Consider the following 48344-nt stretch of genomic DNA (forward strand, 5'->3'; position numbering starts at 1 on the left):
GGGAATAGTCCCTTATAGGGACAGAGCAAGCCACCCGCTAAGCGGGTGGTCTTGACTTTCAGGAAAAAGAGTACGGAGTTTTCGAAGAGCGTTCTTTTCGATACGGGATACATAGGAGCGGCTGATGGAGAGATTTTCAGCAATCTCTCGCTGGGTCAGTGGCTCCTGGCCATTCAAACCGTAGCGGCAGCAGATCACCTGGTATTCCTTTGGGGAGAGTACTGTCCGGATATAACGGAGAAGATAGGAAATGCTGTCCCTTTTGAAACAATCATCCACAACATCAACGGGTGGACTTTCAATGATATCGAGAAGGCTGATCTCGTTGCCTTCTCGGTCTGTGCCGATGGGTTCATAGAGAGAAACTTCTCTGGAACGTTTCCTGCGGGCACGGAACATCATGAGAAGCTCATTGTCAATGCACCGTGCAGCATAAGTGGAAAGCTTGGAAGTCCGGCTGGGATCAAAGGTGGAAATGGCTTTGATCAGACCTATGGTGCCTATGGAGATCAGATCATCCTGATCCTCGTCACATCCCTGATATTTTTTTGCAACATGTGCTACGAGGCGGAGATTGTGTTCGATAAGGATATTTTTTGCTTTCGGATCGCCCCTTTGGAGCTGTAGAAGATAGAACTGCTCTTCCGCAAAAGAAAGCGGTTTCAGAAAGGTTTTCAAGGGTTCACCTCAAAGGGGATTTCCTTATAGCTTATGAGCCGGACGTGCTTTTCGTGCTTTTCCAACAGAAACTTTATAAAAAGGACAGAGGCGAACACCTGTTGCGCCACATTCTGATCTGGTGTATAATCATAAAATACGAGTGACAACAATCAGTGTATATTGATGAGGAGTATATATTTTGAAAAAGAGGATAGAACAGCTTCTTAACGGAAAATTTATTTATGAACAGCCTGAGCTTCTGTTTTCACAGGACCGTATTTTCGCTACGCTGAAGGCAGGAGAGACTACAAAGGATGAGATTTATTTCGGTACCGATGACAACCGCAGGATCAGTGGCTTTGTGACTTCATCTGACCGGAGACTGGTGCCGGGATTTGACCGCTTTTCCGGAACCACAGTGCGCATGCCTTATGGGGTAGATGCAGAGGGAATGAGGCCGGGAGAGAGCTTTGAAGGCTGGCTGTGTTTTACTACCAGTATCGGAGAATATAAGCTGCCGTTCACTGTACAGGTACAGACGGAAGAGGTGAAGAGTGCAGGCAGAAAGGTATCTTCTCTGGAAGAATTTCTGCACATTGCAAAGGATGATTTCCATGAGGCTTACCGGATCTTTACAGAACGCCATTTTTCTCTGATCCTGAGTGATCAGAGTGAGAAGATCCGTTCTCTTTATGCAGGAATGTCACAGCAGCCGGTGACCTATCAGCATCTGGAGGAATTTCTGATCGCAGCCGGTGCCAAGGAAAAGGTGACATTGAGTCTGAACAGAGAAGAGGCGAGTTTTTATGATGTCAGTGAATCTGTTCAGGAATCCCTTTATATCCACAGGAGCGGATGGGGACACCTGCGGGCAGATATTGAGGTAAACGGGGATTTTCTGGAGGTAGGCAAGCATGTGGTCACAGAAGAGGATTTTATCGGAAGTACCTGTGAAATAAACTATGTGATCCGCCAGGAAAAACTGGGAAAAGGAAATCAGTACGGCGAGATCATTGTAAAAACCCCATACCAGAAACTGGTATATCACGTTCTTGCATCCAGAGGAACTGAGAGTGCCGTGAACCTGGATCTTCTGGAAAAACAGTACCGGATATCTCTGATGAAGGAATACCTGGGATATCTCTGTAAAAGAACAGATTTTCAGGCCTGGACAGCCTCTACTCATGAGAAGCTTGACCGTATGGGCGAAAACGGACTGAAATATCCGGAATATCAGCTTTTGGAAGCCTATCTTCTTCATCTGGAAGGAGAAGATGACCAGGCTTCAGAAATCCTTGAGCGTTATCAGAATAAATCCTTTCATCACAATGAACTGGAACTGGCAGGGATTTATCTGTATCTGTGTACACAGACCGGGCTGTACCGGGATAAGGAACAGGCCCTCCGCAAGGTACAGAATTTCCAGATGCAGAAGGAAGACAGCTTTATCCTTCTGAAACTGGTATTTGAAATGGATCATACGCTTTCTCCGTCAAAAAAGATCTTTCTGATGGAGGAACTTTTTGAGCGGGGATGTACAAGTCCTTTTCTGTATCTGGAAGCATGGAACCGTATTTGTGCAGATATGTCTCTGCTGCATCGAATTAATGGGTTCTGGGCCCAGGTATTCCTTTTTGCAGGAAAAGAACAGATGCTGACGGAAGAGCTGGTCATGCGCCTGGCATATCTTTCCGGTTATGAGAAAGCTTTTAACGAAAGTCTGTACCGTGCTATGGCCATGGGATGTGAAGCCTTTCCGTCGGATGATACCGTGGAAGCTATCTGTAAATATATTATGAAGGGAAATCCAAGAAAACCGGAATATTTTCAGTGGTTTTCCGCTGCCGTGGACCGCGGGATCCGGATCACACGGCTGTATGAATATTATGTGGAAACACTGGATACTTCTTATCGGAGAGTCCTGCCGAAACCGCTTTTGATGTATTTTACCTATAACAACAATACTCTCGGTGATTCCAAGCGTGCCTATCTGTATGCATGCATCATTGCAGGGAAGGAACGTGATCCACAGACATACGAAAGTTATCGTGAAAGCATGGAGGAATTTGCTTTCCGTAAGTTACGGGAAGGCCGGATGAATGAAAATTATGCCGCTGTTTATCAGGAATTCATGCGGGAACCATCGGACAGCGAAAAAGCGCAGGTGATCGCCTCCAGAATGTTTACCTGCCGGCTGTATACGGATGATCCGAAGGTTCGCAGTGTGATCGTCCGTCACAGACAGATGAAACAGGAAGAAATCTATCCGTGTATCCATGGGATCGCTTACCCAAGGATTTGCAGCGAAGATGCGGCCGTTGTATTTCAGGATGAAAAACAGAGACGTTATGCTACTACGGTAGATTATAATCTGACACCACTTTTTGATGATCGTGAGATGGTTCCGGCAGTGTTGGAAAAAGGGGCGGATGAACCGGCTGTGCTTTTGTATTACTGTCAGGGTCAGGAGATCAGTCGTAAGAATCTGGGAATTTTTCAGAAACTGGTCCTTTCACCGGCGTTTACCGATGAATATAAGAGGCTGATCCGCAAAAAGATCCTGGATTATTATCGGGATCACGTGCAGGGAGAAGATCTGGATGCCTGTCTGGAGATGATGGATTATCGGGAATATGCCATGGTCGACCGGAAAACCCTTCTGGAGATCCTGATCCAGCGGGGACTGTTTCCGCAGGCTATGAGCGTGGTGGAAGCATTTGGATTTGAAGGAGTAGAGGAGCGTGCGCTTCTGAAGCTGGTAAGCCGTATGATCATCCGCTGTGACTGTGCGGAAGACGAAGAGCTGATCGCACTTTCCTCTCATGTATACCGACAGGGAATCTATGATGAAGTGATCCTCATGTATCTGATGAAATTCCGGTTTGGACCTGTGGATGAACTTCTGGATATCTGGAAAAGTGCCTGTGGGTTTGAGATGGATACCTATAATCTGGAGGAGAGGATTCTTTCTCTTCTGATGTTTAACTGGGATTATCGGCCAGAGGGTGAGGATATCCTGAAAGCATATATCCGCCATTCCGGAAAAGAGAGTGTGATCGGTGCGTATCTGACTCTGATGTCTTACGGAATGTTTGTAAAAGAAATGCCGGAGATGCCTGGACTTAAGGAGTATCTGAAAAATCGCAGAGAAAAGGAGTGGCCCGGAGACCGGATCTGTGACCTGACCCTTCTGAAACTGCTTTCCGAAGAAAAAACTTCTGATGAAGAAAATCTGGAAATGGAGGAAAAAATCCTCTCTTCCTGTGTAAAGGAAGGAATGCTATTTGAGTTTTTCCGGAATCTGGATCAGAATATCCTGCGACTGTATCAGCTGGATGATAAGACTTTTGTAGAGTATCATACTTCACCGGAGGCTTCGGTCACACTGTATTATTCCCTGGATACAGGTCTTGGAACTGTACCGGACTATAAAAGTGAACCGCTCAAAAATATCTATGAGGGAATTTTTGCCAGAGCATTTACATTGTTTTATGGAGAGACCCTGCGATATTATTTCCAGACAGAAGATGAAACTGGTGTACACAAAACGGAAGAAAAAATACTGACCATGAACCAGAGTAATGACCAGGCATCCAGCAAATATCAGCTGATCAATCAGATACTCTGTGCAAGGAAACTGGAGAAAGACACGGAAGTGAAGGAGAAGCTGGCACAGTATGTCCGGCAGGAACAGTACGTTAATGAAATGTTTGTCATAGAGAAGGAACCGGAAAGATGAATGAAATTCGTGACTTGATCATAGGAATTGATATTGGAAAAGAATACACACAGATCTGTTATTATGACAGAAAAGCAGAAGAAGCCCGTTCTCTTTCCATGAAGGTAGGAGCCAGTCAGTACGAAGCTCCGGGCTGCATCTGCTATCGTACCGATCACGGTGATTACTGCGTAGGCCTGGAAGCAGAGTATTTTGCCAGGGAAAAGGGCGGAATCATGATCGGAAATATTTATGATATCTGTCAGAAGGAAGAAAAGATCCAGGTGGCAGGAGAGGAAAAAGAGCCGGCAGAGCTTCTGGCACATTTTCTAAGGGGAATCCTGAAATTTCTGGGAATCCAGGATATCGTAAAGAATACCCGGTGCCTTTGTATCACATCGCCGGAGCTTAGTACACTTCAGGTACGGAATTATCAGAAGGCCTGCAGCCTTGCAGGTTTTTCCCGTGAGAAATATATGCTTATGGACTATGGCGAGAGCTTTTATTATTATGCGCTGGGACAGAAACGGGAAACCTGGAATCGAAGTGTAGGCTGGTATGCCTTTGCAGGCGATACGGTAACCTTCCGGAAGCTGACCATCAACGGCTCTTCCAGACCGGTGCTTGTAAAACTGGAGGATCCGGTCAGTACAAAGCTTGAACCGGAAGAAGAGATCCGTGATGTGGAATTTTACCGTTTTATCAGTAAAACTCTCGGAAAAGAGCTCTTCTCCAGTGTGCAGATCACGGGAGAAGGATTTGACCAGCAGTGGGCACAGCAGTCTGTAAAGCTCCTGTGTCATCAGGGACGGAAGGTTTTTTACGGAAACAATCTTTTTGCAAAGGGAGCCTGCATAGCCGGTAAGGACAAGCTGGAGGATAAAAAACTCAAAGGTTACCGCTATTTAAGCGATTCGCTGGTGGCTGCGGACGTAGGAATGGATATGCGGGTGATGGGCTCTCCGGCTTACTATCCGCTGATCGAAAGCGGCAGCAACTGGTATGAATGCAGTGCATCCTGCGAGCTGATCCTGGATGATACCAGTGAACTGGTATTTGTGGTAAGTATTCCGGAAGAAACCGAGAAGAAACGTGTGGCCATGGCACTTGAGGGTCTGCCAAAGCGGCCTAATCGGACTTCAAGGCTTTCCCTCACGCTGAAATACGTATCGCCGAGAGACTGTGAGATCACAGTAGAGGATCTGGGCTTTGGCGAAATGTATCCTTCCAGTGGGAAGATCTGGAGGGAACTGGTACGATGGGATGAGCAGGAAGAAAGGAAGCAGGCATGAGCGGATATATTTTATGTCAGGTAAAAAAGGCAGAGAAGCCGTTTTATATCGAAAATATCAGTACCAATATCTATTCTATAGAAGAACTCTGCTATTATCTTTATAACAATCTTTATCTTGTGGACAGCTCATTGATCAGCAGTAAGCTCTGTACCTGGCTAGAGGAAGAACTGGAGCTTCCGAAGCTTGCGGCCAAGCTGAAACCTTATATTGGAAGAGAGGCCGGACTTGAAGAAGTACTGTATCCGATATTTAAAGAGATCAATTATCTGGCTTATGAAGAGCTTAAGACCTTAAACGGGCGCATTGAAGCCAGAAAACGTGAACCTGAAGAAATACGGGAGAAACGCAAAGGTGATGCGCTGATGGAGAATCGGATGTATGTGAATGCACTCCGTGTTTATCAGAAGCTTCTGGAGCATGGCGGGAAAGAAATCACCGGAGAGATGCGTGAAAGGATCCTGCATAATCAGGGATGCGCATACAGTTACCTGTTCCAGATGGATAAAGCGCTGGATTGTTTTTGGAAAGCATGGAAGGAGAATCATTCAGAGAAAGCGATGAAGGTTTATCTTCTGGCCTACCGCAGTGTTCACAGTGAAGAAGAATACAGGAAACGACAGGAAGATCTGAAGACAGATGAAATGGTAAGGCAGGAAACTGACCAGGCTCTGAAAAGCTTTGCCGGTCTCCCGGAGCAGCATATCGCATCCGGAGAAACCGACAGGATCCTGGAGGATCTCACAAGAGAATATCACAGAAGTACCGGCTCTTAAAGCTGTTCAAGAAGTCCCAGCAGGATCTGCCGGGCTTCTTTTTTTGTATATACGGATTCTTCCTCAGACAGGGAACAGAGGTAATCATTCAGGGCCTGTCCGATACTGGTCTCTTTCAGATAGATACAGAGAAAAGTATCTTTTTCGGAAAGAAAGCAGAGAAAAACGGAATAGTCAGACAGAACTTCCAGATGGATCCCGGTTTCAGGAAGTACGGAAGGCTTCAGGATCCTGCATTTTTCATGTCCCATATCTGTGTCAAGAAGATGCTTGAGGGCTTTTTTTCGTTCTTCTTTCGGAAGAGGGGTCTGATGGTAGGAATAAGGTCCGTCAAGGAGTCCGGTACGGGCAAATTTCCGGATCCCGCTCAGTGTAAAATAATTGCAGGAAAAGGCAGCTTCTGTAAAAGAAAAGGAAGTCTGGTTCAGAACCGCTGCCAGTTGGGTATAGACCGGATCGGAAAGATCGATATCCCTGTTATCAAACAATGACTGAATAAAGCCCGGACCATAGGACATCAGTGCAAGGCAGGGATGAGATTCCAGTGCAAAATTTGTTGAGATCTTTGTCTGCATGATAGAACCAAAGATATTAAGGATCCTGTCCGGAGAATCCGACTGCAGGAAGAATTGGCTGGAATTCTCAAGAACCCGCCGGAATTCCTGTTGATATGCGTGGATCGCTTCCGGATTTTCAGTAAAAATACAGGTCATCATATCCGAGGATAACAGCAGCAGTTTTTTTTCTGTGAGTAAGAAAAAAGGAAACAGTTCATAGCTGGAAAACTCTCGGCCTGTCTGAGTATAGTAATAATATGGCTGGTAGCCCACAAAACCTGACAGGATCGGAAGGAGTGTGCAGAGAAAGGTTTCCAGATTCATGTTGTAATCCGGTGAGGCGGACGGGTTCTGGTGAAGCGGCAGGATTTGGATCACCGGTGGCAGTTTCTCATATTTGGGATAAAGATGGGAAAAAATCTGTACAAGAAGCCGGCAGTTGGCCGGAAGGTTGGTACGGATCGTTTCAGAAGAACCGGAAGACAGGATGTCCTCAAAAAGGCTCAGGACCTTCTTTTCCACATCAAGAGAAAAAGTTCCACGGTAAAAGGGAAAGGATGGAAGCCTGAGAAAACCCTCCCGGGAAATGACCTGCTGGGAGCTGATAACACCCAGAAGCTCCTGTATATATTTGCGGTTGTAATATATTTCTTTTCCGATTTTTTCTATTTTATATAATTCCATCAGTTCCCTGCGTTGGGAAGGATTGATCCGGAGGGAATCGCAGAACTGGCGCACAAAATCAATACCGGGAAGACGTTTCCCTGTGATCATACGTTGTAGCGAGGTGCGGTCAAGTCCCGAAGAAGCAGATAAGTGATAAACGTTTTCTCCTGTATCCTTTAGGTATTCCCGGCATTTGTCGCTGAAATCAGACATAGTAGTACTCCTTTTGGTGCTTATATGACATTATTATACGAAAACAGATCATGAATTGCAATAATTTGTAAAAAAACAAGGCACAATTAGAAGCACATATTGCGCAGGTCTTTCTTTGAAAATAAAATGTTAATATCAGAAAGAGCATGAGGGAGGAAAACACGGCAATGGCAGTGATGACGATCGCGATATGTGATGAAATACGAAAGGATGCACAGAAGCTGTACAGGCAGCTTTCCACACTGGTCCCTGATGCAGAGCTCCTTCTGTATCGGACCAGAGAGAGTCTTCTGAAAGGACTGGCAGAGGGACACAAGATTTGCGATCTGATATTTCTGGGGCTGGATGGTGATCAGGGCAGGAGTCTGGAAACTGTACGGACAATGCGCCTGAAAGGACACTATATCCCGGTTGTGCTGGTGGCAGAGAATGAGAAATTCTATAAAGAAGCATTTGAAGTGTTTGCCTATAACTATCTGGTCAAACCGGTTGAAAGTGGAGAACTGGAACATGTTCTGGTACATATCCTGGAGGTATGCAGGCGTGAAGGCGGAAGAGCGCTGTATTTTCGCTACAGGAAACAGGTTTATACACTGCAGCACGATCATCTGGCATATATATCCAGTAGTCTTCACAGTGTGACATTTCATCTTACCGATGGAAAAAAGATCAGCTGCAGAGCCAGGCTGGGGGATTTTTCGGGACAGCTGTCAGACAGCAGCTTTCTGAGATGTCATCAGAGCTTTTGTATCAACATGGAGAAGGTAACTTCACTTAAGAAGAACAGTTTTGTGGTCGGACAGACGGAAATCCCAATTTCCAGAACATATCTGAAAACGGCCAGAAAGAAATACAAAGATTATCTGGCAGAGCAGAAGGTTTGCTCTTGACAGCTCCTTTTGGGTATGTTACTATAACCATACACTTTCACGTGGTAGAGTGACCATGTGATAAAGAGATAACCGAAAAAAGGAGAATGACCATGAAGAAAAGAACAGTTGCGGTAGTAATGGCGGCAGCGATGACAATAGGAATGATGGTAACAGGAGTAAGTGTACAGGCAGGTGTTGAGGATAAGACCCTGATCGTAGGATTTGATGCTGAATATCCTCCGTTCGGATATAAGGATGATAACGGAGAATATGTAGGATTTGACCTTGACCTTGCCCAGGAAGTATGTGATAATCTTGGCTGGGAACTTGTTAAGAAGCCTATCAACTGGGATTCCAAAGATATGGAGCTGAACTCCGGAACGATCGACTGTATATGGAATGGATTTACTATCAACGGACGTGAGGATGACTATACATGGAGTGATCCATACATCAACAATGAGCAGGTGATCGTAGTTGCCAAGGATTCCGGAATTGAGAAGCTTGCGGATCTTAAGGGCAAGAACGTAGTTGTACAGGCTGCATCCGCTGCACTGGACGCATTGAACAACGATGACAATAAGGAACTGAAGGACAGCTTTGCATCTCTTACAGAGAATCCGGACTACAACACTGCATTTATGAATATTGATTCCGGAGCTGCAGACGCTGTTGCTGTTGATATTGGTGTTGCTAACTATCAGCTTTCCCAGAGAGGCAAGGATAAATATGTGATCCTTGACGAGCCGATCCAGAACGAGCAGTATGGTATCGGATTCAAGAAGGGAAATGATGAGCTGAAGGATCTCGTATGGGATGAGGTCAAGAAGCTTGACGAGTCCGGTGAGGTTGACAAGCTTGCAGATAAGTATGAACTGGATAAGAGCATGCTCTGCATCAGCGAGGACAAGGATAAGACAGAGAATTCTGATTCAGCAGAAGCTGATACAGAAGAAAGTGCAGACAGCACAGAGAAAGAAACCGATTCTGAATCCAAATGATCCGGTACAGATCCGGTACAGTAAAAGCTGTGAAGATATTTTTTTAAGCTATCCAACAGCAGTAGAAATAAGAAACATAGCAGAAGTTTTTGAAACTTCCGCATAAAAAGGAAATGAGGGTGCTTCGGCGCAGAAAGAGCTGCCGTACACGCTCATTTCCTGTTGTTTACAGGAATTACAGGTATCAGTCCGATAAATGGGACTGATACTCCGAACCAGGAGGAAAAAAATGAGTTTTAGTGTAATGCTCCAGCAGCTGGCAGGAGGAATGCTGGTCTCTATTGAGATCTTTTTTGTAACCTTGCTGTTTTCTCTGCCGCTGGGACTTCTGATCTGTTTTGGCAGAATGTCCAGAAACAAAGTGATCCGTACCATTGTATCCGGGTACATATCCATCATGAGAGGAACGCCGCTGATGCTGCAGCTGATGGTGGTATATTTCGGCCCTTATTTTATCTTCGGGATCCGTATTTCCATGGGATATAGTCTGATCGCTGTATTTATCGCATTTGCCATCAACTATGCAGCTTACTTTGCAGAAATCTACCGCGGCGGCATTGAATCCATGCCGGTGGGACAGTATGAAGCTGCAAAGATCCTTGGATACAATAAGGTACAGACATTTTTCCGCATCATCCTTCCACAGGTGATTAAGAGGATTTTGCCGTCTATTACGAATGAGGTCATTACGCTGGTCAAGGATACTTCCCTTGCGTTTGTTGTGGCAGTTGCGGAGATGTTTACCATTGCCAAGCAGATCGCAAGTGCACAGACAACAATGATGCCATTTGTGATCGCTGCGATATTTTATTATGTGTTCAACCTGATCGTGGCTGTTGTGATGCAGAAGGTTGAGAAAAGTATGAATTACTACCGTTAACCGGAATGGAGAGTATAAAATATGAAATTATTTGAAATGAAACATATCAAAAAAAACTTTGACGGACTGGAAGTTCTCAAAGATATCTCTCTTGACGTGGAAGAGGGAGAAGTTTTAAGTATCATCGGTCCTTCCGGTTCCGGCAAGTCAACCATCCTGCGTTGTGCCACAGGACTTGAGACGCCGGACAGCGGCGAGATCATCAAAAACGGTGATGTGGGACTGGTGTTCCAGCAGTTCAATCTGTTTCCGCATTTTTCCGTACTGAAAAATATAGTGGATGCACCTCTGAAGGTGCAGAAGAGAAAGAAAGATGAGGTTTACGCCCAGGCAAGAAGCCTTCTTAAGAAAATGGGCCTTGCAGACAAGGAGAAGGCATATCCTTTTCAGCTTTCCGGAGGACAGCAGCAGCGAGTTTCCATTGCCCGTGCGCTCTGTATGAATCCGAAGATCCTGTTTTTTGATGAACCTACATCTGCACTTGACCCGGAGCTGACCGGTGAGATCCTGAAGGTTATCAAGGATCTTGCTCAGGAGCATATTACCATGGTGATCGTTACTCATGAAATGAATTTTGCAAGAGATATTTCCGACCGTATCATCTTTATGGATAAGGGTGTGATCGCAGTGGAGGGAACGCCGCAGGAGGTATTTTCTTCCGAAAATGGCAGAATGAAGGAATTTTTGGGAAAATTCCATCAGGGTATGGAGTAACAAACGGTTGCTTTTAAAGAGGCAATGTTATATAATTTCAAGAGGCGTGAATTAACCAGAACCGGGCAGATAACGGATCTTTCGCCATTCCGGCCCGGAGGTATGTGATCAGGAGGTAGTAATGAATACAGACAGATATGTAAGCCCGCTGTCAGAGCGGTATGCAAGTAAAGAGATGCAGTATATTTTTTCTCCGGACATGAAGTTCCGCACATGGAGAAAGCTGTGGATCGCACTTGCTGAGACGGAACGTGAGCTTGGCCTTAACATTACCCAGGAGCAGATCGACGAAATGAAGGCTCATGCGGATGATATCAATTATGATGTGGCTAAGGAGCGTGAGCGTCAGGTTCGCCATGATGTAATGTCTCACGTGTATGCGTTTGGCGTACAGTGCCCGAAGGCAAAAGGCATCATCCATCTGGGAGCAACCTCTTGTTATGTAGGAGATAATACGGATATCATCGTTATGACAGAGGCGCTGAAGCTTGTCCGCAAGAAACTTGTGAACGTGGTCGCAGAGCTTTCCAAGTTTGCAACGCAGTATAAGGACCAGCCAACTCTGGCGTTTACTCATTTCCAGCCGGCACAGCCGACAACTGTAGGTAAGAGAGCAACTCTCTGGACTCAGGAATTCCTGATGGATCTTGAGGACCTTGAGTATGTATTAAGCACTATGAAGCTTCTTGGCTCCAAGGGAACAACCGGTACACAGGCTAGCTTCCTGGAACTTTTTGACGGGGATCAGGAGACCATCGACAAGATCGATCCGATGATCGCAGAGAAGATGGGATTCAGATCCTGCTATCCGGTTTCCGGACAGACCTATTCCAGAAAGGTTGATACCCGTGTGCTGAATATCCTTGCGGGAATCGCTGCAAGTGCACATAAGATGTCCAACGATATCCGTCTTCTTCAGCATCTGAAAGAAGTAGAGGAGCCATTTGAGAAATCCCAGATCGGATCTTCCGCTATGGCATATAAGAGAAATCCGATGAGAAGTGAGAGAATTGCTTCCCTGTCCAGATATGTGATGATCGATGCACTGAACCCGGCGATCACATCTGCAACACAGTGGTTTGAGAGAACTCTGGACGACTCTGCAAACAAGCGTCTCAGCGTTCCGGAAGGATTCCTTGCGATCGACGGAATCTTGGATCTCTGCCTCAATGTTGTAGACGGACTGGTTGTTTATCCGAAGGTTATCGAGAAGAGACTGATGTCTGAGCTTCCATTTATGGCAACTGAGAATATCATGATGGATGCAGTTAAGGCAGGCGGAGACCGTCAGGAACTTCATGAGCGTATCCGTGAGCTTTCCATGGAAGCAGGAAAGAACGTGAAGGTAGAGGGTAAAGATAACAATCTTCTTGAGCTGATCGCAGCAGATCCGGCATTTAACCTGACTCTTGAGGATCTTCAGAAATCCATGGATCCGTCCAGATATACAGGACGTGCCAAAGAGCAGACAGAGGCATTTATCGCCAATGTGGTACAGCCGGTTCTGGATGCACATAAGGATCTGCTTGGCGTTAAGGTTGAGATCAACGTATAATTCCAAGATGTTATAAACATTAAGAAATGAACACAGACAGGAATGACGTGTCTCTGTGTATTACAGACAGAGAACATGCCGTTCCGAATAATAGAGAAAGACACAAGGAGGAACTGTGTTATGGTAACTGCAGTAGTAGGAGCAAACTGGGGAGATGAAGGTAAAGGCAAGATCACAGATATGCTTGCTGAGAAAGCCGATATCATCGTAAGATTTCAGGGTGGAGCCAATGCGGGCCACACCATCGTAAATGATTACGGTAAATTCGCACTTCATACACTTCCGTCAGGTGTGTTTTACGGACATACGACCAGTGTCATCGGAAACGGTGTTGCACTGAACATTCCGGTATTCTTCAAGGAGTACAACGAAGTAGTAGGCCGTGGAGTACCGGCACCGAAGATCCTGATCTCCAACAGAGCACAGATGGTAATGTCTTACCACATTCTGTTCGATCAGTATGAAGAGGAGCGTCTTGGAGGCAAGGCTTTCGGTTCCACAAAATCCGGAATCGCTCCGTTCTATTCTGACAAATATGCAAAGATCGGTTTCCAGGTAAGTGAGCTTTTTGATGAGGAAGCACTGAAAGAGAAGGTTGTACGTATCTGCGAGACCAAGAACGTAACACTTGAGCATCTCTATCATAAGCCTCTTCTGAAACCGGAAGACATCATGAATGAGCTGATGGAATACAAGAAGATGGTTGAGCCATACGTATGCGACGTATCTCTCTATCTCTGGAATGCACTGAAAGAGGGAAAACAGGTTCTTCTTGAGGGACAGCTCGGAACTCTGAAAGACCCGGATCACGGAATCTATCCGATGGTTACATCCTCTTCCACACTGGCTGCTTATGGTGCCATCGGTGCAGGCCTGCCTCCATATGAGATCAAGAAGGTCGTAACCGTATGCAAAGCTTACTCCAGTGCAGTTGGAGCAGGTGCATTCGTTTCTGAAATCTTCGGCGAGGAAGCAGATGAGCTGAGAAAACGTGGCGGTGACGGTGGTGAGTTCGGTGCTACTACAGGCCGTCCGAGACGTATGGGATGGTTTGACTGTGTTGCATCCAAATACGGATGCCGTCTCCAGGGAGCTACAGACGTTGCTTTTACAGTACTGGATGTTCTGGGATATCTGGATGAGATCCCGGTTTGCACAGGCTATGAGATCGACGGAGAGGTGACAACAGAATTCCCGACAACTGTGCAGCTTGAGAAAGCAAAACCGGTTATTGAGAAGCTTCCGGGATGGAAATGCGATATCCGTGGAATCAAAAAATATGAGGATCTTCCGGAGAACTGCAGAAAATATGTAGAGTTCGTAGAAAAACATATTGGATTCCCGATCACAATGATCTCTAACGGACCAGGAAGAAACGACATCATTTACAGATAATTATTTTTACAGTATCAGGATTATGACAACAGGAAGCGCCGGGGAAGAATTTCTCCGGCGCCCTTTTGGTTCAAAGAGATATTCAGTTAAAATAACAGATAGAATAGCGGATGTATCATGTGAAAGGAAGCTCAATGAAAAATTTTAAAAGAATCGCGGCACTTGCAGGTGTTGTCATATTACTTCTTATATTCTGCCTTCCAATGGCATTTGCCTGGGGAAACAGTGAAAACGCCCAGGCTTTGTTCCGGGGGGCTTTTGCGGCAGCAGTTCTGGTACCGATCGTAGCGTATGTTTTCTGGATGGCGTACCGGATCTGGGGAAATAAGAAGCCGAGAGAGGATGAAAACCGTATGATCGAGAATATTATTTTTGATGTGGGAAATGTGCTGATGGGCTATGACTGGGAAGAGTATCTTCGGAGCTATGACTTCCCGGAAGAAAAGTATCAGAAAATCGCAGATGCAGTATTTCGAAACCCGATCTGGGAGGAACAGGACCGTGGACAGCATGAGGAGTCCTGGTATGTAGATAAATTTGTGGAAAGTGCACCGGAATATGAAGCAGATATCCGTGAGGTGGTACGACGTGATCCGGAGTGTATGCATCTGTATGATTATGCGGAAACCTGGGTGAAATATCTCAAAAATCAGGGATATCATCTCTATGTCCTTTCCAACTACGGAACTTATATGCTGGATCGTACAAAGCAGGATATGTCTTTTCTGAAATATATGGATGGAGTGGTATTTTCCTGTGATGTGCAGCAGATCAAGCCTGAGGTGGATATTTACAAAACACTTCTGAAGCGTTACAGCCTGAAACCGGAGAAATCGGTATTTCTGGATGATCGTGCCGTGAACTGTGAGGGAGCCGGAAAAGCCGGTATCCATACCATCCAGTTTGAGAATCTTAAGCAGGCGGCGAAGGCGCTTGAGAAGCTTGGTGTGAAATGACCTTCAGTGTGAAAAGAGAAACGCAGAGGGCCTGCACCATCGCGAAGCCCTCTGCATTCTAAAGGGGAGGATATGATAAGTATCTCCCGGAACGGCATCTGTTATACAGAAAATATATAAGATCTTGTAATCTTTTATTCCCTGTTCTTCTTCCGGTATTCACCGGGAGTCATTCCATATGTTTTTTTAAAAGTACGCATGAAATGCTCCGGACTTTCATACCCTACAAGTTCACAGATCGCAAGATTGCTGAGAGCGGTTTCACGCAGAGCATGACATGCCTGGTTCAGCTTGATATCCCGGATGATCTGTAAAAATGTCCGTCCGGTACTTTCCCTGATCAGGGTACTGAAGTGGGAAGTACTATAGCCAAAATGCTTCGCAGCTTCACGTAAGGTAACGCTCTGGTAGTGACGGTTCAGGTAGTTGAGGATTTCCGTTACAGAATTTCCGGTGCTGTCCTTTGTAAGGATGGATTCAATATCATTTTCGTGAAAACGCAGCAGCATGGCCCAGAATATTAAAAGCAACACTGTCATCAAAGATCCCCACACTGTGAGTGGTATGCGGTGGGATGATACAGATATCTCCGGTATGCAAAGTGTGTTCGATCCCCTGTATCGCAGTGTGGGCAGTTCCGTCATACAGACAGAGAATCTCAAAAAATTCATGTTCATGGGGAAAAACAGGGGTATAGCGGTAATGCTTGGAAAGCACGATATTGCCATTTATATCATGAGCAAGCCAGGTATGGATGATCCTGGCAGAAGCGGTCAGCAGCGAAGAAGGAGCAGAAATACTGGATCGTCTGGTGGAACTGAAACCGGAAAAAGGAATGGTTTCTCCATATATGAACCATCATTTTGTGGAAGCACTTCTGATGTGTGGTAAAAAAGACCAGGCAATGGAATATATGAAATATTACTGGGGCGGAATGATAAGCCACGATGCGGATACATTCTGGGAGCTTTATAATCCGGAAAATCCTGCAGAATCTCCATATGGAAGCAGCATTGTCAACAGCTACTGCCACGCATGGAGCTGCACTCCGACTTATCTTCTCAGAAAATATTTTAACTGAAGCAAGTAAGTCCCCTGCGGGGGCACGAATATCTGCTTGAACTAAATCACAGTGTGATAAAATAACTCGGATATGAAACAGATGTATTTGATTTCTTCGCCAAAAGATGATATAATAAATAGAAATTGCGAAGCGGAATATAAATCTCCGTCTTATTTATCTAAAATTTTGGAAAAGAGGATCAGACAATGAGCGATATGACAATTCTTGAGCAGTGGCGTTCCATTGCTTATAATCAGAATGCAGATAAGAATAAGCTTCAGCGCTTCTGGGCAAATTATTTTAACATTGAGAAGAATATTTATGAGCAGCTTCTTGAGAACCCGGATGAGATCGTTTCCGGAACTGTAAAAGAGCTTGCTGAGAAATACGGTCAGGACGTTATGACTATGGTTGGGTTCCTTGACGGAATCAATGACAGTCTGAAGGTTCCGAACCCGATCGAGACTATGGATGAGGATACCAAGGTAAACCTTGCATTTGATAAAGAGGCACTCTATAAGAACATGGTAGATGCCAAGGCTGACTGGCTTTACAACCTTCCTCAGTGGGACAAGATCTTCACAGAAGAGAAAAAGAAAACCCTCTACATGGAGCAGAAGAAATCCGGCACAGTTGTGAAACCGCACAAGGTCGGAAGAAACGATCCGTGCCCATGCGGAAGCGGCAAGAAATACAAACACTGCTGCGGAAGATAATGAGCGTAAAGAAGAATCTGGATTACATTATCGTGTTAGGTGCCCATGTGGACGGAACACGGATGACACTTGCCCTTCTGGAACGAGCCAGAAGGGCTCTTCTTTATCTTGAAGAAAATCCGGGTACGAAGGCAGTGCTCTCTGGAGGAAAAGGCGATGGAGAAAACATTTCCGAGGCAGAGGCCATGTATCGTTATCTTACCGGTCACGGAATAGACGGGGACAGACTGATACGGGAAGAAGAATCTACCAGTACGAAAGAAAATTTGGAATTCAGCCGCAGAAGGATCGGAACCACAGACTGTTCCGTAGGCGTGGTGACGAACAATTTTCATGTATGGAGAGGAGCAGCCATTGCAAGAAAATGTGGATTCCGGGAAGTGGCCATGGTACCTTCCAGGTATCGAAGCTGGCGTCTTTTTATTTACATTCCCCGTGAGATTCTGGCCATTATCAAAGACAAACTCATGGGAAATCTGTAGATCTGTGCGAGAAGAGAAATCTCAAAAATTTTGTCAACATGCGTTGACAAATAAAAATACTGCGCTTATAATGAACCACAGAAAAAGAAATAAAAAACACGTTGACGAGACGAGTAAGCTGTGAAACGTTACAGAGAGAGATGTGAAGTGCTGGAAACATCTTATCGGGAAATAGCTGAAGACTACCTCCGAGTGGCCCCAATCCGGTCCGGTGATTCCGTTATCATCATAATTGAGAGGCTTTGTATCCTGGCATGACCGGGCAGCAGAGCAAGCAGGGTGGAACCGCGAGAATGAATGAACTCGTCCCTTACAGTATGTGATGTGCTGTGAGGGATTTTTTTATTGCAGAATCTCTTGCAAAAGCAGACACATACTGTGTACCATAGAAACTTCATTTAAAATGAAAGGAGAAACAACAATGATCATTACATTAAAAGACGGCTCAAAAAAAGAATATGCAGAAGCAAAAGCTGTGATCGATATCGCATATGACATCAGCGAAGGCCTTGCACGTGCTGCATGTGCAGGAGAAGTAAACGGAGAGGTCGTAGATCTTCGTACAGTTCTTGACAGCGACTGTGAGCTGAATATCCTTACAGCGAAAGACGAGAAGGGCCTTGCAGTTCTCCGTCATACAGCATCTCACGTAATGGCACAGGCTGTACAGAACTTATACCCGGAGGCAAAGGTTGCCATCGGACCATCCATTGATACAGGCTTCTACTATGATTTCGACCACGAGCCATTTTCACGTGAGGATCTTGACGCCATTGAGAAAGAGATGAAAAAGATCATCAAAAAAGGCGCAAAGATCGAGCGTTTTACAAAATCCCGTGAGGATGCCATCGCATACTTTAAAGAGAAAAATGAGCCATACAAGGTTGAGCTGATCGAGGATCTTCCGGAGGGAGAAGAGATTTCCTTCTATTCACAGGGAGACTGGACAGACCTCTGTGCAGGCCCGCACCTGATGAGTGTAAAAGGCATCAAGGCATTCAAGCTTCTTTCTTCTTCCAGCGCATACTGGAGAGGCAGTGAGAAAAACGCAATGCTCACACGTATCTACGGAACAGCCTATGCTACAAAGGATGAGTTGAAAGAGCATCTGGAGCAGATGGAAGAAGCAAAGAGACGTGACCATAACAAGCTTGGCCGTGAGATGAAGATCTTCACAACTGTAGATGTGATCGGACAGGGACTTCCGCTTATCATGCCAAACGGTGTGATCATAATGCAGGAGCTTCAGCGCTGGATCGAGGATGAGGAGACAAAGCGTGGCTATGTAAGAACAAAAACTCCTCTTATGGCAAAGAGCGATCTTTACAAGATCTCCGGACACTGGGATCATTACAAAGATGGTATGTTCGTACTTGGTGATGAGGAGAAGGACAAAGAGGTTTATGCACTTCGTCCGATGACATGTCCGTTCCAGTACTATGTATACAAAGCAGAGCAGCACAGCTACCGTGATCTGCCGATCCGTCTCGGCGAGACCTCCACACTGTTCCGTAATGAGGATTCCGGAGAGATGCATGGCCTGACACGAGTTCGTCAGTTTACTATTTCCGAGGGACATCTGATCGTAAGACCGGACCAGATGGTAAAAGAGTTCAAAGACTGTATCGCACTTGCCCAGTACTGTCTGCAGGTACTTGGTGTTGAGGAAGATGTAACCTATCATCTTTCCAAATGGGATCCGACAAACAAAGAAAAATACATCGGTGAGCCGGAGGTATGGGAAGAGACAGAAGGCCATATCCGCCAGATGCTTGAGGAGCTGAACATTCCATTCACAGAGGATGTGGGCGAGGCTGCTTTCTACGGACCGAAGGTTGATATCAACGCAAAGAACGTATACGGAAAAGAAGACACCATGATCACGATCCAGTGGGATGCACTTCTTGCAGAGCAGTTTGATATGTACTATATCGATGAGAATGGCGACAAACAGCGTCCGTACATCATCCACCGTACATCCATGGGATGCTATGAGAGAACACTGGCATGGCTCATTGAGAAATACGCAGGAATGTTCCCGACATGGCTCTGCCCGGAGCAGGTTCGTGTGATCCCGATCTCCGAGAAGTACAACGATTATGCACAGAAGGTTGAAGCCCAGATGAGAGAGGCAGGAATCCGCTGCTCTGTAGACGGACGTTCCGAGAAGATGGGATACAAGATCCGTGAGGCACGTCTTGAGAGAGTACCTTACATGCTTATCGTTGGTGCAAAAGAGGAAGAAGAGGGTAAGGTTTCCGTAAGAAGCCGCTACCTTGGCGATGAGGGAATGAAAGAGCTTGGTGAGTTCATTGACTTCATCAAAGAAGAGATCAAGAACAAAACGATCCGTAAGATCGAGGTTCAGGAAGAGAAGAAATAAACAAAACAGATAATTGACGGATAAATAAAAGGCGACCCGTGTGATAGGCGGGCCGCCTTTATTTTTGATCCGGCAATATTGAGGCCACGCTGTGATGCGGAGGCGGTCAGTATTGCCGGATATTTTTTATTTAAAATATTTCTCTCTGACGAGTTCAACCGGCATGTCCAGTCCGGTCCAGATGTGGAAAGCCTTTACACCCTGGTGGAGCAGCATGTACATTCCGTTAAAGGTCGGACATCCGGCTTCCCGGGCTTCCCTGAGAAGTCTTGTTTCTCTTGGCTCATATACAACATCGGCTACGGTAAGCTCCGGATGGAACAGAGCCTTGTCCGGGATCACGGTGCCTGTCACATCCGGAACCATTCCCACAGAAGTTGCATTGATGAGGAGATTGCTTTCCTCCAGTGCGTCCTTCAGCGCAGTGTGATCATCCATCTCATGAAGGATCATCTCACATTCTGTCATATGAGACATTTTTTCTGCCATGGCAGCAGCACGTTCCCAGTAACGGCTGGTAGGACGTGCAAAAACATGGATCTTTTTTGCACCCTCCAGGGCGGACTGGCCGCAGATCGCCATTCCGGCACCGCCGACACCCATAACGGTGATAGTGCGCCCCTTTACATCACAGCCGGCATCTCTGGCAGACTGGGTAAATCCATAACCATCAGTATTAAACCCCTTTAATTTTCCATTGTCGTTGCGTACGGTATTTACCGCTCCAATCAGCTGGGCAGTGGGAGAAAGCTCGTCCAGAAGCTCCACGATCTTATTCTTGTTTGGCATGGTCAGGTTAAAGCCCTTGATCCCACAGGCTTTCAGTCCTTCCACAGCCTGGGGAAGGGTCTCCTCTGTTACATCAAAACAGAGATACACATAATCAAGTCCAAGATAACGGAATGCCTCATTGTGCATTAAAGGTGATACGCTGTGTGCCACGGGGCTTCCCAGAAGGCCGGTAAGCCCGGTATGTCCGGTAATATTGATCATTGTTCGATTCCCTCCTGTATCTCATATAATAGAATTTCTTTACGAAATATAATAAAAAATATTTTAGCACTATAAAGTGCGAAAATCAACAAATACAAATATTGTACGGAAATTTATACATTTTTGTCGCCGATTCATAGAAAAAATCTATAAATGTCGAGACAGACAGAAACGACCCGATAAGTTAGAAGAATCGACATCCGGATTTGACAAAATATGCAAAGAGCCTGCCCTATAATAAATACACTTACCAAAGTTGAGAATCGATGGCAGACGAAACAGCAGTGGGGGAAGCTTATGTATCAGAGGATATACATAGATATCGTTTTTATGACGAATTTCCTTATGGATTACATGCTTTTAAGACTTGTGGGAAAATTTCTGCATCTTGACGGGAAACGCAGAAGATGTGTGATATCCGCTGCCTTTGGATCTTTTGTATCCTGCCTGCTTGTATGTGTACCTTTTAAGATCATTTTTCCTGCCGCTGTACTGATCCATGGCGGCTGCGCTTTTTTTATGGCGTCGTTTGCTTTTCGACTGAAAAAAGGCGGCCTTCTTGTAAAAACCATTCTGGCTCTGTATTTCACAGCTTTTGTGGTTGGCGGGATCTATCAGGCACTGGAAACGGAAAGAACCATGACGGTGAAAATATTTCTGCTTTTTCTGGCAGGGATTTATGGCACACTTTATACTCTGGGATGTGTGACCGAGACCTTCCGGTTTGGAAGAAGAAATATTTTTCCGGTCACTTTGAAATATCAGGGGAAGCTGCAGCAGACATACGGCTTTTATGATACCGGAAATCTCCTTATGGATCCTGTGAAAAAACAGCCGGTATCGATCATCAAACAGGAACTTTTGGGAAGCCTGATATCGAAAGAGCAGGTGAAAAAACTGATGGATATTAAAGATAAACCAGAGGCACTGGAAAATACAGGATTTGTCAGTCTGCAGCCGCATTTTCTGAGCTGTCATACCGCAGATGGAAAAAAAGGACTGCTGCTGGCAGTGATCCTTGATGAAATTCTGATCCAGACTCCCGAAAGGGTGGTACATGTAGGAAAACCGGTGCTTGCCATAACATCCGAGCCCTCAGCTTTGGGAGAAGAGTACGAGATACTTTTGAATTCCAGACTATTAAATTGAGAAGGGGGCTTATGTTATGAACAGAGCAGCTGCAAGATCCTATCCGTTTCAGGTGATCCGGAAATTTATGTTCAATCGTCCGGGAGAGGTTTTTTATATTGGTGGAAATGATATCCTTCCGGCGCCGTTGTCAGCGGAACGGGAGGCTGAAGTGATCGAAATGCTGGGAACAGAAAAGGAAAAAGAGGGAAAGTCGGTTCTGATCGAGCATAATCTACGGCTGGTGGTTTATATTGCAAAGAAATTTGACAATACAGGGGTAGGTGTGGAGGATCTGATCTCCATCGGAACCATAGGGCTCATAAAGGCTATCAATACCTTTGATCCGGTAAAAAATATCAAGCTTGCCACCTATGCATCACGATGTATCGAAAATGAGATCCTGATGTATCTGAGGAGAAACAGCAAAACAAAGATGGAGGTTTCCATTGATGAGCCGCTGAATGTGGACTGGGATGGAAATGAGCTGCTGCTTTCGGATATCCTGGGAACGGATGACGATGTGATCTCCAGACGTCTGGAAGATGAGGTGGAGATCGCACTTCTTGGAAAAGCCATCAGCAAACTGACAAAGCGGGAACAGATGATCATCCGTCTGCGATTCGGCATCGGAAACCGGGAAGGAAGCGAGAAAACACAGAAGGAGGTAGCGGATCTTTTAGGAATTTCACAATCCTACATTTCCCGCCTGGAAAAGCGGATCATGAAGCGGCTGCGGAAAGAAATCGTAAAGTATGAATAGATGAAACCGGAAAAAACGGTTTACCGGACAGGTTTCCCTTATGGAGGAAGTAAAACCAAAAAATATTTTTGAGACACCACAGGGAGATGAGCGTCTTGGATGGACCGGTGATGCAGAAATCTTCTGCCGTACGGCATGCTTCCTTGAAAATACCTATTCCTTCTACCGAAAATGGCTCCGTGATGTGGAGGCAGACCAGACAGAGGAGGGCGGTGTTGCCCATGTTGTTCCGGATATCATTTCCGGAAACGAAGGGTATAATTGGCTCTTTGAGCAGGGAAGTCATTCGGCGGCAGAGAGAAGATTTGAAATTCCGGGAAATACAGTAGAATTTGTCAGAGACCTTCGATATAATAAATACAGAGTGTTTACAGAGCTACAGAATGAACAAAAGAAGAAGGGGTGTGGCAGAATGATCGACATTGCACATGCAAAACAGGAATTCGAAAAATATCTGGATGAATACGACCGGGAGGATGAACAGATCTGTCTGAAGATCGTACATACCTATGGAGTGATGAAATACGCAGGAGAGATCGCCAGAAAAATGGAATGTTCCGGTGAAGATGTGGAACTTGCGGAGCTGATCGGTCTGCTTCATGATATTGGCCGTTTTGAGCAGATCCGTAGATTTCACAGCTTTGAGCCGGGAACCATGGATCATGCCGTGTTCGGTGCAGAACTTCTCTTCGGGGAGGAGAAGCTGATCCGGCGCTTCGTGGAGGATGATAAATTTGATGAGCTGATCGATGCAGCAATTCGGAAGCACAGTGATTTCAAACTGGAAGGAATCCACGATGCAAGAACACTTTTCCATGCAAAACTGATCCGGGATGCCGATAAGCTGGATAACTGCAGAGTAAAGCTGGAGGCGTCTGTTGAAGCCATGCTGGGAGTCTCTGAGAAAGATGCAGGAGAAGGGCTGATCTCACCGGCAGTGTGGGAGTCCTGTCTCAGAAGAGAATCCGTGTTATCCGCAGATAGACATGTGCCGGTGGATTACTGGGTATCTTATCTTGCACAGTATTATGATATTAATTTTCCTGAGACCTGTGAGATCATCGAAGAAGAGGATTATATCACCAGGATCGCAGGCCGGCTGACGTACCAGGAACAGGATACCAGAACTAAGCTCCATATTCTCACAGAAGATCTGAACAGGTATCTGGAGATGCCGGCTGTGTCTGTGAAGGAATAGGAGCATAGCAGTTACTGTTCACTGGCAATGTCCCGCGAGGTGTTTTTTGTGAGCGAAGGTCACAGAAAACCCGAGACATACCGCGCGAATTTATGCGATTAGCATAAATTCTGTGCATCGCGAAGCGTGTTACTGAGAACGGAGTGAACAGTAACTTATAGCAGAGAGACTTGTTATATTTTTTTGTTTGGGGTTGACTTTGAGGCGGTTTTCGCCTAAAATATATCAAAGATACGGCGATGATGAGAATAGTACACAGGGAATTATCTCAGAGAGGGATCTGCTTTGGTGGAAGGATCCTGTGCGTGAACTGTGGAACCGGCCTCGGAGCTCTGCGTGATTGAAGCGTGGCGTGTGTTTCCGGCGTTAACGGGTGTTGAGAGAACAGCTTTTCAGGCTGTTAACTGGGGTGGTACCGCCGAAGTCATTCGGTCCCTTGTGAGGGATTTGGATGGCTTATTTTTTTGTCCGTAAAACGGGATTGTAAATGCAGTGTACGGTTTATGGGACAGAAGAGTGAGCTGGAAGGATTCCGGATTGCTGTGGCTGCCTGACAGCCGGCAATATGTAACAGATCACAAGAAAAAGGAGATTTATCATGGCAAAAGAAAAGAAATTAGTACAGGCCATCACATCTATGGATGAGGATTTTGCTCAGTGGTATACAGACGTTGTTAAGAAGGCTGAGCTCTGTGGCTATACAAGTGTTAAGGGCTGTATGGCGATCAAACCTGCAGGTTATGCGATCTGGGAGAATATCCAGCATGAGCTTGACCGCAGATTTAAAGAAACCGGTGTAGAGAACGTTTACATGCCGATCTTTATCCCGGAGTCTCTTCTTGATAAAGAGAAAGATCATGTAGAAGGTTTTGCTCCGGAGGTTGCATGGGTGACTCATGGCGGCCTTGATCCGCTGCAGGAGAGACTTTGCGTGCGTCCGACTTCTGAGACTCTGTTCTGCGATTTCTACCAGAAAGAGATCCAGTCCCACAGAGATCTTCCAAAGGTATATAATCAGTGGTGTTCCGTTGTCCGTTGGGAGAAGACAACACGTCCCTTCCTTCGTTCCAGAGAGTTCCTGTGGCAGGAGGGACATACTGCTCATGCAACAGCTGAGGAAGCGGAGCAGCGTACCATCCAGATGCTGAACATCTATGCAGACTTCTGCGAGGAAGTTCTTGCGATTCCGGTCATCAAAGGCCAGAAGACAGACAAGGAGAAATTTGCAGGTGCTGAGGCTACTTATACCATCGAATCTCTGATGCACGACGGTAAGGCTCTCCAGTCCGGTACAAGCCATAACTTTGGAGATGGCTTTGCCAAAGCATTCGGAATCCAGTACACAGATAAAGATAATACACTGAAATATGTTCACCAGACATCCTGGGGAATGACAACCCGTATGATCGGTGCGATCATCATGGTTCACGGTGATAACAGCGGACTTGTTCTTCCTCCGAGGATCGCTCCGGTACAGACTGTGATCATCCCGATCCAGCAGCGTAAAGAAGGTGTTATGGAGAAGGCTGACGAGCTTCTTGCAGCACTGAAGGCAGCAGGTATCCGTGCAAAGGTTGACGCGACAGACAAGAGCCCGGGATTCAAGTTTGCTGAGCAGGAGATGCGTGGTATCCCGCTTCGTGTGGAATGTGGACCGAAGGATATCGAGAACGGTCAGGCAGTTCTCTGCAGAAGAGATACCCGTGAGAAATACACAGTATCCTTCGAGGAGCTTGCAGATAAGGTAAAAGAGCTTCTGGATACCATTCAGCATGATATGCTGGAGCGCGCACGTGCACACAGAGAGTCACATACTTACGTAGCAAAGAATTATGAGGAGTTCGGTGAGATCATCAACAGCAAACCGGGATTCATCAAAGCTATGTGGTGCGGTGATCGTGCATGTGAAGACAAGATCAAGGAAGATTTCCAGGCAACATCCAGATGTATGCCGTTTGAGCAGGAGCAGTTAAGCGACGTTTGCGTATGCTGCGGAAAACCGGCTAAGAAAATGGTTTACTGGGGACGTGCATACTAAAAAAATACAGCAGGCCACTTCAAAAAAGTGGGATGATCATATTGCGTTACTGTTCACTGGTAATGTCCCGCGAGGTGTTTTGTGTGAGCGAAGGTCACAGAAAACCCGAGACATACCGCGCGAATTTATGCGATCAGCATAAATTCTGTGCATCGCGAAGCGTGTTACTGAGAACGGAGTGAACAGGAACCATATTGCAGAAACAACGGCGGGGCAAAATATGCTCCGCTGTTTTTATGAATCTATGTTATAATAGCGTTAAGGAAAACATATCAGAATATTATTCAGCTGCTGACATGGAGTTGATACAGCGAAATATAAACGTGTTTTGAATGGACAGCAGCGATCATCAAGAGGAGTTATTATGACGATTAACATACCACAAAAAGCAGAACAGATCCTGCATATTCTCAATGAAGCCGGCTATGAGGCATATGTTGTTGGCGGCTGTGTCCGGGATTCCATCCTGGACCGGGTGCCTGGGGACTGGGATATCACTACCTCCGCACTTCCGGAGCAGGTGAAGGAGCTTTTTCACAGAACTGTAGATACGGGGATCCAGCATGGAACAGTAACTGTAATGATGGGCAAAGAGGGCTTTGAGGTGACAACCTACCGTGTGGACGGAGAATATCATGATGGCCGTCACCCGGATGCCGTGACCTTTACCAGGAGTCTTGAGGAAGATCTGAAACGAAGAGATCTTACCATTAACGCCATGGCTTATCATCCGGGGCATGGACTGGTGGATCTGTTTGGCGGAATGGAGGATATCAATAGGAAGATCATCCGTTGTGTCGGGGATCCGGTGGAACGTTTTACAGAGGATGCTCTTCGGATGCTCCGTGCAGTGCGTTTTTCCGCACAGCTTGGTTTTACTGTGGAGGAGAATACGAAAGCGGCACTGGCGCGGATGTCGGGGAACCTGGAGCATGTCAGTGCAGAGCGTATCCAGACAGAGCTTGTAAAGCTTCTGGTATCCGATCATCCGGATTACCTCCGGACAGCTTGGGAGACAGGCCTTACCCGGGAATTTCTTCCGGAATTTGATGCCTGTATGGAAACAGCGCAGAATACCCCCCATCACTGCTGCAGCGTAGGCGAGCACATCCTGAAAAGCCTTACGGAGATCGAGAATGACAGGCTTCTTCGTATCACCATGCTTCTTCATGACATTGCCAAGCCGGTTGTAAAAAAGACAGATGAGAATGGAAGAGACCACTTTAAGACTCACGGACCGGCAGGCGAAAAGCTGGCAGGAAAGATCCTGCGCCGTCTGAAATTTGATAATGTAACGACCCGAAATACCTGTCGTCTGATCCGGTATCATGATCTTCGTCCCACTCCGGACGCCGAGGATGTGCGGAGAGCTGTGAATCTTATCGGAGAAGAGCTTTTTCCGCTGTATCTGAAAGTGCAGAAGGCAGATCTTTTATCCCAGAGTACTTACAGGAGGGAGGAGAAGCTGGCACGGTTAAGCGGTGTGACGGAAGCTTATCAGGGAATCCTTGAAAGAGGTGAATGTACATCTCTGAAAACCCTGGCAGTTTCCGGAAAGGATCTTATAAAGGCAGGACATCCGGCCGGACCGGCACTGGGAGCACTGCTCGAAAGACTTCTTGACTGTGTGCTGAAAGATCCAACCCTTAATACAAAAGAAAAACTTCTTGAAACAGCAGAAAAAGACAGCATAAAAACCGAATAGAATAACAAAAATCCCCCCTGCATAAAATAGAACGTAAAATAAGGCAGGGGGGAACTTTTTTGTATGATTATGGGTTGAGCGTGCTGGAGCAGTATGGGCTTACGGCTTCATTCTCCGGCAGGGTGCGGGGGGCACTTCTGTGCCGGACAGAAAAAGGTCCGGTGATACTCCGGGAATTTCATGGCTCGGAAAAAAAGCTTTCCATGCAGCAGCAGCTTCTTGAAAAAATGAAAGAACAGAACTGTCTTGTGGACGCCTATCTCAGAAACAGGGAAGGCGTACTGGTAAGCAGGGACAAAGATTCTGTTCCATATACTGCACAGATCTGGTTTGAGGGACGGGAATGTGACACGAGATCCGAAAACGATATTTTAAAAAGCATCCGGACTCTGGCACAGATCCACAAGATCATGCAGCTTCCTGTGGAAATGGATTATGCGGGAAGAAATCTGCAGGAAGAATATATCCGGCATAATCAGGAAATGAAAAAAATACGCCGTTTTATCCGAAAAAAAGGAGCGGTCAATTCTTTTGAGAAGGATTATCTGAAAAGCGTGGAATGGTTTCTGCAAAAAGGAGAAGAAGCGGCAGCTATGCTGGAAACCACGGATTATAAAAATCTGCGGCAGCAGTCTCTTCAAAGTGGCAGTATCTGTCATGGCGAATATAATCAGCATAATGTGCTGATACTTGGGAAAAACACAGCGGTGACGAATTTCAGTCACTGGAGCTTTGATGTGCAGATGGCAGATCTGTACCGATTTATGCGGAAAATCCTGGAGAAATACAGCTGGGATCTGCACCTCGCGCAGAAGATGCTTTCTGCATATGATTCCGTACGACCGCTCTCGGAGTCTGAGTGGCAGAATCTGAGAGTCCGGTTCTGTTATCCGGAAAAATACTGGAAACTGGCAAATCATTATTATACACATAACAAGGCTGTGATCTCCGGAAAAAATGTGGAAAAGCTGAGAACCTTGATCCATCAGAAAAAACAGTGGGAGGAATTTTCAAAACAGTGCTTCAGACAGTAATGATTCTGAATGTGACAAAAACAAAACTTCCCTTTTTCTGAAAATTGTTATATAATATTAAGTATCTTATATAAAGAAACAGGGAGGTATTTTGGAACATGGATTATAAAGAAATCTATAATCAGTGGCTTGAAAACCCATACTTCGATGAGGCGACAAAAGAAGAATTGAAAGCGATCAAAGACGACGAAAATGAGATCAAAGAGCGTTTTTATATGGATCTTGAGTTTGGTACGGCAGGCCTGCGTGGTATCATCGGCGCAGGTACCAACCGTATGAATATTTATGTGGTAAGAAGAGCAACCCAGGGGCTTGCCAACTATATTGCCAAGGTTGACAAGAAATCCCAGGGAGTTGCTATCGCATATGATTCCCGTCATATGTCACCGGAGTTTGCCCAGGAAGCAGCACTTTGCCTGGCAGCAAACGGGATCAAGGCTTATATCTTTGAGACACTTCGTCCGACACCGGAGCTTTCCTTTGCAGTACGTCATCTGGGCTGTGTGGCAGGTATCAACGTAACAGCCAGCCACAATCCTCCGGAATACAACGGATACAAGGTTTACTGGGAGGACGGCGCGCAGATCACACCACCTCATGATTCCGGTATCATGGGCGAGGTAAAGGCAATCTCCGACTGGAATACCGTAAAGACCATGGACAAGGAAGACGCAGTAAAGGCAGGACTTTTCGAAGTGATCGGACAGGCTGTCGATGATGCTTACATGGCAGAGCTTAAGAAACAGATCATCCATATGGATGCGATCCAGGCAGAGGGCAGGAATCTGAAGATCGTTTACACACCTCTTCACGGAACCGGCAATATCCCGGCCAGAAGGATCCTTAAAGAGCTTGGATTTGAGAATGTATATGTAGTACCGGAGCAGGAGCTTCCGAACGGGGATTTCCCGACAGTCAGCTATCCGAACCCGGAGGCAGCAGAGGCATTTGAGCTTGGCCTGAAGCTTGCGAAGGAAGTGGATGCAGACATCGTACTTGCCACAGACCCGGATGCAGACCGTCTTGGCGTCCGCGTAAAGGATAAAAACGGAGAGTATCATGATCTTACCGGTAACATGTCCGGATGCCTTCTTGCAAACTATGAGCTGAGCCAGAGAAAGGCTGTAAACGGAAGCCTTCCGGAGGACGGAGCTCTTGTAAAGACTATCGTTACAACAAACCTGGCAGATGCCATTGCCAAGGGATACAACGTGAATCTTATCGAAGTACTTACCGGATTCAAATACATCGGACAGCAGATCCTCGGATTTGAGAACAGTGGCAAGGGTACATATCTTTTCGGATTTGAGGAGAGCTACGGCTGCCTGATCGGAACCTATGCAAGAGACAAGGATGCCATTGTTGCTACCATGGCACTTTGCGAAGCTGCTGCTTACTATAAGACACAGGGCAAGACTCTCTGGGATGCAATGATCGATATGTATGAGGAGTTCGGTTACTATAAGGATGCCATTCAGGCAGTTACCATGAAGGGTATCGAGGGTCTTCAGAAGATCCAGGAGATCATGACAACACTTCGTCAGAATCCGCCTGCTGAGTTTGCCGGACATAAGGTGACTGCTGTACGTGACTACAAGCTGGATGAGATCACAGATCTTGCAACAGGTGAGAAGAAGCCGACAGGACTTCCGAATTCCAATGTTCTCTACTATGAGCTTACCGATGATGCATGGGTTTGCGTAAGACCGTCCGGAACAGAGCCTAAGGTAAAATTCTATTATGGCGTTAAGGGAACATCTCTTGCAGATGCAGACGAGAAATCCGATGCAATGGGCAAGGCTGTTCTTGAAATGGTTGATTCCATGAAATGATAAAATGGTCACATTCCGCCTGTAATATGCGAAAAACCTTGACATTATAAGCCAAAAGCGGTATATATATAAAGCAAAGTCAAAAATAAGAGAACATCAATTATAGGAGGAAACACCATGAATAAAACAGAGTTAGTGGCAGCAATGGCGAAAGACACCAATCTTTCCAAGAAAGATGTAGAAGCTGTTCTGAAATCTTTTATCGATGTTGTAACAGATGAACTGAAAAAAGGCGAGAAGATTCAGCTGGTTGGATTTGGAACTTTCGAAGTAAGCACAAGAGCTGCAAGAGAGGGAAGAAATCCTCAGACTGGTGAGACCATGACGATCGAGGCTTCCAAGTCTCCGAAGTTCAAAGCAGGAAAAGCTTTAAAGGACGTTGTCAACGGTAAATAATCTGTTGGTTCAGAGTGATAACGGCAGGGGAAACCGGTTTTTGGTTTCCCCTGCTTTTTTAGGAGGAAAAATTATGCGTCTTGATAAATATCTGAAAGTATCCAGACTGATCAAACGCCGTACGGTGGCAAATGAAGCCTGCGATGCAGGAAGAGTTCTGGTCAATGACAAGCCGGCCAAGGCTTCTGTACAGGTAAAGACCGGTGACACTGTGGAGATCCAGTTTGGAAGCCGTAATGTAAAGGTTGAAGTCCTGGAAGTTAAGGAAACGGTAAAAAAGGATGAGGTGGAAAGCATGTTCCGCTATATCTGATGCAGGGACAGCTGCCGTTTGGGCGTGATGGTCTATTCCGGATGGATTTTTCATAAAATAAAAGAGAAATCATCCCCAGGGAGGTATGGATTGGACGAGAAGAAAACGGCAGCATTTCACAGTCTGATGCTGGAGCGGCAGAAAGGCGGCACCATAACGGGAATCCGGGAGGTGATCTCTTTCGATGAAAAAGAAATACTGCTGCATACAGAGGAAGGAAAGTTATCCATAAAAGGCGAAGGACTTCATGTAAAACATCTTGATCTGAAAAGCGGGCAGCTTAGCTTGGAGGGAAAAATCGACAGTCTTACCTATCTTGGCAGGAAAAAGGACAAAAAAGAAGGATCCCTTTTAAAAAGACTGTTCCATTAAAGCTAAAATGACAGCAAACCGGTTGATATTTTTTTGAAGAAGTTGTAAAATTTGGATGTATAAGCTCGTAAAAGGTAAAGAGAGCAGATTGTGTAAAAAAGGAGCAGCAGATTGAAAAATCCAAAAAATGGAAAAGAAAAAAAACGGATCGGATATAATTATCTTGGCATGGCGGGGATCATGGTGATCGCACTGGTGTTGCTGGGAAGCCTTATGCTACAGAGTAAGACTCTGGAACGGCGCAGGGATTATTATGATTCCAAAGCTACAGCACTGGAGAAGTCCATTGAAAGTGAGAAGGAACGTACCAAGGAGATCGAAGCAGAGAAAGAACATATGAAGACCGACGAATATGTGGAAGAGGCGGCTCGTGAGAAGCTGGGACTTGTGAAAGATAACGAGATCGTGTTTCAGGAAGAAAAATAGCTGAAAATCAAAGGTTTCGACGAAATTTTTTTTGACATTTTCGTGCGGCTTTGACAGATATTTCAGGGATCTTCCTTTATAATGTTCAGTCAGTGAAGGTTATAAGGGGAGGGGAAAATATGCAGGAATGGATCATTGCCATGCTCGTAGTCAGCATACTGCTGATACTCCGGGACATGGCAAAAACTGTCTTTTCGGGAAAAACGAAGGAAAAAGAAGAAATGCTGCCGCTTTGTGAAAGCCATCCCCAGAAGGAAAAAGTGGAACGGTATGCAGCATCCTTCCGGAAGCTTGCGGATACATTCTACGGAATGCCTTACCGTAAGGAATTTTTGAGTGGAGGACAGCTGAACCGTATCATATCGGACACCAGTGCGGCTGTATGTTCCAGATGTTATCAGAGAGAGATCTGCTGGGGAGAGCGTGCCGGGGAAACCATGCGGGGCAGTGAGAATATGATCCGTACCATGGAGGAAGGCAATGAAGAGAGTATCCAGAGAGCACGCAGTGAATGGATGGGAGCATGTGGCCGTTCCGCCCAGTATTTTCAGGTCCTGAATGAGGGATTTCGTGAAGAAAGGCAGAATCTCGTGTGGGATAACCGGATGATCGAAAGCCGGCTTGCAGTTGCACAGCAGCTGACGGAAATCTCGAGGATCATGGATCATATGGCAGAAGAGCTGTATGATATCATGCCGGCAGATCCGCAGTTTCAGGAAGATCTGAAAAAGGCTCTTCGTAAAAAGCATGTACTTGTAAAGAATGTCTGGGTCATGGATAAGATCGAAGGAAGACGGCAGATATTTCTGAATCTGAGAGCCAGGAGCGGACAGTGTGTTTCCATGACAGAGATTGCACAGATCCTGTCCAGGATCTGCGGAAGCTCCATGACGCCGGACGCCGACAGCCGCAGTATTGTAAATGGAGATTTTCGTATGGTCCATTTTGTGGAGGATGTCAGTTATCAGATGCTTTACGGAGTAGCGCGGCTTACAAGAGAAGCGGAAAAGGTTTCCGGAGACAATTATATCTGTCGTCAGGAAGAGGATGGCAGGTTTTTTCTCTGTCTGTCTGATGGGATGGGTTCCGGAATAGAAGCGTTTAAAGAAAGCGAGATCGTGGTAGAACTTCTGGAACAGTTTCTGGAATCCGGCTTTTCTCAGGAGACAGCTGCCAGAATGGTGAATTCCGCACTGCTATTGAAAGGACGGGAAGGGATGTTTTCTACTGTCGATATCTGTGCGGTGGATCTTTATACCGGGATCTGTGATTTTCTGAAAGCAGGGGCGTCTTCCACATTTATTAAAAGAGATCACTGGGTGGAATCCATTGCTTCGGAAAATCTTGCAGCAGGCTTGGTCCAGCAGCTGGATTTTGATACTGCCTCAAGGAAGCTTTATCATGGAGATTATCTGATCATGATGACAGATGGAGTTCTGGATGCGCTTCCTACAGAACGGGAAGAGGAAACTATGAAGGAGATCATTATGGATGTCCGGGAAAAAGAGCCCAGGGAGATGGGACGGGGAATACTGGAAAGGGTCCTGGGATACAGTGATTATCATGCCAGGGATGATATGACAGTAGTTGTGGCAGGATTGTGGAAAAAATAGAGTATTTTTGGTTACAGGAGAAAAAATGATCACACGTGTAAGAAAATATATCAGAGACAATCGGATGCTGAAAGCAGAGGATATGGTTGTGGCAGGGGTTTCCGGAGGGGCGGATTCCATAGCAATGCTTCATATTTTGAAAAGTCTTCAGAAAGAGATCGGTTTTTCCATGGAAGTGGTTCATGTCCATCATGGGATCCGGGGCCAGGAGGCGGACCGGGATGAGCAGTTTGTGGAAAAAATCTGCCGGGATTGGGGAATCCCTTTCCGGTCCAGGCATTATCCGGTTCCGGAGCTTTCCGGAAAGTGGAAGCTGGGAGAAGAAGAAACCGGAAGGATCGTGCGAAAACAGGCATTTCAGGAGGAAAAAAAGAGACTTGGTTTTTCCGGAGAACAGTCAAAAAAGAACGGACAGTTCCGGGTTGCGCTGGCACATAATCGCAACGATCTGGCAGAGACTATGCTGCATCATCTGGCAAGGGGAACCGGTATCCGGGGACTTTCTGGGATACAGGCGGTAAATGGTGAGATCATCCGGCCGGTTTTGTGTTTAGAACGGAAGGAGATCGTCAATTATCTGAAAGAGAGAGGTATTTCCTATATCACAGACAGCAGCAATCTTTCAGATGACTATACAAGAAACCGGATCCGTAACCATATTCTTCCGGCTATGGAACAGAAGATCAATGCAAAAGCGGTGGAGCATATGGCAGAAACCGCACGGGTTCTGGCAGAGGCAGATTCGTATCTTCAGAAAAAGGGAAGGGAGCTTCTGGTAGGCTGCCGGAAAGAAAATGGCTATCTTCTGGATGAAAAATTTTTTGCACAGGATCCTATCCTTCAGGAATATGCGGTGATGGAGGCGTTTGAGATACTGTCAGGAAAACGTAAGGACTTTACATCTCTTCATGTGGACCAGGTCCTTTCGCTTCAAAAAAAAGAAAACGGTCGTTATATCAACCTTCCGGAATCGCTGCGGGTAATACGACAGTACGGGGGGGTATGTCTGAAAAAGAACTCTGCATCAGACAGAGAGAACGATGCTTCCACTGAAAAAAAAGTATCGGCAGGTCTCAGAGAAATGTCTATGGAGCTTCCGGTACCTGGAATTCTGGAAAGTCCTTTCGGAGTTTTTGAGTCGAAAATTTTTTCTTATAAGAAACAGAAGATTGAAGAAAAAAAGTATACGAAATGGTTTGATTATGATAAAATAAAAAATAGTCCATGCGTTCGGACCAGAAGACAGGGAGATTATCTTACTGTAAACAGTGAAGGCGGAAGAAAGAAGCTGAACCGGATCTTTATTGATGAGAAGATTCCGGCGGAGATAAGAGACAGGCTTCCGGTTGTTGCGGTAGGATCTGAGATACTCTGGATCCCGGGAGGACGGATGAACGAGAAGTATAAGATCACTTCCACTACAGGGAGAGTGTTAGAATTACATTACCAAGGAGGAGCTTTAGCATGAGCGAAAAAATCAGGGTTTTACTCAGTGAAGAAGAGGTAGATGCCCGTATCCAGGAAGTTGCAGATATGATCAACAAGGATTATGACGGAAAAGATGTACACATGATCTGCGTTCTGAAAGGCGGCGTTTTCTTTATGTGTGAGCTTGCCAAGAGGATCACACGCCCGGTAACACTGGATTTCATGTCTGTGTCCAGTTACGGTGATGATACGAAATCCAGCGGTGTTGTAAAGATCGTCAAGGATCTGGATCAGCCACTGGACGGGAAAGATGTTCTGATCGTAGAGGATATCATTGATTCAGGCAGAACCTTAAGCTATCTGCTGCGTATCCTGAAGGGCAGACATCCGGCAAGCATCAGACTCTGTACACTTCTTGACAAACCGGAGAGACGTGTGACAGATGTAGAGGTAGATTACTGCTGCTTCAATATTCCGGACGAGTTTGTAGTAGGATACGGACTTGATTATGCCCAGAAATACAGAAACCTTCCTTACATCGGAGTAGTGGAGCTTCAGGACTGAAAGGAGATTTAACCAAGTGAGCAAGCATTCAGGTAAGATAGGCCTGTACCTTCTGCTTATTGTGGCACTGATCGCAGGATATCTGTATCTCAATGACCAGGTATCTACCCAGGGCAGCTACACAATGGGCCAGCTGGAAAAGGCTCTGGAAGAAGACAAAGTGACGGATGCGGTGATCCATCAGAACAGAGAAGTGCCCACCGGTTATGTAACAGCAAACATTGTTTCAGATGGTCAGAAGACAGTCTACGTAACCGATGTAAAGGAAGCGGAGGCGCTTCTTGAAGAACATGATATCGATCCGACGATCCGCAATGTACCCAAGGACAGCTCCATGATCGGAACAGTACTTCCGGTAGTGCTTACCGGCGCGATCCTTCTCTTTTTCTTTATGATGATGAACCGGCAGATGTCCGGAGGCGGCGGAAGCAATGCGAAGATGATGAATTTCGGAAAAAGCAGAGCCAGGATGTCGTCCCCTGATGATAAGAAAGTAACGTTCAAGGATGTTGCAGGTCTTCAGGAGGAGAAGGAGGATCTGGAGGAAGTGGTGGATTTCCTGAAATCCCCACAGAAGTATACCAAGGTAGGTGCCAGGATCCCGAAAGGCGTGATCCTTGTGGGCCCTCCAGGAACAGGTAAAACTCTTCTCGCGAAGGCAGTTGCAGGAGAGGCCGGAGTTCCGTTTTTCTCCATTTCCGGATCCGATTTCGTGGAGATGTTTGTTGGTGTCGGTGCTTCCCGTGTACGAGATCTTTTTGAAGAGGGCAAGCGTCATGCACCGTGCATCATCTTTATTGATGAGATTGATGCGGTAGCCCGTCAGAGAGGAACCGGTATGGGCGGCGGCCACGATGAGAGAGAGCAGACGTTGAACCAGCTTCTTGTAGAGATGGATGGTTTTGGAGTAAATGAAGGAATCATCGTAATGGCAGCGACCAACCGTGTGGATATTCTGGATCCTGCGATCCTCCGTCCGGGACGATTTGACCGTAAAGTCGGTGTGGGACGCCCGGATGTCAAGGGCAGAGAGGAGATCCTTATGGTCCATGCCAAGGACAAACCGCTGGGAGATGATGTGGATCTTCGCCAGATCGCCCAGACAACCGCAGGATTTACAGGTGCAGATCTGGAGAACCTTCTTAACGAAGCGGCTATTGATGCTGCAAAAGAGGGCCGTCCTTATATCATGCAGAAGGATATCAAGAAAGCATTCATCAAGGTCGGGATCGGTGCAGAAAAGAAGAGCAAGGTCATCTCTGATAAAGAGAAAAAGATCACAGCTTATCATGAAGCAGGCCATGCGATCCTGTTCCATGTACTTCCTCATATGGATCCGGTATACACCATTTCCATTATCCCTACGGGAATGGGAGCTGCCGGCTACACCATGCCGCTGCCGGATAATGATGAGATGTTTAATACAAAGAACAAAATGCTGGAGGATATCACCACGCTTCTTGGCGGACGTGTGGCTGAGGAGATCATCTTCGGAGATATCACCACCGGTGCTTCCAATGATATCAAACGTGCCACAGAGACTGCACGCTCTATGGTAATGAAATACGGTATGTCTGAAAAAATCGGTCTGATCGCTTACGGCAACGATGACGATGAGGTATTTATCGGCCGTGATCTGGCACATACCAGAGGCTACAGTGAGGAAGTGGCAAGAGAGATCGATGGGGAGATTTCCCGTATCATCCGTGAGTGCCATGAGAATGCAGAGAGCATCATCCGTGAGAATATCGGCGTTCTTCACAGCTGTGCGGCCCTTCTTCTCGAGAAGGAAAAGATACATCGTGAAGAGTTTGAAGCACTTTTTACAACAGAAAAAGAAGAGGTTGCAAAAACAAACGAATAAAATGCACAAAAAAAAATATTGAATTTTGTGAACTTTGTGCACACTTTTTGGTGGACACATGGTACTATAAATACCGTAAAAACCCCCCAATACATTATATAGTTTTTGCTACACCCCATAAGAAGAAATACCTTCTCCAAAAAAGGCAGCTTAACCAGCTGCCTTTTTTACTGCCCAAAAATAAAGACGGATTACGGAGAAAACAGATATATATGCTTGCGGGATGGAAAAAATTAAGATAATATATTTAAAAACATGGTACTAAAAACGGAATGAGGAAGATAGAATGTTATATGAAAGCATGGAGACTGCAAAGAAGATGCGGTATATACTCAATATGAGTCCGGTATTAAATAAAGACGCAATGTTTAGTGACGGGACGGAATATTACCGTACACCTGTGGAGCCACGGGAAGGTGATACAGTTACGATCCGTTTTCGTACCCAGAGAAATAATGTGGACAACGTCTGTCTTGTGTATGACGGAGAATATCTGGAAATGAAGTGGGAAAAAACTTCCGGAAGCTTTGATTATTATACTGCACAGATCGTAATGGGAAAAAATCTTGTACGATATTACTTTGAGATCCATTCAGGACTTGTTACCTGTTATTATGATACAAATGGTGTAAGCACCAGACATGAGGAAAGGACAGAATTTGAGATCTATCCCGGATATCATGTGCCTGAGTGGCTGAAGGGTGCTGTGATGTATCAGATTTATGTGGATCGTTTCTGTAACGGAGATCCTTCCAATGATGTGGAAACAGGGGAATATTTCTATATCGGGGACACTTCCGTAAAAGTGGATAACTGGGAAAAGGTTCCGGCTGTGATGGGTGTCCGGGAATTTTATGGCGGCGATCTTCAGGGAGTTATGGATAAGCTGGATTATCTTCAGGAGCTTGGAGTAGATGTGATCTATCTGAATCCGGTCTTTGTCTCTCCCAGCAACCATAAGTATGACTGTCAGGATTACGATCATATCGATCCGCATATCGGAAGGATCGTAGCGGACTGTGATGGTCTGTTAAGTCCCGGAGACAGTGATAACAGTCATGCCCTTAAGTATATCCGCCGTGTGACCGATAAACGGAATTTGGAGGCCAGTAATAAGCTTTTTCAGGAGCTTGTGGAGGAAATTCACAGAAGAGGGATGAAAGTGATCCTGGATGGGGTATTTAACCATTGCGGATCCTTTAATAAATGGATGGACAGGGAACGGATCTACGAAAATCAGGAAGGCTACGAGAAGGGGGCTTATGTTTCGGCGGACAGCCCTTATCGTTCTTTCTTCTGCTTCCAGGATCAGAACCGCTGGCCCTATAATCCAACCTACGACGGCTGGTGGACCCATGATACCCTGCCAAAGCTGAACTACGAAGAATCTGAGGAGCTTTGCCGGACGATTCTTGATGTGGGCAGAAAATGGGTTTCGCCGCCGTATAACGTAGACGGCTGGAGACTGGATGTAGCTGCAGATCTGGGCCACAGCAATGATTTTAACCATCACTTCTGGAAAGAGTTCCGGAGGACAGTAAAAGAAGCCAATCCTGATGCAGTGATCCTTGCAGAACACTACGGAAATCCGGAAAGCTGGCTTCGCGGCGATGAGTGGGATACGGTTATGAACTATGACGCTTTTATGGAGCCTGTAACCTGGTTCCTGACCGGAATGGAGAAGCACAGTGATGAGTACCGGGAGGACCTTTATGGCAACAGTGAGGCCTTTATCGGGGCGATGAAGCATCATATGCAGTCTTTGCATATGGGAGCGCTTTATGGAGCCATGAATGAGCTTTCAAACCATGACCATTCCAGATTTTTGACAAGGACCAATCACAGAGTAGGAAGGCTTTCCTACGCAGGCGCAGAGGCAGCATCTGCAGGCATCAATCCTGCCATTATGAGAGAGGCTGTTGTGATCCAGATGACGTGGCCTGGTGCGCCTACGGTATATTACGGGGATGAGGCCGGCGTCTGCGGCTTTACAGATCCGGATAACCGCAGAACTTATCCCTGGGGAAAAGAAGACCAGGAGATGCTGGACTTTCATAAACGCATGATCTGCATACACAAGGCATATCCGATTCTTGCAAAGGGTTCCCTGGAATTTCTGTGGAACGATCATCAGGGCTTGAGCTATGGTCGTTTTTCTGATTCTGAACAGATCATAGTGATCCTTAATAATCAGGATCAAGAGAGAGACATAAGGGTAACAGCCTGGAAAACCGGTGTAAGCCGGAAAGAAGCAACGGCTTTTCAGCGCCTGATGCTTTCTTCCGGAGAGGGTTATACGGAAATGCCGGAAGAATATATTGCAGATGCAGGGATTCTTCAGGTGAAGATGCCTGCATACGGAGCGATGGTGCTTCACCACAGGGCGAGGGATAAATACAAATGATGCACGAGTAAGGCAGAGAAAAAAGCCAATCTGTTCTTCCATTAGGAAGCAGATTGGCTTTTTGCATTGTGTTTTATGAGTTATTCTTCTGTAACGTGTTCCAGACCCTGATTCATGATGGTTGCCACATGGCTGTCTGCCAGGGAGTAGTAAATGGTTTTTCCATCTCTTCGAAATTTGACCAGTGACATCTGCTTCAGTACCCGGAGCTGATGGGAAATGGCACTCTGGGTCATGGAAAGACGATCGGCAATATCCTGAACACAGAGCTCTTCCACAGAAAGTACGTACAGGATACGGATCCTGGTAGGATCACCGAAAACCTTGAACAGGTCGGCAAGCCGGTACAGTGTATCATCATTGATCGGGTAATCTATATGTGTTTTCTTCATTTGCGCATCCTCCAAACTGTTAACTTCTATTGTAGCTGAAAAAAACGCACCGGTCAAATTCTTTTCTGCATCACTGGGGAGTTGTATGGATGCACAGGGATCCGCTGCAGGATATCTGCCCTGCAGAACGGATCTTATTTTTTATACAGGATACGAATGGAATTCAGCACGCAGATCATGGCAACGCCAGTGTCTGCAAATACGGCCATCCACATGTTGGCATGTCCGGCAAGACCAAGGATCATAACTGCGATCTTGATCACCAGGGCAAATATTACGTTCTGCCATGCAATACGGTTTGTGCTTCGTGCAATGGCGATAGACTGAGGGATCGCATCTACATTGGAATTCATAAATACGGCATCTGCGGCTTCAATGGCAGCATCTGCACCGCTTCCCATGGCAGCACCTACATCAGCACCTGCAAGAACAGGAGCGTCGTTGATACCGTCACCGACAAACATAACCGTTCCATGTGCCTGGCGGACCTTTTTTAGGGCATTGAGCTTATCCTCCGGAAGAAGCTTTGCATAGATCTCATCGATCCCGGCATCTTTTCCTACAGCCTGTGCACTGTCTTCGGAGTCTCCAGTGAGCATAACGGTGTGGAGACCAAGCTTTTTCAGAGAAGCAATGGCTTCCTTTGCGTCAGGTTTGATGGTATCGGAGATCAGCATATATCCTGCGAAGGTTCCGTTTACTGCCATAAATACTTCAGAGCCGTAAGCGGCTTCCTTTAATTCTCCGATTGTAACTCCGAATTTATCCATCAGCTTGCGATTTCCGCAGAGAACTTTTCCCTCCGGCATTTCCGCAACGATCCCGTGACCGGAAATTTCTTCCAGGGAGATCGGTTTTTCAAATTGGATCTCACGTTCCTTTGCGGCAGCAACGATGCTGTTTGCAATAGGATGTGTGGAGTTCTGTTCACAGCCTGCACACATGGAAAGGAGTTCATTTTCCGTGTATTTACCGGTGGCAACAACCTTCTGAAGCTGGAAGTTACCCTCTGTGATAGTTCCGGTCTTATCCATGATCACAGCGCCGAGCTTACTTAATCCTTCGATGGAAAGGCCACCCTTGAAAAGGATACCCTTTTTAGAACCGGCACCGATCCCGGAGAAGAAGGCCAGCGGGATACTAAGTACAAGAGCACAAGGGCAGCTCATTACCAGGAAAGTAATGGCTGTGTAGATCCAGTAATGCCAGTTTCCGGTAACAAGGGATGGGAGTATGGCAGTTGCCACTGCGATTCCTACAACACAAGGAGTATAAACCCTGGCAAAACGTGTGATAAAGCGGTCGATCTTCGGTTTGCTTGCTGCCGCGTTTTCTACGGAATCCAGAATACGAGTGACCATGGATTCTTCCAGAGGTTTTTCCACGCGGATCTTAAGCTGGCCGGAGGTGTTGACGCAACCAGAAGTGATCTCATCACCTTCATTTACAGCAACCGGTACAGGCTCTCCTGTGATCGGAGAAGTGTCGATACGGCTGTTTCCCTCAATTACGATACCATCAAGAGGGATGCGGTCTCCGGGACGGACCAGAAGAATGTCTCCGATCTGAGCCTCTTCAGAGGGAATTACCTGGATATCATCGCCTGTGACTAGGTTTACAACTTCCGGACGAAGGTCTACGGCATCCATGATCTGGCCGCGGCTTCGTTCAACGGCTTTTTCCTCAAAAAGCTCGCCGATGCGGTAAAAGAGCATAACGCCTACGGCCTCAGCAGAATCATTGATGGCAAAAGCGGCAAGTGTTGCAATGCTCATGAGAAAGTTTTCGTCAAAAATCTGTCCGTGAGAGATGTTTTTGGCAGCTTTTACAACGATAACACCCCCAAGCGCCAGGTATGCGATCACAAATACAGGAAGAGTGGCACTGGTACCAAAGCCTTTGTGTTCCATGATCTCTCCGGCAACGAAGAGTACTGCACCGATGATAATACAGATGATATCTACGTTTTCCCTGGAGAAAAATTTCTTCTTGGAAGCGGTTGTGTGAGTCACTGTTTTTGGGGACTGAGCCTTTGGCTTCGGATCCTTTTCTTTTACAAGAACTTCGGATTCAATGGATGTACAGATCTTACGGATCTGATCCAGGTATCGATCCGGATTCTTTGCAGTTAAGCGAAGCTGTTTTGTTGCAAAAGTGATGGTTGCTTCGGAAATGCCTTCAAGGTTTGCAATCTGTTCCTCCATTTTGGAAGCGCAGTGAGCGCAGCCTAGATTCTCCAGAAGATAGGTCTTAGTTGTTGTGTCAGTGGAAGCTGCCGGAGCTGGATTTCTCGGAACAACTTTAACTTCAGACTCAATGGATGTGCAGATCTTGCGGATCTGCGGAAGCAGAGCGTCTGGATCTGCAGCCCCTAAGCGAAGCTGTTTTGTTGCAAAAGTAATGGTAGCGCTTTCGACGCCTTCAAGAGCCTGAATCCGTTCCTCCATTTTGGAAGCACAGTGAGCGCAGCCGAGGTTCTCCAGAATGTAGACACGCTTTGCGGTGAGAGCATTGTGGGAGTGATCGTGGTGGTCATGATCTCCGCAAACACAACCACAGTGCTCGTCATGGTTGTGAAGGTGCTCGTGTTCATGATGTTCATGTTTAGGATCTTCACAACCACAGCTGCAGTGCTCGTCATGGTGATGATGCTCGTGTTCATGATGTTCATGTTTAGGATCTTCACAACCACAGCCGCAGTGCTCGTCATGGTGATGATGATGCTCATGTTCATGATGTTCGTGCTCGTGATCCTCGCAGCCACAGCCGCAGTGTTCGTCATGGTTGTGAAGGTGCTCGTGAGCATGATGTTCGTGCTCGTGATCCTCGCAGCCACAGCCGCAGTGCTCGTCATGGTTGTGAAGGTGCTCGTGAGCATGATGTTCGTGCTCATGGTCCCCGCAGCCACAGCCGCAGTGCTCGCCATGGCTGTGATGGTGCTCGTGTTCATGATGTTCGTGCTCGTGATCCTCGCAGCCACAGCCGCAGTGCTCGTCATGGTTGTGAAGGTGCTCGTGAGCATGATGTTCGTGCTCATGGTCCTCGCAGCCACAGCCGCAGTGCTCGCCATGGTTGTGATGGTGCCCGTGTTCATGATGTTCGTGCTCGTGATCCTCGCAGCCACAGCCGCAGTGCTCGTCATGGTTGTGAAGGTGCTCGTGTTCATGATGTTCATGTTTATGATCCTCACAACCACAGCCGCAGTGCTCATGGTGGTGATGATGCTCATGATCGTGATGTTCTTCATGCTCATCATGGCTGTGATGCGCATGCTCGTGACCGCAGCCGCAGGAATCTGCGGACTTCATGGAATCTTTCTTTAATTTTTTTTCCATATGAACTCTCCTTGCTGATTCGTTTGTTTTTTTATATGAATATATGAATTAATGTTCATATGACTATTTAATCATATATGAAAATCTTTGTCAACAGCTTTTCAAAGAACGGATCAAAGAAAAGTAAAATTTATTGCAAAAGAAATATAGAAAATATTAATATATTCTGAAAAAATAATCTATTTTATTATTTTTATTTAACATGTTATAATTTCAACAAGTAAAGAAAGAAAGGTAGCAACATGTACAGTATCGACTTAAACAGTGACATGGGTGAGAGCTTTGGCGCATATAAGCTTGGCGGCGATGAAGAGATCATCAAATATGTCACAACAGCAAATGTTGCATATGGCTGGCATGCAGGTGATCCGATGGTAATGGATAAGGTAGTCCGCATGGCAAAGGAACGTGGCGTTATGGTTGGAGCCCATCCTGGATATCCGGATCTTCTTGGCTTTGGACGAAGAAAGATGGTTCTCTCTCATGATGAAGTTAAGAATTATGTCAGATACCAGATCGGAGCACTGGCTGCATTTACCAAGAGCTACGGAATGAAGCTTCAGCATGTCGCTCCTCATGGAGCAATGGGGAATGGCTGCCAGTATGACGAGGATATTTCCACAGCGATCTGTGAGGCAATCTGCGAGTATGACAAAGATCTGATCGTTTATTACTGTGCAGGAGCAGTTCTTGGTGATATCGCTGAGAGCAAGGGACTTCGCACAGCATCTGAGATTTTTGCAGATCGTGCATACATGGATGATCTTTCTCTTGTAAATTGTTAAAAGAATTATATTGTTATATGATTTCGGAAGTGATATACTTAAACATAAGGAAAATCGTGTGAAATTACAGTTTGCTTTTTGCACGGTTTCTTTTATATATGATAGTTAGTTAAAACTAACAATAAAACGATGTGAAAGTACTTTTGATTATACAGAAAGGAATACATAATGCTAATGAATGTTTTTGAAGGTATACTGATTCCATTTGTTGGAACAACGCTAGGTGCAGCATGCGTGTTTTTTATGAGAAAAACACTTAGCAAGTTACTGCAACGTGCACTTGCAGGGTTTGCAGCAGGTATAATGGTTGCTGCTTCAATCTGGAGTCTTCTGATTCCGGCAATTGAACAATCTAAGAATATGGGAACTTTATCGTTTGTTCCGGCAGTTGTTGGGTTCTGGATTGGTATATTGTTTTTACTCGCACTTGATCATTTGATTCCACATCTTCATGTTGGAAGTGATCAGACAGAGGGACCGAAAAGCAAACTTGGCCGTACTACGATGATGGTGTTGGCAGTTACATTACATAATATCCCTGAAGGTATGGCAGTTGGTGTAATGTATGCAGGATTTCTTGCTGAAAATGCACAGATTACAGCAACAAGTGCACTTGCTTTATCACTTGGAATTGCTATCCAGAATTTTCCAGAAGGAGCGATTATATCCATGCCGCTTAGGGCAGAGGGTGAAAGTAAGAGAAAGGCATTTCTGGGAGGTGTACTTTCAGGAGTCGTTGAGCCGATTGGAGCAGTAATGACGATTCTTGTCGCACAGCTGGTAATCCCGGCATTACCATATTTACTCAGCTTTGCAGCAGGAGCTATGTTATATGTCGTGGTTGAAGAACTAATTCCGGAAATGTCTCAGGGACAGCACTCGAATATCGGTACGCTTTTCTTTGCACTTGGATTTAGTTTGATGATGATCTTGGATGTGGCACTGGGGTAAGAGGAGAGGAATGATTCTTATGAGAATATTGATTTATGGTGCTGGTGTGATTGGATCCTTGTATGCGGCTTTATTTGCAGAAGCCGGTTATGATACAAATATTTATGCCAGAGGTAAAAGACTTGAGGCTTTAAGAAATAATGGATTGCAATATAAGAAAAATCAGGAAGTAATAAAGGCAGAGATTAGGATTCTTGGAGAACTACCAAACGATGATATTTATGATTTTGTCTTGCTTACTGTCCGGGAAAACCAGCTGTATGAAGCACTTACTGAATTGAAAAATAATAAAAGTAATACGATTGTTACAATGATAAATTCACTGGACAGTTACAATAAATGGGAAGACATTGTCGGAAAAGGAAGAATATTACCGGCTTTTCCAGGAGCAGGCGGAAGTATAAATGATGATGGTATCCTTGATGCAGCACTTACTCCAAGGTTGATTCAGCCGACAACATTTGCAGAAATATCAGGAAATAAATCCGAAAGAACTAAGCAGTTTTCAGAGATATTGAGGCATGCTCATATACCATACCAGAAAGTAACGGATATGCATCTATGGCAGCTTTGTCATCTTGCTATGGTGGTACCGATTGCAGATGCGTATTATGAATCAGACGATCCGGAGAAAGTGGGAAAAGAATGGAAAATCATGAGGAAAACAGCAGAAAGGCTGAAAAGAAATTTTAATTTTTTGCGAAAACAAAAGGGTAAACTGTCACCATGGAAAATGAATATTTTTCGCTTTTTACCATTGTCATTTCTGACGATTATGCTGGCAGTTACATTTGGAAGCAGTTTTGGAGATAAATTTATGTATCAACATGCTATGAAGGCACCAGATGAAATGAGGGAATTGCATAAGCAGTTTTATGCTTATATGAAAAAAATGAAGAAATGCGGATGCAAGGCGAAAAAGGTACAGTGATTGGAGAAAAAAGCATGAAAAATGAAGAATATAAAAAATTGTCAATTAAAGAGTTTACAAAAGCAGCAGGAAGATATGAAAGTAACCATGCTGGCATTTACGAAATGTGCAAGAAGGATTATCCGGATATTCTGGAAGAATTAGAGAAGGAGCCATTTAGAGATTTATTAGATGCAGGCTGTGGGCCTGCTCCAATGATTTCTTTATTAGCAGAAAAACATCCAGACCGGCATTATACAGGACTGGATCTGACTCCTGCTATGATTGAACAGGCAAAAAAGAAAAATATTCCAAATGCAACATTTGTTGTAGGAGACTGTGAGAACTTTCCTTTTGAAAAGGATTCATTTGATGCAATTATTTGTTCTATGAGCTTCCATCATTATCCGGATCCACAGGCATTTTTTGACAGTGTGAAAAGATGTCTTCGCTCAAATGGAAGATTGATACTGAGAGATGTGACCAGTGACAATAAAGTATTGGTATGGCTAATGAATACATTGGAAATGCCGTTGGCAAATATATGCGGACATGGAGATGTCCAAGTGCCAACAAGAGATGTGGTCATAAAATGTTGCAAAAAAGCAGGATTAAAAGTAGAAAAATTTGAAATTCGTAAAGGTATGCGAATGCATTGTGTTGTGAGAAAACCTATGGGAAAGGCGATAGGAAATGAAAGATAAGTATCTTAGGGAAACACGAATGGTTGATTTTTCTAATCCGGCAATTCAAAAACTTATTCAAAATATGAAATGGAAGGAAATGGGTGAATTTGAAAGGATTAAGGCAATCTACAACTATGTAAGAGATGATGTTTTATTTGGATATAATATTGATGACGGAATTTCAGCTTCAAAAGTACTTGCAGATGGTTATGGACAATGTAATACAAAAGGAACTTTATTTATGGCACTTTTACGTGCCTGCAATATTCCATGCAGAGTACATGGTTTTACGATTGATAAAAGATTGCAGAAAGGGGCTATGACCGGGTTTGTTTACCGTAATGCTCCAAAAAGTATTTTCCATAGCTGGGTAGAAATTAATTTCGAAAATCAGTGGTACGAACTGGAAGCTTTCATTTTGGATAAAACCTACATAAAGAAGTTACAGGAACAAAATTCGGAATGTACAGGTGCATTTTGCGGTTATGGAGTAGCAGTCAAGGATTTCAGAAATCTCATTATTGAGTTTGATAGGAACAATACTTATATTCAGAGCGAGGGAATCAATCAGGATTTTGGTGTTTATGATTGTCCAGATGAACTGTTGAGGGAACATCATCAAGAAATTTCAGCCTTTAAAGCATTTGCTTATAGACATATTGGAAGACACCTCATGAATCGTAATGTCAGGAAGATTAGAGAACGATAGTTTTAAGCTTTTAGAATTAAAATTAAATTTGGAAGGTAATATGGCAGACAAAATACAAAATGCTTATGAAACATCAAAAAATATATATGACGATGTTCTTACGCAAAGAAATATTTTCAGCAAACTGTATATTAAGTTATTTTGGAGTGGCACGGATGATAATGATATAGCACGAAAAGTTTTATCATATGTTCCTGATGACTTTTCAGGAAAGCTTCTTGATGTTCCGGTTGGAACTGCTGTATTTACGGAAAACAAATGGAGCTCTCTGAAAAATGCACATATTACTTGTATTGATTACAGCATGGATATGCTTGAACAAGCCAGAAAAAGACTTGGTAGTCATGCGCATATCAAATGTATTCAGGGGGATGTGGGAAACCTGCAAATGGAGAATGAATCTGTTGATACCGTTGTCAGTATGAATGGTTTTCATGCATTTCTTGATAAGCAAAAAGCATTTCATGAAATATGGCGTGTTTTGAAACCAGGCGGCGATTTCATTGCCTGTTTTTATCCAATGCGTCGTAAAACCCCTTGCTTCAGTTATGGGGATATAAGACGCGTCCATCGAATTTATGCAAGTAATTGAAGATGGACAAAATA

44 protein-coding genes and 1 other annotated feature are annotated in these 48344 nt (G+C 45.4%); of the genes, 37 read left to right on the forward strand and 7 right to left on the reverse strand.

Annotated features, from left to right (window positions below; genetic code table 11):
- Positions 1-12: 12 nt before the first annotated feature.
- Positions 13-678 carry an RNA polymerase sporulation sigma factor SigK gene (gene sigK, locus DWW77_RS16870; RefSeq protein ID WP_118609185.1) on the reverse strand — a complete coding sequence of 222 codons (666 nt, stop codon included), beginning with the start codon at positions 676-678 and terminating at the stop codon, positions 13-15.
- A gap of 181 nt (positions 679-859) precedes the next feature.
- On the opposite strand from sigK, the gene DWW77_RS18415 reads away from it, so the two are divergent.
- From DWW77_RS18415 to DWW77_RS16885, 3 genes are read left to right on the forward strand one after another with little or no spacing between them, the layout of a single operon-like run.
- Complete coding sequence (locus DWW77_RS18415; RefSeq protein WP_286188038.1) at positions 860-4399, forward strand: DUF5717 family protein; 3540 nt, start codon at positions 860-862, stop codon at positions 4397-4399.
- Positions 4396-5670 (forward strand): DUF5716 family protein, encoded by a 1275-nt coding sequence (locus tag DWW77_RS16880; protein WP_110102495.1) that lies wholly within the window; start codon positions 4396-4398, stop codon positions 5668-5670. The genes DWW77_RS18415 and DWW77_RS16880 overlap by 4 nt, the downstream gene beginning before the upstream one ends.
- On the forward strand, positions 5667-6446 hold the full coding sequence (locus DWW77_RS16885; RefSeq protein WP_021652345.1) for a hypothetical protein: 780 nt from the start codon (positions 5667-5669) through the stop codon (positions 6444-6446). The genes DWW77_RS16880 and DWW77_RS16885 overlap by 4 nt, the downstream gene beginning before the upstream one ends.
- Here the strand turns inward: DWW77_RS16885 and DWW77_RS16890 are convergent.
- Positions 6443-7882, reverse strand: coding sequence for a helix-turn-helix domain-containing protein (locus tag DWW77_RS16890; RefSeq protein ID WP_118609186.1), 1440 nt, complete (start codon positions 7880-7882; stop codon positions 6443-6445). The two genes, DWW77_RS16885 and DWW77_RS16890, sit on opposite strands and share 4 nt — an antisense overlap.
- A gap of 167 nt (positions 7883-8049) precedes the next feature.
- On the opposite strand from DWW77_RS16890, the gene DWW77_RS16895 reads away from it, so the two are divergent.
- The 7 genes from DWW77_RS16895 (at position 8050) to DWW77_RS16925 (ending at position 15255) form a co-directional block, all read left to right on the forward strand.
- Positions 8050-8772, forward strand: a complete 723-nt coding sequence (locus DWW77_RS16895) for a LytR/AlgR family response regulator transcription factor (RefSeq protein WP_059085394.1) — start codon at positions 8050-8052, stop codon at positions 8770-8772.
- Between the two features lie 92 nt (positions 8773-8864).
- On the forward strand, positions 8865-9755 hold the full coding sequence (locus tag DWW77_RS16900; protein ID WP_044961985.1) for an amino acid ABC transporter substrate-binding protein: 891 nt from the start codon (positions 8865-8867) through the stop codon (positions 9753-9755).
- 229 nt (positions 9756-9984) lie between these two features.
- Positions 9985-10635, forward strand: a complete 651-nt coding sequence (locus DWW77_RS16905) for an amino acid ABC transporter permease (RefSeq protein WP_022426149.1) — start codon at positions 9985-9987, stop codon at positions 10633-10635.
- A 21-nt stretch (positions 10636-10656) separates the two neighbouring features.
- Positions 10657-11349, forward strand: a complete 693-nt coding sequence (locus tag DWW77_RS16910) for an amino acid ABC transporter ATP-binding protein (protein ID WP_118513100.1) — start codon at positions 10657-10659, stop codon at positions 11347-11349.
- Between the two features lie 121 nt (positions 11350-11470).
- Positions 11471-12904, forward strand: coding sequence for an adenylosuccinate lyase (purB, locus tag DWW77_RS16915; RefSeq protein ID WP_118609187.1), 1434 nt, complete (start codon positions 11471-11473; stop codon positions 12902-12904).
- A gap of 120 nt (positions 12905-13024) precedes the next feature.
- Positions 13025-14299, forward strand: a complete 1275-nt coding sequence (locus DWW77_RS16920) for an adenylosuccinate synthase (protein WP_022426147.1) — start codon at positions 13025-13027, stop codon at positions 14297-14299.
- Between the two features lie 134 nt (positions 14300-14433).
- Positions 14434-15255: an HAD family hydrolase gene (locus DWW77_RS16925; RefSeq protein ID WP_118609188.1), complete on the forward strand. Its 822-nt coding sequence runs from the start codon at positions 14434-14436 to the stop codon at positions 15253-15255.
- Between the two features lie 134 nt (positions 15256-15389).
- Here DWW77_RS16925 and DWW77_RS16930 read toward each other — a convergent pair whose 3' ends face one another.
- Positions 15390-15794: a helix-turn-helix transcriptional regulator gene (locus DWW77_RS16930; RefSeq protein ID WP_182431239.1), complete on the reverse strand. Its 405-nt coding sequence runs from the start codon at positions 15792-15794 to the stop codon at positions 15390-15392.
- Positions 15739-15972: an AraC family ligand binding domain-containing protein gene (locus DWW77_RS18595; RefSeq protein ID WP_173745700.1), complete on the reverse strand. Its 234-nt coding sequence runs from the start codon at positions 15970-15972 to the stop codon at positions 15739-15741. Before DWW77_RS18595 ends, DWW77_RS16930 begins: the two co-directional genes overlap by 56 nt.
- A gap of 37 nt (positions 15973-16009) precedes the next feature.
- Here DWW77_RS18595 and DWW77_RS16940 point away from each other — a divergent pair, with 37 nt between their 5' ends.
- The 4 genes from DWW77_RS16940 (at position 16010) to thrS (ending at position 19899) form a co-directional block, all read left to right on the forward strand.
- Positions 16010-16336, forward strand: coding sequence for a hypothetical protein (locus DWW77_RS16940; protein WP_118609191.1), 327 nt, complete (start codon positions 16010-16012; stop codon positions 16334-16336).
- Positions 16337-16533: 197 nt separating this feature from the next.
- Complete coding sequence (locus DWW77_RS16945) at positions 16534-17034, forward strand: SEC-C metal-binding domain-containing protein (protein WP_242827004.1); 501 nt, start codon at positions 16534-16536, stop codon at positions 17032-17034.
- Complete coding sequence (locus DWW77_RS16950) at positions 17034-17516, forward strand: YdcF family protein (RefSeq protein ID WP_118609192.1); 483 nt, start codon at positions 17034-17036, stop codon at positions 17514-17516. Before DWW77_RS16945 ends, DWW77_RS16950 begins: the two co-directional genes overlap by 1 nt.
- Positions 17517-17937: 421 nt before the next feature.
- A complete protein-coding gene (gene thrS / locus DWW77_RS16955; protein ID WP_118609193.1) occupies positions 17938-19899 on the forward strand; it encodes a threonine--tRNA ligase in 1962 nt (653 codons plus the stop codon).
- Positions 19900-20025: 126 nt separating this feature from the next.
- On the opposite strand, the gene DWW77_RS16960 is transcribed toward thrS, so the two are convergent.
- Positions 20026-20892, reverse strand: coding sequence for a shikimate dehydrogenase (locus tag DWW77_RS16960; RefSeq protein ID WP_021652363.1), 867 nt, complete (start codon positions 20890-20892; stop codon positions 20026-20028).
- Between the two features lie 297 nt (positions 20893-21189).
- On the opposite strand from DWW77_RS16960, the gene DWW77_RS16965 reads away from it, so the two are divergent.
- From DWW77_RS16965 to DWW77_RS17045, 16 genes are all read left to right on the forward strand, one after another.
- Positions 21190-22041, forward strand: coding sequence for a sigma-E processing peptidase SpoIIGA (locus tag DWW77_RS16965; RefSeq protein WP_182431240.1), 852 nt, complete (start codon positions 21190-21192; stop codon positions 22039-22041).
- Positions 22042-22057: 16 nt separating this feature from the next.
- Positions 22058-22783 carry an RNA polymerase sporulation sigma factor SigE gene (gene sigE, locus DWW77_RS16970; protein WP_015527110.1) on the forward strand — a complete coding sequence of 242 codons (726 nt, stop codon included), beginning with the start codon at positions 22058-22060 and terminating at the stop codon, positions 22781-22783.
- A gap of 40 nt (positions 22784-22823) precedes the next feature.
- Positions 22824-23981 carry an HD domain-containing protein gene (locus DWW77_RS16980; protein WP_353616958.1) on the forward strand — a complete coding sequence of 386 codons (1158 nt, stop codon included), beginning with the start codon at positions 22824-22826 and terminating at the stop codon, positions 23979-23981.
- A 230-nt stretch (positions 23982-24211) separates the two neighbouring features.
- Positions 24212-24421: a binding site (T-box leader), on the forward strand.
- Between the two features lie 158 nt (positions 24422-24579).
- Positions 24580-26019 (forward strand): proline--tRNA ligase, encoded by a 1440-nt coding sequence (gene proS, locus DWW77_RS16985; protein ID WP_022427357.1) that lies wholly within the window; start codon positions 24580-24582, stop codon positions 26017-26019.
- 364 nt (positions 26020-26383) lie between these two features.
- Positions 26384-27724: a CCA tRNA nucleotidyltransferase gene (locus DWW77_RS16990; RefSeq protein WP_118609195.1), complete on the forward strand. Its 1341-nt coding sequence runs from the start codon at positions 26384-26386 to the stop codon at positions 27722-27724.
- A gap of 59 nt (positions 27725-27783) precedes the next feature.
- Positions 27784-28758 carry a YutH/CotS family kinase-like spore coat protein gene (locus DWW77_RS16995; protein WP_022427359.1) on the forward strand — a complete coding sequence of 325 codons (975 nt, stop codon included), beginning with the start codon at positions 27784-27786 and terminating at the stop codon, positions 28756-28758.
- Positions 28759-28856: 98 nt separating this feature from the next.
- A complete protein-coding gene (locus tag DWW77_RS17000) occupies positions 28857-30590 on the forward strand; it encodes a phospho-sugar mutase (protein WP_015527116.1) in 1734 nt (577 codons plus the stop codon).
- Positions 30591-30689: 99 nt separating this feature from the next.
- Positions 30690-30986: a non-specific DNA-binding protein Hbs gene (gene hbs / locus DWW77_RS17005; protein WP_227945653.1), complete on the forward strand. Its 297-nt coding sequence runs from the start codon at positions 30690-30692 to the stop codon at positions 30984-30986.
- A gap of 73 nt (positions 30987-31059) precedes the next feature.
- Entirely contained in the window at positions 31060-31299 is a 240-nt protein-coding gene (locus DWW77_RS17010) for an RNA-binding S4 domain-containing protein (protein ID WP_015527118.1), read from the forward strand.
- A gap of 90 nt (positions 31300-31389) precedes the next feature.
- Positions 31390-31671, forward strand: a complete 282-nt coding sequence (gene yabP, locus DWW77_RS17015) for a sporulation protein YabP (protein WP_022427360.1) — start codon at positions 31390-31392, stop codon at positions 31669-31671.
- Between the two features lie 111 nt (positions 31672-31782).
- Positions 31783-32097, forward strand: coding sequence for an FtsB family cell division protein (locus tag DWW77_RS17020; protein WP_021650636.1), 315 nt, complete (start codon positions 31783-31785; stop codon positions 32095-32097).
- Positions 32098-32216: 119 nt separating this feature from the next.
- On the forward strand, positions 32217-33710 hold the full coding sequence (locus tag DWW77_RS17025; RefSeq protein WP_015527120.1) for a SpoIIE family protein phosphatase: 1494 nt from the start codon (positions 32217-32219) through the stop codon (positions 33708-33710).
- Between the two features lie 25 nt (positions 33711-33735).
- Positions 33736-35178: a tRNA lysidine(34) synthetase TilS gene (tilS, locus tag DWW77_RS17030; protein ID WP_022427361.1), complete on the forward strand. Its 1443-nt coding sequence runs from the start codon at positions 33736-33738 to the stop codon at positions 35176-35178.
- Entirely contained in the window at positions 35175-35702 is a 528-nt protein-coding gene (gene hpt / locus DWW77_RS17035; RefSeq protein ID WP_015527123.1) for a hypoxanthine phosphoribosyltransferase, read from the forward strand. Before tilS ends, hpt begins: the two co-directional genes overlap by 4 nt.
- Before the next feature lie 16 nt (positions 35703-35718).
- Positions 35719-37566, forward strand: a complete 1848-nt coding sequence (gene ftsH, locus DWW77_RS17040; protein WP_022427362.1) for an ATP-dependent zinc metalloprotease FtsH — start codon at positions 35719-35721, stop codon at positions 37564-37566.
- A gap of 286 nt (positions 37567-37852) precedes the next feature.
- The gene (locus DWW77_RS17045; protein ID WP_022427363.1) at positions 37853-39970 is read left to right on the forward strand and encodes a glycoside hydrolase family 13 protein; all 2118 of its coding nucleotides are present in this window, start codon (positions 37853-37855) and stop codon (positions 39968-39970) included.
- An 80-nt stretch (positions 39971-40050) separates the two neighbouring features.
- Here the strand turns inward: DWW77_RS17045 and DWW77_RS17050 are convergent, their stop codons facing one another.
- Both DWW77_RS17050 and DWW77_RS17055 read right to left on the reverse strand, forming a co-directional pair.
- Positions 40051-40362 carry an ArsR/SmtB family transcription factor gene (locus tag DWW77_RS17050; RefSeq protein ID WP_022427364.1) on the reverse strand — a complete coding sequence of 104 codons (312 nt, stop codon included), beginning with the start codon at positions 40360-40362 and terminating at the stop codon, positions 40051-40053.
- Between the two features lie 134 nt (positions 40363-40496).
- On the reverse strand, positions 40497-42809 hold the full coding sequence (locus DWW77_RS17055) for a heavy metal translocating P-type ATPase (protein WP_329984590.1): 2313 nt from the start codon (positions 42807-42809) through the stop codon (positions 40497-40499).
- 12 nt (positions 42810-42821) lie between these two features.
- Here DWW77_RS17055 and DWW77_RS18155 point away from each other — a divergent pair, with 12 nt between their 5' ends.
- The 7 genes from DWW77_RS18155 (at position 42822) to DWW77_RS17085 (ending at position 48330) form a co-directional block, all read left to right on the forward strand.
- The gene (locus tag DWW77_RS18155; protein ID WP_182431241.1) at positions 42822-43685 is read left to right on the forward strand and encodes a hypothetical protein; all 864 of its coding nucleotides are present in this window, start codon (positions 42822-42824) and stop codon (positions 43683-43685) included.
- Between the two features lie 254 nt (positions 43686-43939).
- A complete protein-coding gene (locus DWW77_RS17060) occupies positions 43940-44482 on the forward strand; it encodes a 5-oxoprolinase subunit PxpA (protein ID WP_022427366.1) in 543 nt (180 codons plus the stop codon).
- Positions 44483-44650: 168 nt separating this feature from the next.
- Positions 44651-45433 carry a ZIP family metal transporter gene (locus DWW77_RS17065; RefSeq protein ID WP_199579961.1) on the forward strand — a complete coding sequence of 261 codons (783 nt, stop codon included), beginning with the start codon at positions 44651-44653 and terminating at the stop codon, positions 45431-45433.
- 19 nt (positions 45434-45452) lie between these two features.
- A complete protein-coding gene (locus DWW77_RS17070; RefSeq protein WP_092071358.1) occupies positions 45453-46364 on the forward strand; it encodes a ketopantoate reductase family protein in 912 nt (303 codons plus the stop codon).
- A 14-nt stretch (positions 46365-46378) separates the two neighbouring features.
- Positions 46379-47047, forward strand: coding sequence for a class I SAM-dependent methyltransferase (locus DWW77_RS17075; protein ID WP_118609200.1), 669 nt, complete (start codon positions 46379-46381; stop codon positions 47045-47047).
- Complete coding sequence (locus DWW77_RS17080) at positions 47037-47738, forward strand: transglutaminase-like domain-containing protein (RefSeq protein WP_059085408.1); 702 nt, start codon at positions 47037-47039, stop codon at positions 47736-47738. The genes DWW77_RS17075 and DWW77_RS17080 overlap by 11 nt, the downstream gene beginning before the upstream one ends.
- A gap of 40 nt (positions 47739-47778) precedes the next feature.
- The gene (locus DWW77_RS17085) at positions 47779-48330 is read left to right on the forward strand and encodes a class I SAM-dependent methyltransferase (RefSeq protein WP_110925850.1); all 552 of its coding nucleotides are present in this window, start codon (positions 47779-47781) and stop codon (positions 48328-48330) included.
- Positions 48331-48344: the final 14 nt, after the last annotated feature.

The organism is Ruminococcus sp. AF17-12 (genome assembly GCF_003479245.1).
Classification (GTDB): domain Bacteria; phylum Bacillota; class Clostridia; order Lachnospirales; family Lachnospiraceae; genus Blautia_A; species Blautia_A fusiformis.

Excerpts from the sequence above, each read along its gene's own strand:
- DWW77_RS16880 (WP_110102495.1), top strand. The coding sequence starts at position 4,396 with ATGAATGAAATTCGTGACTTGATCATAGGAATTGATATTGGAAAAGAA.
- DWW77_RS16885 (WP_021652345.1), top strand. The coding sequence starts at position 5,667 with ATGAGCGGATATATTTTATGTCAGGTAAAAAAGGCAGAGAAGCCGTTT.
- DWW77_RS16890 (WP_118609186.1), bottom strand. The coding sequence starts at position 7,882 with ATGTCTGATTTCAGCGACAAATGCCGGGAATACCTAAAGGATACAGGA.
- DWW77_RS16895 (WP_059085394.1), top strand. The coding sequence starts at position 8,050 with ATGGCAGTGATGACGATCGCGATATGTGATGAAATACGAAAGGATGCA.
- DWW77_RS16900 (WP_044961985.1), top strand. The coding sequence starts at position 8,865 with ATGAAGAAAAGAACAGTTGCGGTAGTAATGGCGGCAGCGATGACAATA.
- DWW77_RS16905 (WP_022426149.1), top strand. The coding sequence starts at position 9,985 with ATGAGTTTTAGTGTAATGCTCCAGCAGCTGGCAGGAGGAATGCTGGTC.
- DWW77_RS16910 (WP_118513100.1), top strand. The coding sequence starts at position 10,657 with ATGAAATTATTTGAAATGAAACATATCAAAAAAAACTTTGACGGACTG.
- purB (WP_118609187.1), top strand. The coding sequence starts at position 11,471 with ATGAATACAGACAGATATGTAAGCCCGCTGTCAGAGCGGTATGCAAGT.
- DWW77_RS16920 (WP_022426147.1), top strand. The coding sequence starts at position 13,025 with ATGGTAACTGCAGTAGTAGGAGCAAACTGGGGAGATGAAGGTAAAGGC.
- DWW77_RS16925 (WP_118609188.1), top strand. The coding sequence starts at position 14,434 with ATGAAAAATTTTAAAAGAATCGCGGCACTTGCAGGTGTTGTCATATTA.
- DWW77_RS16930 (WP_182431239.1), bottom strand. The coding sequence starts at position 15,794 with ATGACAGTGTTGCTTTTAATATTCTGGGCCATGCTGCTGCGTTTTCAC.
- DWW77_RS16940 (WP_118609191.1), top strand. The coding sequence starts at position 16,010 with ATGATCCTGGCAGAAGCGGTCAGCAGCGAAGAAGGAGCAGAAATACTG.
- DWW77_RS16945 (WP_242827004.1), top strand. The coding sequence starts at position 16,534 with ATGACAATTCTTGAGCAGTGGCGTTCCATTGCTTATAATCAGAATGCA.
- DWW77_RS16950 (WP_118609192.1), top strand. The coding sequence starts at position 17,034 with ATGAGCGTAAAGAAGAATCTGGATTACATTATCGTGTTAGGTGCCCAT.
- thrS (WP_118609193.1), top strand. The coding sequence starts at position 17,938 with ATGATCATTACATTAAAAGACGGCTCAAAAAAAGAATATGCAGAAGCA.
- DWW77_RS16960 (WP_021652363.1), bottom strand. The coding sequence starts at position 20,892 with ATGATCAATATTACCGGACATACCGGGCTTACCGGCCTTCTGGGAAGC.
- DWW77_RS16965 (WP_182431240.1), top strand. The coding sequence starts at position 21,190 with ATGTATCAGAGGATATACATAGATATCGTTTTTATGACGAATTTCCTT.
- sigE (WP_015527110.1), top strand. The coding sequence starts at position 22,058 with ATGAACAGAGCAGCTGCAAGATCCTATCCGTTTCAGGTGATCCGGAAA.
- DWW77_RS16980 (WP_353616958.1), top strand. The coding sequence starts at position 22,824 with ATGGAGGAAGTAAAACCAAAAAATATTTTTGAGACACCACAGGGAGAT.
- proS (WP_022427357.1), top strand. The coding sequence starts at position 24,580 with ATGGCAAAAGAAAAGAAATTAGTACAGGCCATCACATCTATGGATGAG.
- DWW77_RS16990 (WP_118609195.1), top strand. The coding sequence starts at position 26,384 with ATGACGATTAACATACCACAAAAAGCAGAACAGATCCTGCATATTCTC.
- DWW77_RS17000 (WP_015527116.1), top strand. The coding sequence starts at position 28,857 with ATGGATTATAAAGAAATCTATAATCAGTGGCTTGAAAACCCATACTTC.
- DWW77_RS17010 (WP_015527118.1), top strand. The coding sequence starts at position 31,060 with ATGCGTCTTGATAAATATCTGAAAGTATCCAGACTGATCAAACGCCGT.
- DWW77_RS17025 (WP_015527120.1), top strand. The coding sequence starts at position 32,217 with ATGCAGGAATGGATCATTGCCATGCTCGTAGTCAGCATACTGCTGATA.
- tilS (WP_022427361.1), top strand. The coding sequence starts at position 33,736 with ATGATCACACGTGTAAGAAAATATATCAGAGACAATCGGATGCTGAAA.
- hpt (WP_015527123.1), top strand. The coding sequence starts at position 35,175 with ATGAGCGAAAAAATCAGGGTTTTACTCAGTGAAGAAGAGGTAGATGCC.
- DWW77_RS17045 (WP_022427363.1), top strand. The coding sequence starts at position 37,853 with ATGTTATATGAAAGCATGGAGACTGCAAAGAAGATGCGGTATATACTC.
- DWW77_RS17050 (WP_022427364.1), bottom strand. The coding sequence starts at position 40,362 with ATGAAGAAAACACATATAGATTACCCGATCAATGATGATACACTGTAC.
- DWW77_RS17055 (WP_329984590.1), bottom strand. The coding sequence starts at position 42,809 with ATGGAGGAACGGATTCAGGCTCTTGAAGGCGTCGAAAGCGCTACCATT.
- DWW77_RS17060 (WP_022427366.1), top strand. The coding sequence starts at position 43,940 with ATGTACAGTATCGACTTAAACAGTGACATGGGTGAGAGCTTTGGCGCA.
- DWW77_RS17065 (WP_199579961.1), top strand. The coding sequence starts at position 44,651 with ATGCTAATGAATGTTTTTGAAGGTATACTGATTCCATTTGTTGGAACA.
- DWW77_RS17070 (WP_092071358.1), top strand. The coding sequence starts at position 45,453 with ATGAGAATATTGATTTATGGTGCTGGTGTGATTGGATCCTTGTATGCG.
- DWW77_RS17075 (WP_118609200.1), top strand. The coding sequence starts at position 46,379 with ATGAAAAATGAAGAATATAAAAAATTGTCAATTAAAGAGTTTACAAAA.
- DWW77_RS17080 (WP_059085408.1), top strand. The coding sequence starts at position 47,037 with ATGAAAGATAAGTATCTTAGGGAAACACGAATGGTTGATTTTTCTAAT.
- DWW77_RS17085 (WP_110925850.1), top strand. The coding sequence starts at position 47,779 with ATGGCAGACAAAATACAAAATGCTTATGAAACATCAAAAAATATATAT.